General features: G+C 66.0%; 57 protein-coding genes (1 of these 57 only partly in view). 35 read left to right on the forward strand and 22 right to left on the reverse strand.

The window, feature by feature from the left end:
- Positions 1-182: 182 nt before the first annotated feature.
- Positions 183-1,355, reverse strand: coding sequence for an acyl-CoA dehydrogenase family protein (locus A5750_RS01890; protein WP_066957306.1), 1,173 nt, complete (start codon positions 1,353-1,355; stop codon positions 183-185).
- Between the two features lie 120 nt (positions 1,356-1,475).
- On the opposite strand from A5750_RS01890, the gene fabG reads away from it, so the two are divergent.
- The 6 genes from fabG (at position 1,476) to A5750_RS01920 (ending at position 6,978) form a co-directional block, all read left to right on the forward strand.
- On the forward strand, positions 1,476-2,216 hold the full coding sequence (fabG, locus tag A5750_RS01895; RefSeq protein WP_067260907.1) for a 3-oxoacyl-ACP reductase FabG: 741 nt from the start codon (positions 1,476-1,478) through the stop codon (positions 2,214-2,216).
- Entirely contained in the window at positions 2,213-3,439 is a 1,227-nt protein-coding gene (locus A5750_RS01900; RefSeq protein WP_067260909.1) for an acetyl-CoA C-acetyltransferase, read from the forward strand. The genes fabG and A5750_RS01900 overlap by 4 nt, the downstream gene beginning before the upstream one ends.
- Positions 3,436-4,629 (forward strand): CoA transferase, encoded by a 1,194-nt coding sequence (locus A5750_RS01905; RefSeq protein WP_067260910.1) that lies wholly within the window; start codon positions 3,436-3,438, stop codon positions 4,627-4,629. Before A5750_RS01900 ends, A5750_RS01905 begins: the two co-directional genes overlap by 4 nt.
- 25 nt (positions 4,630-4,654) lie before the next feature.
- Positions 4,655-5,854 carry an acyl-CoA dehydrogenase family protein gene (locus A5750_RS01910; RefSeq protein WP_067260912.1) on the forward strand — a complete coding sequence of 400 codons (1,200 nt, stop codon included), beginning with the start codon at positions 4,655-4,657 and terminating at the stop codon, positions 5,852-5,854.
- Positions 5,855-5,856: 2 nt separating this feature from the next.
- A complete protein-coding gene (locus A5750_RS01915) occupies positions 5,857-6,549 on the forward strand; it encodes a GntR family transcriptional regulator (protein WP_066957272.1) in 693 nt (230 codons plus the stop codon).
- A gap of 66 nt (positions 6,550-6,615) precedes the next feature.
- Positions 6,616-6,978: a hypothetical protein gene (locus A5750_RS01920; protein ID WP_067260914.1), complete on the forward strand. Its 363-nt coding sequence runs from the start codon at positions 6,616-6,618 to the stop codon at positions 6,976-6,978.
- On the opposite strand, the gene A5750_RS01925 is transcribed toward A5750_RS01920, so the two are convergent.
- Positions 6,975-7,949 carry a GlxA family transcriptional regulator gene (locus A5750_RS01925; protein ID WP_067260917.1) on the reverse strand — a complete coding sequence of 325 codons (975 nt, stop codon included), beginning with the start codon at positions 7,947-7,949 and terminating at the stop codon, positions 6,975-6,977. The genes A5750_RS01920 and A5750_RS01925 overlap by 4 nt on opposite strands.
- Before the next feature lie 75 nt (positions 7,950-8,024).
- Here A5750_RS01925 and A5750_RS01930 point away from each other — a divergent pair, with 75 nt between their 5' ends.
- Together A5750_RS01930 and A5750_RS01935 are read left to right on the forward strand one after the other, a co-directional pair.
- A complete protein-coding gene (locus A5750_RS01930) occupies positions 8,025-8,681 on the forward strand; it encodes a DJ-1/PfpI family protein (RefSeq protein ID WP_066957304.1) in 657 nt (218 codons plus the stop codon).
- A complete protein-coding gene (locus tag A5750_RS01935) occupies positions 8,682-8,990 on the forward strand; it encodes a hypothetical protein (RefSeq protein ID WP_067260922.1) in 309 nt (102 codons plus the stop codon).
- 18 nt (positions 8,991-9,008) lie between these two features.
- Here the strand turns inward: A5750_RS01935 and A5750_RS01940 are convergent, their stop codons facing one another.
- From A5750_RS01940 to A5750_RS01965, 6 genes are read right to left on the reverse strand one after another with little or no spacing between them, the layout of a single operon-like run.
- Entirely contained in the window at positions 9,009-10,535 is a 1,527-nt protein-coding gene (locus A5750_RS01940) for a class I adenylate-forming enzyme family protein (protein ID WP_067260924.1), read from the reverse strand.
- Positions 10,528-12,132: a class I adenylate-forming enzyme family protein gene (locus A5750_RS01945; RefSeq protein WP_067261135.1), complete on the reverse strand. Its 1,605-nt coding sequence runs from the start codon at positions 12,130-12,132 to the stop codon at positions 10,528-10,530. The genes A5750_RS01940 and A5750_RS01945 overlap by 8 nt, the downstream gene beginning before the upstream one ends.
- Complete coding sequence (locus A5750_RS01950) at positions 12,122-13,594, reverse strand: class I adenylate-forming enzyme family protein (RefSeq protein ID WP_067260925.1); 1,473 nt, start codon at positions 13,592-13,594, stop codon at positions 12,122-12,124. Before A5750_RS01950 ends, A5750_RS01945 begins: the two co-directional genes overlap by 11 nt.
- Positions 13,594-14,391 (reverse strand): enoyl-CoA hydratase/isomerase family protein, encoded by a 798-nt coding sequence (locus A5750_RS01955; RefSeq protein ID WP_067260927.1) that lies wholly within the window; start codon positions 14,389-14,391, stop codon positions 13,594-13,596. The genes A5750_RS01950 and A5750_RS01955 overlap by 1 nt, the downstream gene beginning before the upstream one ends.
- On the reverse strand, positions 14,382-15,194 hold the full coding sequence (locus A5750_RS01960) for an enoyl-CoA hydratase/isomerase family protein (RefSeq protein ID WP_066957259.1): 813 nt from the start codon (positions 15,192-15,194) through the stop codon (positions 14,382-14,384). The genes A5750_RS01955 and A5750_RS01960 overlap by 10 nt, the downstream gene beginning before the upstream one ends.
- 9 nt (positions 15,195-15,203) lie before the next feature.
- Positions 15,204-16,016 (reverse strand): enoyl-CoA hydratase/isomerase family protein, encoded by an 813-nt coding sequence (locus A5750_RS01965; RefSeq protein ID WP_067260929.1) that lies wholly within the window; start codon positions 16,014-16,016, stop codon positions 15,204-15,206.
- Between the two features lie 131 nt (positions 16,017-16,147).
- Here A5750_RS01965 and A5750_RS01970 point away from each other — a divergent pair, with 131 nt between their 5' ends.
- Both A5750_RS01970 and A5750_RS01975 read left to right on the forward strand, forming a co-directional pair.
- Positions 16,148-16,855, forward strand: coding sequence for a hypothetical protein (locus A5750_RS01970; RefSeq protein WP_066957255.1), 708 nt, complete (start codon positions 16,148-16,150; stop codon positions 16,853-16,855).
- Complete coding sequence (locus tag A5750_RS01975) at positions 16,852-17,748, forward strand: enoyl-CoA hydratase/isomerase family protein (RefSeq protein WP_067260932.1); 897 nt, start codon at positions 16,852-16,854, stop codon at positions 17,746-17,748. Before A5750_RS01970 ends, A5750_RS01975 begins: the two co-directional genes overlap by 4 nt.
- A gap of 19 nt (positions 17,749-17,767) precedes the next feature.
- On the opposite strand, the gene A5750_RS01980 is transcribed toward A5750_RS01975, so the two are convergent.
- The gene (locus tag A5750_RS01980; protein WP_067261138.1) at positions 17,768-18,580 is read right to left on the reverse strand and encodes a TetR/AcrR family transcriptional regulator; all 813 of its coding nucleotides are present in this window, start codon (positions 18,578-18,580) and stop codon (positions 17,768-17,770) included.
- Positions 18,581-18,802: 222 nt separating this feature from the next.
- Between A5750_RS01980 and A5750_RS01985 the strand changes: the two genes are divergently transcribed.
- Both A5750_RS01985 and A5750_RS01990 read left to right on the forward strand, forming a co-directional pair.
- On the forward strand, positions 18,803-19,600 hold the full coding sequence (locus A5750_RS01985; protein WP_067260935.1) for an SDR family NAD(P)-dependent oxidoreductase: 798 nt from the start codon (positions 18,803-18,805) through the stop codon (positions 19,598-19,600).
- Between the two features lie 44 nt (positions 19,601-19,644).
- Positions 19,645-20,652, forward strand: coding sequence for a dihydrodipicolinate synthase family protein (locus A5750_RS01990; RefSeq protein WP_067261139.1), 1,008 nt, complete (start codon positions 19,645-19,647; stop codon positions 20,650-20,652).
- 85 nt (positions 20,653-20,737) lie between these two features.
- On the opposite strand, the gene A5750_RS01995 is transcribed toward A5750_RS01990, so the two are convergent.
- Positions 20,738-20,974 carry a general stress protein CsbD gene (locus A5750_RS01995; RefSeq protein WP_067260937.1) on the reverse strand — a complete coding sequence of 79 codons (237 nt, stop codon included), beginning with the start codon at positions 20,972-20,974 and terminating at the stop codon, positions 20,738-20,740.
- A 295-nt stretch (positions 20,975-21,269) separates the two neighbouring features.
- Here A5750_RS01995 and A5750_RS02000 point away from each other — a divergent pair, with 295 nt between their 5' ends.
- The 6 genes from A5750_RS02000 to A5750_RS02025 are packed head-to-tail and all read left to right on the forward strand — an operon-like array spanning position 21,270 to position 28,111.
- Complete coding sequence (locus tag A5750_RS02000) at positions 21,270-22,112, forward strand: enoyl-CoA hydratase (protein ID WP_067260939.1); 843 nt, start codon at positions 21,270-21,272, stop codon at positions 22,110-22,112.
- 31 nt (positions 22,113-22,143) lie between these two features.
- A complete protein-coding gene (locus A5750_RS02005; RefSeq protein WP_067260941.1) occupies positions 22,144-23,346 on the forward strand; it encodes an amidohydrolase family protein in 1,203 nt (400 codons plus the stop codon).
- An 11-nt stretch (positions 23,347-23,357) separates the two neighbouring features.
- Positions 23,358-25,025 carry an acyl-CoA synthetase gene (locus tag A5750_RS02010; protein WP_067260943.1) on the forward strand — a complete coding sequence of 556 codons (1,668 nt, stop codon included), beginning with the start codon at positions 23,358-23,360 and terminating at the stop codon, positions 25,023-25,025.
- Positions 25,006-25,836: an amidohydrolase family protein gene (locus tag A5750_RS02015; RefSeq protein WP_067260945.1), complete on the forward strand. Its 831-nt coding sequence runs from the start codon at positions 25,006-25,008 to the stop codon at positions 25,834-25,836. The genes A5750_RS02010 and A5750_RS02015 overlap by 20 nt, the downstream gene beginning before the upstream one ends.
- Before the next feature lie 2 nt (positions 25,837-25,838).
- Complete coding sequence (locus A5750_RS02020) at positions 25,839-26,897, forward strand: acyl-CoA dehydrogenase family protein (RefSeq protein ID WP_066957238.1); 1,059 nt, start codon at positions 25,839-25,841, stop codon at positions 26,895-26,897.
- A gap of 14 nt (positions 26,898-26,911) precedes the next feature.
- A complete protein-coding gene (locus A5750_RS02025) occupies positions 26,912-28,111 on the forward strand; it encodes an acyl-CoA dehydrogenase family protein (RefSeq protein ID WP_066957236.1) in 1,200 nt (399 codons plus the stop codon).
- 41 nt (positions 28,112-28,152) lie between these two features.
- Here the strand turns inward: A5750_RS02025 and A5750_RS25690 are convergent, their stop codons facing one another.
- Positions 28,153-28,326: a hypothetical protein gene (locus tag A5750_RS25690; protein ID WP_156659752.1), complete on the reverse strand. Its 174-nt coding sequence runs from the start codon at positions 28,324-28,326 to the stop codon at positions 28,153-28,155.
- Positions 28,327-28,337: 11 nt separating this feature from the next.
- On the reverse strand, positions 28,338-29,795 hold the full coding sequence (locus A5750_RS02030) for an NAD(P)/FAD-dependent oxidoreductase (protein ID WP_066957232.1): 1,458 nt from the start codon (positions 29,793-29,795) through the stop codon (positions 28,338-28,340).
- A gap of 206 nt (positions 29,796-30,001) precedes the next feature.
- On the opposite strand from A5750_RS02030, the gene A5750_RS02035 reads away from it, so the two are divergent.
- Positions 30,002-30,379, forward strand: coding sequence for a carboxymuconolactone decarboxylase family protein (locus A5750_RS02035; protein ID WP_066957230.1), 378 nt, complete (start codon positions 30,002-30,004; stop codon positions 30,377-30,379).
- 97 nt (positions 30,380-30,476) lie between these two features.
- On the forward strand, positions 30,477-30,851 hold the full coding sequence (trxA, locus tag A5750_RS02040) for a thioredoxin (RefSeq protein ID WP_066957228.1): 375 nt from the start codon (positions 30,477-30,479) through the stop codon (positions 30,849-30,851).
- Positions 30,852-31,057: 206 nt separating this feature from the next.
- Here the strand turns inward: trxA and A5750_RS02045 are convergent, their stop codons facing one another.
- The 7 genes from A5750_RS02045 to A5750_RS02075 all read right to left on the reverse strand — a co-directional run bounded on the left by A5750_RS02045 (position 31,058) and on the right by A5750_RS02075 (position 38,643).
- A complete protein-coding gene (locus A5750_RS02045) occupies positions 31,058-32,203 on the reverse strand; it encodes a thiolase family protein (protein WP_066957226.1) in 1,146 nt (381 codons plus the stop codon).
- On the reverse strand, positions 32,200-33,417 hold the full coding sequence (locus A5750_RS02050; protein WP_066957296.1) for a CaiB/BaiF CoA-transferase family protein: 1,218 nt from the start codon (positions 33,415-33,417) through the stop codon (positions 32,200-32,202). Before A5750_RS02050 ends, A5750_RS02045 begins: the two co-directional genes overlap by 4 nt.
- Positions 33,418-33,438: 21 nt before the next feature.
- On the reverse strand, positions 33,439-34,644 hold the full coding sequence (locus A5750_RS02055) for a cytochrome P450 (protein WP_067260947.1): 1,206 nt from the start codon (positions 34,642-34,644) through the stop codon (positions 33,439-33,441).
- Between the two features lie 93 nt (positions 34,645-34,737).
- On the reverse strand, positions 34,738-36,390 hold the full coding sequence (locus A5750_RS02060) for an acyl-CoA synthetase (protein WP_066957222.1): 1,653 nt from the start codon (positions 36,388-36,390) through the stop codon (positions 34,738-34,740).
- 8 nt (positions 36,391-36,398) lie between these two features.
- Positions 36,399-37,019, reverse strand: a complete 621-nt coding sequence (locus A5750_RS02065; protein ID WP_066957220.1) for a PaaI family thioesterase — start codon at positions 37,017-37,019, stop codon at positions 36,399-36,401.
- The gene (locus A5750_RS02070) at positions 37,016-37,636 is read right to left on the reverse strand and encodes a cysteine hydrolase (RefSeq protein WP_066957218.1); all 621 of its coding nucleotides are present in this window, start codon (positions 37,634-37,636) and stop codon (positions 37,016-37,018) included. The genes A5750_RS02065 and A5750_RS02070 overlap by 4 nt, the downstream gene beginning before the upstream one ends.
- Positions 37,633-38,643 (reverse strand): Rieske 2Fe-2S domain-containing protein, encoded by a 1,011-nt coding sequence (locus tag A5750_RS02075; protein WP_066957216.1) that lies wholly within the window; start codon positions 38,641-38,643, stop codon positions 37,633-37,635. The genes A5750_RS02070 and A5750_RS02075 overlap by 4 nt, the downstream gene beginning before the upstream one ends.
- A 248-nt stretch (positions 38,644-38,891) precedes the next feature.
- Between A5750_RS02075 and A5750_RS02080 the strand changes: the two genes are divergently transcribed.
- Genes A5750_RS02080 through A5750_RS02090 form a run of 3 tightly spaced genes read left to right on the forward strand, consistent with a single transcriptional unit; the run spans position 38,892 to position 41,430 of the window.
- The gene (locus A5750_RS02080; RefSeq protein ID WP_066957214.1) at positions 38,892-40,010 is read left to right on the forward strand and encodes a PHB depolymerase family esterase; all 1,119 of its coding nucleotides are present in this window, start codon (positions 38,892-38,894) and stop codon (positions 40,008-40,010) included.
- The gene (locus tag A5750_RS02085; protein ID WP_066957212.1) at positions 40,010-40,390 is read left to right on the forward strand and encodes a nuclear transport factor 2 family protein; all 381 of its coding nucleotides are present in this window, start codon (positions 40,010-40,012) and stop codon (positions 40,388-40,390) included. Before A5750_RS02080 ends, A5750_RS02085 begins: the two co-directional genes overlap by 1 nt.
- Positions 40,387-41,430 carry a TIGR03857 family LLM class F420-dependent oxidoreductase gene (locus A5750_RS02090; protein WP_066957294.1) on the forward strand — a complete coding sequence of 348 codons (1,044 nt, stop codon included), beginning with the start codon at positions 40,387-40,389 and terminating at the stop codon, positions 41,428-41,430. Before A5750_RS02085 ends, A5750_RS02090 begins: the two co-directional genes overlap by 4 nt.
- 4 nt (positions 41,431-41,434) lie before the next feature.
- Here the strand turns inward: A5750_RS02090 and A5750_RS02095 are convergent, their stop codons facing one another.
- Positions 41,435-42,931 carry an acyl-CoA carboxylase subunit beta gene (locus A5750_RS02095; RefSeq protein WP_066957210.1) on the reverse strand — a complete coding sequence of 499 codons (1,497 nt, stop codon included), beginning with the start codon at positions 42,929-42,931 and terminating at the stop codon, positions 41,435-41,437.
- A gap of 138 nt (positions 42,932-43,069) precedes the next feature.
- On the opposite strand from A5750_RS02095, the gene A5750_RS02100 reads away from it, so the two are divergent.
- The 8 genes from A5750_RS02100 to A5750_RS02135 all read left to right on the forward strand — a co-directional run bounded on the left by A5750_RS02100 (position 43,070) and on the right by A5750_RS02135 (position 50,774).
- Positions 43,070-44,089, forward strand: coding sequence for an LLM class F420-dependent oxidoreductase (locus A5750_RS02100; protein WP_066957208.1), 1,020 nt, complete (start codon positions 43,070-43,072; stop codon positions 44,087-44,089).
- Positions 44,086-45,321 (forward strand): cytochrome P450, encoded by a 1,236-nt coding sequence (locus A5750_RS02105; protein WP_066957206.1) that lies wholly within the window; start codon positions 44,086-44,088, stop codon positions 45,319-45,321. Before A5750_RS02100 ends, A5750_RS02105 begins: the two co-directional genes overlap by 4 nt.
- Before the next feature lie 49 nt (positions 45,322-45,370).
- Positions 45,371-46,192 carry an SDR family NAD(P)-dependent oxidoreductase gene (locus A5750_RS02110; RefSeq protein WP_066957204.1) on the forward strand — a complete coding sequence of 274 codons (822 nt, stop codon included), beginning with the start codon at positions 45,371-45,373 and terminating at the stop codon, positions 46,190-46,192.
- 111 nt (positions 46,193-46,303) lie between these two features.
- Positions 46,304-46,960, forward strand: coding sequence for a TetR/AcrR family transcriptional regulator (locus A5750_RS02115; protein WP_066957202.1), 657 nt, complete (start codon positions 46,304-46,306; stop codon positions 46,958-46,960).
- A complete protein-coding gene (locus A5750_RS02120; protein WP_067260949.1) occupies positions 46,947-47,624 on the forward strand; it encodes a hypothetical protein in 678 nt (225 codons plus the stop codon). The genes A5750_RS02115 and A5750_RS02120 overlap by 14 nt, the downstream gene beginning before the upstream one ends.
- A 2-nt stretch (positions 47,625-47,626) precedes the next feature.
- Positions 47,627-49,531 carry a YhgE/Pip domain-containing protein gene (locus A5750_RS02125; RefSeq protein ID WP_067260952.1) on the forward strand — a complete coding sequence of 635 codons (1,905 nt, stop codon included), beginning with the start codon at positions 47,627-47,629 and terminating at the stop codon, positions 49,529-49,531.
- A gap of 68 nt (positions 49,532-49,599) precedes the next feature.
- A complete protein-coding gene (locus A5750_RS02130; RefSeq protein WP_066957196.1) occupies positions 49,600-50,040 on the forward strand; it encodes a VOC family protein in 441 nt (146 codons plus the stop codon).
- Positions 50,037-50,774, forward strand: coding sequence for an SDR family NAD(P)-dependent oxidoreductase (locus tag A5750_RS02135; RefSeq protein ID WP_066957195.1), 738 nt, complete (start codon positions 50,037-50,039; stop codon positions 50,772-50,774). The genes A5750_RS02130 and A5750_RS02135 overlap by 4 nt, the downstream gene beginning before the upstream one ends.
- Here A5750_RS02135 and A5750_RS02140 read toward each other — a convergent pair.
- Entirely contained in the window at positions 50,767-51,924 is a 1,158-nt protein-coding gene (locus A5750_RS02140) for a Zn-dependent alcohol dehydrogenase (RefSeq protein ID WP_067260954.1), read from the reverse strand. The two genes, A5750_RS02135 and A5750_RS02140, sit on opposite strands and share 8 nt — an antisense overlap.
- Complete coding sequence (locus A5750_RS02145) at positions 51,921-53,147, reverse strand: cytochrome P450 (protein ID WP_067260956.1); 1,227 nt, start codon at positions 53,145-53,147, stop codon at positions 51,921-51,923. The genes A5750_RS02140 and A5750_RS02145 overlap by 4 nt, the downstream gene beginning before the upstream one ends.
- A gap of 143 nt (positions 53,148-53,290) precedes the next feature.
- Between A5750_RS02145 and A5750_RS02150 the strand changes: the two genes are divergently transcribed.
- The 4 genes from A5750_RS02150 to A5750_RS02165 all read left to right on the forward strand — a co-directional run.
- A complete protein-coding gene (locus tag A5750_RS02150; RefSeq protein WP_067260958.1) occupies positions 53,291-53,656 on the forward strand; it encodes a Rieske (2Fe-2S) protein in 366 nt (121 codons plus the stop codon).
- Positions 53,653-54,699, forward strand: coding sequence for an amidohydrolase family protein (locus A5750_RS02155; RefSeq protein WP_067260960.1), 1,047 nt, complete (start codon positions 53,653-53,655; stop codon positions 54,697-54,699). Before A5750_RS02150 ends, A5750_RS02155 begins: the two co-directional genes overlap by 4 nt.
- Entirely contained in the window at positions 54,696-55,844 is a 1,149-nt protein-coding gene (locus A5750_RS02160) for an amidohydrolase family protein (RefSeq protein WP_067260962.1), read from the forward strand. The genes A5750_RS02155 and A5750_RS02160 overlap by 4 nt, the downstream gene beginning before the upstream one ends.
- Before the next feature lie 137 nt (positions 55,845-55,981).
- Positions 55,982-55,986, forward strand: the 5' portion of a protein-coding gene (locus A5750_RS02165; RefSeq protein WP_067260964.1) for an alpha/beta hydrolase. It continues 964 nt past the right edge of the window; only the first 5 of its 969 coding nucleotides appear in the window; it begins with the start codon at positions 55,982-55,984; its stop codon lies off the right edge, out of view.

Genomic DNA, 55,986 nt, shown 5'->3' on the forward strand with positions numbered 1-55,986 from the left:
GGGGCGTGGGCGGGCCCGCCGCCCGCCGCGGGCCGGGGGGGGCCCCGGGCGTGGCGGGCGCCCCCGCGCCCCCCCCCCCCGGGGGGGGCGCGGGCCCCGCCCCGCCCGCGGCTCCGGTGATGAATGCCACTCTGCCTGCAAGCTTTCCGCTCATAGTTTGCTCCCCTGTTGGTCCGGCCGCTCTATCGCTGAGCCGCCTTGACGAGGTTCGATCCGATGATCAAACGCTGAATCTCGCTGGTGCCCTCGTACAGCCGCAGCAGGCGTACATCGCGGTAGATGCGTTCGACGGCAACGCCACGCATATAACCGCTGCCACCGTGGATTTGAACCGCGAGATCCGCGACGTTGCCGGCCATTTCGGTGCAGAAGAGTTTGGCCGCCGACGGGGCGATTCTGCGATCCTCGCCCGCGACCCACTGCCGAGCGGCATCGCGCACCAGCGCCCGGCCGGCCATCACCGCGGTTTGCTGATCGGCGAGCATCGCCTGCACCAACTGGAAGTTCCCGATCGGCGTTCCGCCCTGGGTTGCGGTGGCGGCGTAGGAGACCGATTCGTCGAGCGCGCGTTGCGCGGCGCCCACCGCGAGGGCGGCGATGTGCACCCGTCCCCGGGCCAGCGAGGTCATCGCCGCTCGATATCCGATGTCTTCGCTGCCGCCGATCAGCGCGTCGGATCCGACGCGGACGTCGTCGAAGCTGACGTCGGCCGTCCAAGCACCCTCCTGCCCCATCTTGGCGTCCTTGGCTCCCACCTCGACACCCGCGGCGTCCGCGGGCACCAGGAAGACGGCGATTCCCGGGCCCTGGTCGTCGGCCGGCCGGGTGCGTGCGAAGACGACGAACAGATTGGCGACGGGCGCGTTCGTGATGAAACGCTTCTGCCCGGAGATCACCCAATCGCCTTCGTCGCGAACGGCTTTGGTGCGCAGACCGGCCGGGTTGGATCCGGCGCCCGGTTCGGTCAGCGCGAAGGAGGCGACGACGTCGCCGGCCGCAATCGATTCCAGCCAGCGGGATTTCTGCTCATCGGTGCCGAAGCCCACCAGAACTTGTCCGGCGATGCCGTTGTTGGTGCCGAACATCGAACGCAGTGCCAGGGACGTGTAGCCCAACTCCATCGCAAGCTCGACGTCTTGCACGAGGTTGAGGCCCAGGCCGCCCCACTCCTGCGGAATCGCGTAGCCGAACAGGCCCATCTTCTTGGCTTCGTCGCGGAGGTCGTCCGGAACGCGGTCCTGTTCGAGGATCTCCTGCTCGCGGGGCACGACGGCGCTGCGGACGAATTGCCTTGTCTGAGCGAGGATCTCTCGGAAATCGTCGTCCGAGACTTCGGCGACTTCGGCGGTGGCCATCGACTCCACGCTCCTCTCCTGGCCCGGGGCACCCCGGCTCAGAGCAGGATCCTATATCAAATATGATATTTGCCTTGAGGGGCGTCCGGTGGTGGAGACAACAGTGAAGGATGTGACCAGGTGTCGTTGTTGGCAGGTCAGACCGCGGTAATCACGGGCGGAGCGCAAGGGTTGGGGCTTGCCATCGCCGAGCGTTTTGTCGCCGAGGGCGCCCGGGTTGTGCTCGGCGACATCAATCTCGAGGAAACCCAGGTCGTGGCCAAGCAATTGGGCGGTGATGACGTAGCGGTCGCGGTCCGCTGCGATGTCACTCAGGCGTCCGATGTCGAAACGCTGATCCAAACCGCGGTTGAGCGCTTCGGCACCCTGGACATCATGGTCAACAACGCCGGCATCACCCGTGATGCGACCATGCGCAAGATGACCGAGGAGCAGTTCGATCAGGTCATCGCCGTGCATTTGAAGGGGACCTGGAACGGCACTCGGCTCGCGGCGGCGGTCATGCGCGAAAACAAGCGTGGCGCGATCATCAACATGTCCTCGGTGTCGGGCAAGGTCGGCATGGTCGGGCAGACCAACTACTCGGCGGCCAAGGCGGGCATCGTCGGCATGACCAAAGCCGCGGCCAAAGAGTTGGCTTACCTGGGCGTCCGGGTGAACGCGATCGCCCCCGGTTTGATCCGCTCCGCGATGACAGAGGCTATGCCGCAGCGCATTTGGGATTCAAAGGTTGCCGAGGTGCCGATGGGCCGGGCCGGTGAGCCCAGCGAAGTCGCCAGCGTGGCGCTGTTTTTGGCGTCCGACCTGTCGTCGTACATGACCGGCACCGTCATGGAAATCACCGGCGGCCGACACCTATGAGTGCCGTCCGCGAAGCCGTTGTCTGTGAACCCGTCAGGACGCCGATCGGGCGCTACGGCGGAATGTTCAAGGCGCTGACCGCCGTCGACCTCGGCGTCGCCGCGCTGAAGGGGTTATTGGAGCGGACCGGGCTGGCGCCCGAGGCCGTGCAAGACGTGGTCCTGGGCCATTGTTATCCCAGTAGCGAGGCGCCGGCGATCGGGCGCGTCGTGGCGCTGGACTCGGGCCTGCCGGTGACGGTTCCCGGCATGCAGGTCGACCGGCGTTGCGGCTCGGGCCTGCAAGCGGTCATCCAGGCGTGCCTGCAAGTGGCTAGCGGCAATAACGATCTCGTCATCGCCGGCGGCTGCGAAAGCATGAGCAACGTCGCCTTCTACTCCACCGACATGCGCTGGGGCGGCGCCCGCGGTGGCGTCCGGGTGCATGACGGGCTGGCCCGTGGGCGCACCACCGCCGGTGGCCGGCACTACCCGGTGCCGGGAGGCATGCTGGAAACTGCCGAGAATCTGCGCCGCCAGTACGACATTTCCCGCCAGGAGCAGGACGAGCTGGCGGTGCGGTCGCACCAGCGCGCGGTGGCCGCGCAGAAGGACGGCATCCTCTCCGAGGAGATCATTCCCGTGGCGGTGCCCGGCCGCCACGGCGAGGAACTGATCGACACCGACGAACATCCGCGCGCCGACACATCGGTCGAGTCGTTGAGCAAACTGAAACCCGTTCTGCTGGACGAGGATTCGGAGGCGACGGTCACCGCCGGAAACGCCAGCGGGCAGAACGACGCGGCGTCGATGTGCGTGGTGACCACACCCGAGAAGGCCGCCGAGTACGGTCTGAAGCCCCTGGTGCGTCTGGTGTCGTGGGCGGTGGCGGGGGTCGCGCCCAACCTCATGGGGATCGGGCCGGTGCCGGCGACCGAGGCGGCGCTGGAAAAGGCCGGTCTGCGGCTGTCCGACATCGACCTCATCGAACTCAACGAAGCCTTTGCCGCGCAAGCGCTCGCTGTCATGCGGGAATGGAATTTCGGTGCCGCCGACCACGAGCGCACCAACGTGCACGGCTCCGGGATCTCCCTGGGCCACCCGGTCGGTGCGACGGGTGGGCGGATGCTGGCCAGCCTGGCGCGCGAGCTCAACCGCCGCGAGGCGGGCTACGGGCTGGAGACCATGTGCATCGGCGGCGGGCAGGGACTGGCCGCGGTGTTCGAGCGGGTCGCCCCGACGTGACCGGGCCCCTGAACGGCCTCACTGTCGTGGAGGTTTCCAGCTTCGTCGCCGCCCCGCTGTGTGGCATGACGCTCAATCAGCTTGGCGCGGAGGTGATCCGCATCGACCCGATCGGTGGCGCGTCCGACGTGCACCGGTGGCCGCTGGCGGCAGACGGCACATCGATCTACTGGACCGGGCTGAACAAGGGAAAGCGCTCGGCCACCATCGATTTGCGGTCCCCCGACGGGCAGGAGCTGGTCCAGCGGCTCATCGTCGAGGGGGACGGCGTGGTGGTGACCAACGCCGCCGGCCTGTCCTGGCTCAGTCACGACGTGTTGACATCCAAGCGGCCCGACGTCATTCACGTGCAGCTGCTCGGGCGCGGCGACGGTTCCACTGGCGTGGATTACACCGTCAACGCCGGCATCGGATTCCCGCTCGTCACCGGCCTCGCGGATCACGCCGGCCCGATCAACCACGTGCTGCCGGCGTGGGACGTCTCCTGCGGCCTGTACGCAGCGCTGGCCGTCGTCACCGCCCTCCGCCGCCGCGACGAAAGCGGTGCGGGTGCGCGGATCAGCGTGGCGCTCGAGGACGTCGCACTGGCCACCGCCGGAAACCTGGGACTGCTGACCGAGCCCCAAGTCACCGGCACGCAACGGCAGCGCCTGGGCAACGCCATCTACGGGCAGTACGGACAGGACTTCGCCAGCCGCGACGGCGCCCGGTTCATGGTTGTCACCCTGACCCGCCGGCACTTTCGCGATCTTGTCGACGTGACGGGCACCGGCACCGCGGTAACCGCGCTCGCTGAGGCGCTGGGCGTCGACTTCGGCTCCGAGGGTGACCGCTACCGATACCGCGACGTGCTGTCCGGCCTCTTCGGCACCTGGTTCGCCGACCACACCGCCGAGGAGATCACCGGCGCGCTGTCGGGCACGACGGTGCTCTACGAGCGGTACCGCACCTTCGCGGAGGTCGCCGCCGGCCCGAAGGTGACTGCCAACCCGCTGTTTTCCCTCCTGCACCAGGAGGGCCTGGGTGACTACTTCGCCCCCGGCCTGCCGGTAACGCTCGACGGCACCCACCCCGCCGGCACGGCCGCCCCGGCCTTGGGGCAAGACACCGTCGAGGTCCTCGAGCGGCGTTTGGGGTTGACGAGGGCCGACATCGAACGCCTGACGGACGCCAAGACAATCGCTTGCTGAGCAAGCCAATACGGAAAGACAGCGCATGACCAAACTCGCCCAGACCCTGGGGTTGACGGAATTCCAGACCGAAATCATCGCCACCGTAAGGCAATTCGTCGACAAGGAAGTCATCCCCAACGCCGCGGAACTCGACCGCGGGGACACCTACCCTCAGGACATCGTCGACCGGATGCGCGACATGGGCCTGTTCGGACTGATGATTCCGGAGGAGTACGGGGGTTTGGGGGAGTCGCTGCTGACGTACGCGCTGTGCGTCGAAGAGCTGGCGCGCGGTTGGATGAGCGTTTCCGGGGTGCTCAACACGCACTTCATCGTGGCCTACATGCTGCGTCAGCACGGCACTGATGCGCAGAAGCAACGGTTCCTGCCGCGGATGGCCACCGGCGAGACGCGGGGGTCCTTCTCTATGTCGGAGCCGGAGCTGGGCTCCGATGTCGCCGCCATCCGGACTCGGGCGGTGCGCGATCGGGACGGCGACGGCGACTACGCCATCAACGGCCAAAAGATGTGGCTGACCAACGGCGGGAGCTCGACGCTGATCGCGGTGCTTGTTCGCACCGACGAAGGGGCCGACAAGCCGCACCGGAACCTGACCACCTTCTTGGTCGAGAAGCCAACGGGTTTCGGTGAAGTCGTGCCCGGCCTGGTCATACCGGGCAAGATCGACAAGCTGGGGTACAAGGGGATCGACACCACCGAACTCATCTTCGACGGCTACCAGGCAAGCGCCGACGACGTTCTGGGCGGTAGCCCCGGACAGGGCTTCTTCCAGATGATGGACGGCATCGAGGTCGGCAGGGTCAATGTGTCTGCCCGAGCCTGCGGCGTGGGCATCCGCGCCTTCGAGCTCGCGGTCCGTTACGCCCAGCAGCGCCACACCTTCGGCAAGCCCATCGCCGAGCACCAGGCCATCGCATTCCAGCTGGCCGAGATGGCCACCAAGATCGAAGCGGCGCACCTGATGATGGTCAATGCGGCCCGACTGAAAGACTCGGGGGAGCGCAACGACGTCGCCGCCGGGATGGCCAAATACCTGTGCAGCGAATATTGCACCGAGGTGACCCAGCAGAGTTTCCGGATCCACGGCGGCTACGGCTATTCCAAGGAATACGAGATCGAGCGGCTGATGCGTGACGCTCCGTTCCTTCTGATCGGCGAGGGAACCAGCGAAATCCAGAAGAACATCATCAGCAAGCGACTGCTCGCCGAATACCAGGTCTAGCGATGACGATCCCGGATTTCGCCGCGCGACCGCAACTTTCGGACGATGTCGCACGCTTCATCCGCCGGCGGATCTTCGATGGTACCTACGCCGCGGGGTCCTACGTCCGCCTGGATCAACTGGCCGCCGAGTTGGGAATCAGCGTCACACCGGTGCGGGAGGCACTCTTCGCCCTGCGCGCGGAAGGCCTGATCGACCAACAGCCCCGCCGCGGTTTCATGGTGCTGCCGGTGACGGGTCGCGACGTCACCGACGTCGCGAACCTTCAGGCTCACGTCGGTGGTGAACTCGCGGCGCGGGCCGCGATCAACATCACCGACGACCAACTGCGCGAACTCAAACAGATCCAGGCGGAACTCGAAGACGCCTACGCCGGCGATGACGACGAGCGGACGGTGCGCCTCAACCACCAATTCCACCGCGCCATCAACGTTGCCGCGGACTCGCCGAAGCTCGCCCAGTTGATGTCGCAGATCACCCGCTACGCACCGGAATCGGTGTTTCCGGCCATCGAAGGTTGGCCCGAACAGTCGATGAGGGATCATCGCCGGATCCTGTCCGCGCTGAAAAAGCGTGACGACCAGCTGGCCCGCGCGGCGATGTCACAACACCTCGCCGCCGGCGCGGTTCCGCTGATCGATCACCTCACCGCCCGCGGGGTGGTCATGGACGCGAGCCGTCCGGCCTCGGGCTAACTGTTGTTCCCGCGCGCGCCTCGGCATATTCTGCCTGGGAGGGGGCAATGACATAAGCGAGGAAAAGTGCCCCGAACGATCCGCGCGTCGGCCATCTTCGGTGTAGCTGTGATCGCGACAGCTCTCGCACCCCCGGCCGTCGCCGACCCACTGGACCCGATCCCCGGCAATGGCGTCTTTGTCGTGGGCCCCGACATCGCACCGGGCCTTTACCACACGGGCGGCTCGGGTTCGGCCTTCGGCGTCTGGATCAACAACGTGCCAACCCAGGACTCGATGTGCTCGTGGTTCACCTACAGCACGCCCGATGCGAACAAGGAGCACGTGCTTCAGACGAACACCTCGATCGGTCCGATGTACGCGAACATCAACACGGCGGTCAAAGCCTTCGAGTCGCAGAACTGTCAACCCTGGACCCGAGTTTCCTAGCGCGCCTCGCCGGCCCAGGCCCGGGAGTCGTGATTCTTGTCGCGAAAGGCATTGCGATAACTTTGCGGCGCCACTCCCACCAGGCGGCGGAACTGTTCGCGGAAATTCGTCACTGATGCGAAACCGACTCGGCGCGAGATGGATTCGACGCTGTCGGAGCTGCACTCGAGCAGCTCCTCGGCGTGCTTGATCCGGACGCTGTTCACCCACTGCATCGGCGTCTGGCCCGTTTCCGTCTTGAACCGCCGGTTGAGGGTTCGCTCGCTGGTGGCGGCCTGCCTCGCGATGTCGCGGAGCGTCAGCGGCAGGTGGGCGTTGCCCTCCAGCCAGACCAGCAGACCGTCGAGTTCGGTGTCGGACCTTCCGCGGCGGCGAATGACGAACTGAGCCTGGTCGCCGGTGCGGTGAAGGGGCGTGACCGCTAACCGGGCGGCGTCGGCGGCCGCCGCCGAGCCGTAGTCACGCGCAACCATGTACAGGCACAAGTCGAGCCCCGCGGACGCCCCGGCGGAGGTGAGAACCTGGCCTTCGTCGACGTAGAGCGCGGCGGCATCGAGTCGGACGTCTGGATGCACGGCGGAAAACAGGTCGGCGGCCGACCAATGCGTGGTGGCGCGTTTGCCGGCCAGTATCCCGGCGGCGGCGACGGTGAAGGTGCCGCTGCAGATGGAGGCGATGCGAATCCCCTTGCCGTACGCGGACTTCAGCGCCGCGATGACGTCCTCCCGGACCGGCACCGTGACGTCGTTGCGCCCGGGCACCACGATGGTATCGGCGTTCGCGAGTTCCGCCAGGCCGCAATCGGTGGCGATCCGCACCGGTCCGGCCGGAACGACGGGGTCCGCGCCGCAAACCCGAACGCGGTACCCCGGAGCGCCGGTCGGGAGGTAGGCACGACCGAATACCTCGATCGCGATCGCCAGATCGAACGCGATGACGTCCGGCTCGGCCAGGATCGCCACGGAGTGCATGGGTTGGCAATATACCGGTCCATAGTGTCAATCCAGCCACTGGTTTTGTCGGACGCGGCCGATGACGATGACGTGGTGCACGCACAGATCGTCTTGTACGACGGGTTCGACCCGCTTGACGTCGTCGGGCCCTTCGAAGTCTTGTCGGCTGGCAGCGACCGTGTGGGAGGTGACCTGACGGTGACGCTGGTGTCGGCGGAGGGGCCGCGCAGCGTCATCGGCGGCACTCGCGGTTTGGCGCTGACGGCCGCCGCCGCACTCGATCCATCGGAAAGCGGCTGCGTGATCGTGCCCGGCGCCAGCGGCCCCATCACCGGTGATCCGGACGACGGCGTCGAGACCATCCCGGTGCTGCTGGCCCGAGCCGCGCAGACCGAGCTGACACCGTTGTTGCGGAAGGCGTTTGACAACCCGGAGGTGACGGTGGGCGGTGTCTGTGGCGGATCCGTGGTGATGGCGATGTCCGGCCTGATCGAGGGGCGCCATGCGGTGACTCATCACCTGGGCCTGGAGCTGCTCGAAGCCGCGGGTGTGCATGCGGTGGCGGCGCGCGTGGTCGACGACGGCGACCTGATCACCGCGGGCGGTGTCACGTCGGGGCTGGATCTGGCCCTGTACCTGCTGGACCGGTGGTACGGACCGCGAGTCGCGCACGCCGTCGAGGAGCTTTTCGAGTACGAGCGTCGGGGCACCGTGTGGCGTCCGACGGGACGAGATCCGGTGGAGGCATAGATGGGCATCGGCGGTGACTGGGACGTAACGATCAAGACCCCGATCGGGACTCTGGCCGTGCGGTATGCGTTCGCCGAGTTGCCGGGCGGACTGACCGGCACGGCGACGTACAAGGGCGAAACAGTTCCCTTGCAGGACTTGATAAGTGGCGCGGCCACCGAGGGCACGCGGCTGACCTGGCGGCAATCGGTGACCAAACCGATGCGGCTCAACCTGGACTTCGACGTCGTGGTCGACGGGGATCGGATGGCCGGGCATTCCCGCGCGGGCCGGTTACCGCGGTCGGCGGTCTCCGGCATCCGCCGCTGACCGCCAGTACGACGCCGGTCAGCCCGCGAGGGCCTCGATCAGCATCTCCCGCAGCCGACCGGTGTCGACCTTGCCGGTGCCCCCGCGCGGCACGCCGTCATCGGATTCCAACAACAGCCACACGGTCGGAACCTTGAACGCGCTCAGCAGCTTTCGCGCATAACGACTCAGATGATCGGCGGACACGGCCCCGTCGCACACCACAACCGCGCCCACCCGTTGGCCCGTGGTTCCCGGCACGCTGGTGACAAAGGCGCTGCGGACACCGTCGATGGTGCGCAGCGCTCGTTCGACCTCGCTGGGATAGACGGTGGCGCCGCTGACCTTGAACATGTCGTCGGAGCGCCCGTGGTAGAACAGGAACCCCTCGTCGTCGAGGCGGCCCAGGTCGCCGGTGGGGTAGAAGCCGTCGGCGGTGAACAGCTCTTCTCGGCTGCGACCGCAGATGCCGCGCAGCGTGTGTGGCCCCCGAATCTGGATCATGCCCACGGCGCCGGCCGGCACGGGCTCGCCGCTGTCGGGATCCACGATGCGAACCTCCATGCCGCTGAACGGCTTTCCGCAGCTGCCCCACGCAGTCTCGGGCATGTCGGTGTCGGCGGGATAGCCGCAGTATGGACCGAATGCCTCGGTCATGCCGAACAACGTGGCCCGAGCGCCCGGCTGGGCCCGCTGTTCGGGCGGGAGCAGTGCCTGCAGGCTCCCCGGCCGCAGGGCCGACAGATCGGCGCCGACAGTGGCGGCGTGCCTGGCCAACGTCTCCGCTTGGTCCGGCCAGCCGCGAAACAGCGTCACCCGCTCGGCTTCCAGCAGGCGCAGCGTGGTCTCCGGCCGCGGAATCTCCTCCGTCACCAGGGTGGCACCGGCCAGCAGCGTGGACAGGATTCCGCTGCCGAAGCCGCCCACCCAGAAGAACGGCATGGGTAGGTACAGCCGGGTGTCGGCGGTGATGCAGCGCGCGGCCAGGCCCGACCGCACGGCCTCCAGTGCACTGCCGTGAGAGTGCAGGACCCCCTTGGGGGCCCCACTGCTGCCGGAGGTGAACATGATGACCAACGGGTCGGCGGCCGTGACCGTCTCCGTCATGGCATCGACGATTCGGCGCACCGGCTCGCCGGCGGTGGCGTGGGTGAGCCGGTCGGTCGTCCAGACCTGACGCAGGGCAGGAAGTTCGGGCCGCAGCTCCTGAAGCTCATCGAGATAGCGATGACCGCGAAATTCGTCGACACTGACCAGGAACTGGACCGCCGCGACACGCAGCTGCGCGGCGAGCTCACCGGCCTGCAGCAGCGTGCTCAGCGGTACCAGCACGGCACCGATGCGGGTCAGCGCGACAGCGACCTGTACCCAGCGAGCGCTATTGGGCATGATCAATCCCACCCGGGTGCCCTTGCCCACACCGGCTTCAATGAATACCGCGGCCAATTCTCTTGTGGTGAGGTCGAGTTCGCGATAACTGATCCGCGACGCAGGGTCGATGACCATCGGTATGTCGCCGTCGCGATCGGAGCGGAACCGCACCAGTCCGTCGATGGTGTCAGGCATCGAAGAGCTCTCTCAGTCCCCGTGTGTCGACTTTGCCGCTGGAGAGCAGCGGCAGTTGGTCGCGCGACAATGTCAGGAACCGCCGGGGAATCTTGTATGCTGACAATTCCGCCTTCAGCCCGTCGCGCAGCGCCGCCTCGTCGAAGGCGGCGCCCTCGGGCACGACCACGACCGCCGCGACCAGTTGTCCGCGCTGCGCATCCGGGACACCGACGACATGGGCCGTCAGCCCGCCGGTGACCTTGGCGATTGCCCGTTCCACTTCGTCGGCCGAGACATTGGCGCCGGCCGTCTTGATCATCGTGCTGAGCCGGCCGACGTAATAGAAGAACCCGTCGGCGTCGGCGCGCACCAAATCCCCGGTGTGGAACCAACCGTCGGCGTCGAAGCACTCCTCGCGACTGCGTCGGTAGTAGCGCTGCATCACGAACGGTCCCCGGATACGCAGTTCCCCGACCCTGCCGACGCCGACCGCTAGTCCGGTTTGGGTGTCGACGATCCTGGTGTCGAAGCCGGGCGCCGGTCTGCCGAACGATCCGCGCCTGCTCTCGGGTTGATCGGTCTCGTCGTCGCTGATCAGCACGACGCTGCCGGCCTCGGTCATGCCCAGCATGTTGTGCCGCAGCTCGGGATCGGCCGGTCGAACCGCAGCCGCCATGATCGGGTACAGGTTGCCGCGACGCATCGATGACAGGTCACGGCGCGCGAAGCTCGGATGGTCGGCGAGGTGCGCGATCCCTGCGCTGAAACCGTTGGTCAAGGTGGGTTTTTCGGCTTCCAGCAAATCGAGCGTCGTACCGGGATCCTCGGCGTTGGAGCACACCAGCGTCGAGCCGGCGACCAGGGTGGCGAGCAGTCCGAACGCGAAGCCGCCGATCCAGCAGAACGGCGAATTGCAGAACAGCTTGTCGTCGGCCGTCAAACCGCGAATGGCGTTGAGATTGCGCTGGTGTTCGAGCAGCGCGCCGTGTGTGTGTACGACGCCCTTGGGGGCGCTGCTGGAGCCCGACGTGTACACGATGGCCAGGGGATCGCAACCCCGGACGTCATCTTGCGTCGCCGCCAACAGCGCGGGGGTCACGGTATCGGCCAGCCGGTAGAACCGGTCGATGTCGCGGACGCGCCGCCGCGCACCGGGGCGGTAGCTGATGCCGACCTGCCGGAGTTGCGGTGCGGCCGGGGCCAAGAACCGGTAGTCGGACCCGAAATCCGAGTCCGACAGCACCTGCTCGAGGCGTTGCACGTAGTCGTGTGTGCGGAAAGATGCTGCGCTCAAGAGTATTTCGACATCGCTGTCGAGCAGTTGTTCGTGCATCTCGCGGGCGGTGACGAAGGTGGAGAAGGGAACCACCACGGCGCCGATTCGCGCCGCCGCCAGCATAGCGACGACGAATTCCGACCCGTTGGGATAGAGCAGGCCGACGTGGGTGCCCTTGCCCGCGCCGACCGCGATCAGCCCGCGGGCGAGCTCGGCCGAGCGGGCCTCGGCTTGGCCATAACTGATGCGGTCAGCGTCGCAGATGAGTAGCGGACGTTCTGCGCCCGCACGGGCCCGGCGTGTCAGGACGTCGGCGACGGTCGGGCTGTCACCGGGCATGGTCACTGTTGGCTGCGCTGAAGAAGCGCTGAACCGCGCCCAGATCGGCTTTGCCCGACGGTGTCCGCGGGATGGTGTCGACGATCGCGATCTCGGTGGGAATCTCGTAGCGCGCCAGCCGCGTTCCCAGGTATTGCACCAGCGCGTCGCAGTCGACGGACGCGGACCCGCGCAGCTCCACCAGGGCGACCGGCGTCGCCCCGAGACGCTCGTCGGGCCGGCCGACCACCGCTGCACCTGCCACCGCGGGGTGGCTCTCCAGGGCGGTGCGAACGTCGTCGGGCATCACCTTGAACCCACCACGGATGATCGCCTGGTCGGCCCGCCCGACGATCCACACGAAGCCGTCCGCGTCGATGCGCGCCATGTCCGTGGTCCGCATCCACTGGGCCGACGGCCCCAGTTGGCCCGGCTTGACCTCGAGCAGACCGACCTTGTCAGTCCCCAGTGGCGTGCCGTCGTCCGCGACCACCCGCAACTGCGCACCCGGGTTGGCGCGGCCGACGCTGCCCCGTTTGGCGGCCCAATAGCGTTGGTGATCCGGCAGGGTCCAGCCGGCGACACCGCCACCGAATTCGGTTGCCGCGTAAGACGTCAGGACGGGGATGCCGTATTTGGCGGTGAAGGCGTCGGCGTCGTCGGCCGTCAGCGGGGCCGTGCCGCAGGTGACGGCGCGGATGCTGTCCAGATCGGCCGGCGGCAGGTTTGAGTGCAACACCGTGCGCAGGGCCGCGGGTACCAGCGATACGGTCCGCGGCCGGTGCCTGCGCACCGCGTCGGCCCAGGAGTTGAGCTCGAAACGTTCGAGAAGCGCGAATGGTCGTGCGTCGGCGATGCATTGCAGCACGCGGAATACCCCGCCGATGTGCACCAGCGGGGAGTTGACGATCGCGACGCCGCTACGTAGCTCGGTGGGCGCCGGGACGCGGCGGGGTTCGGCGCCCATCACGCTGCGCGCCAACATGTCGTAGCCGAGGTCGACCCTTTTGGGCGGACCCGTCGTACCGCTGGTCAACATTCGTACCGCGACCCCGGTCCGCGGGTGGACCTCCGGACGAGTCGTCGAGGCCCCGGCCGGGGCATCGTCCAACCGACCCGAAATCGCCACCGTGGTGGCGTCGGTCGTCGGGGGCAGCAGTGTCGTCAGATCGGTGCTTTCCCCGATGATCAGGGGCAGCCGCAGTCCGGCGATGTCGGCCTTGGTGCGCTCGTCCCCGCGAGACGGGTTGATGACGACGACGGTGCCACCGCCCAGCAGCACCCCGAGAAACGCGGCCACCTGACCGGGCCGGTTGCGCAGCAGCATCCCGACTTCGTCACCAGCGGTGAGCACGGCGATGCGTTCTGCCATGGCGCGGACCCTCTCCCACGAAATCCATTGGCCGTCATACTCGATCGCGTCGGCGCCCGGCTCCAGGTTGAGGACGTCGGCGATGCGTTGACTGAGCGGGTGCGCAGGCATCAGCGGGTCTTCGGAGTACGCGCCGCACCTTCGCCGTCGGCCTTCTGGGCGGCGAGTTCGGCAGTGCCGAGCGGGTTGCCCAGGCGGGTATAGATCAGCCCCTGCTCCATGGCCGCGCGATACGGCTTGTCGAGCGACTCCCAAATCGCCTTCACCGTGCCCTGAGTCGCGATCGGTGGCTTCGCGGCGATCGTCGCGGCAATCTCGTGCGCGCGGCCCCAGAGCTGCTCGGCGGGGACCACCTCCGACACCAGTCCAATCCGGAGCGCGGTGTCGGCGCTGACCCGCTCGTCGTTACCCATCAAGGCGATGCGCAACGTCTCGCCAAGACCGATGCGCCTCATCAGGCCGATCGGCTCCAACGCGCAGACCAGGCCGGCGGATACGTGCGAGTCGAAAAAGGTGGCGTCCTGCGAACAGATGACGACGTCGGATTCGTTGATGAAGTAGAACGCGCCCGCGGTGCACACGCCCTGAACGGCGCAGACGACCGGCTTCCACATCTTCTGCCACTTGGGGCTGAGCGCCTCGCCGGGATCCTCGTGGTTCCAGATGTTTTCGGGCTGCCCGTAGGGCGTTTTGATGTCCAGCCCTGCGCTGAACGCCCGATCACCGGCGGCCCGCAGCACCACCGCGTTGACCGACTCGTCGAGCTTGACCATGCGCCAGGCGCGGGTCATCTCCTCACACATGGTGCGGTTGAACGCGTTCAGCTGCGCGGGCCGGTTCAGTGTGATGGTCGCGACCCGATCGGTCTCGTCGACCTCGAGCAGGATGGTCTCGAACGTCATCGGCATTGCCAATCGGGCTTGCGTTTCTCGACGAAGGCTTTGGGCCCTTCGGCCGCGTCCTCGGTCCGCAGCACGCGCTCGCGGAACGTTTCTGCCATGATCTCGGCTTCGTGCAGCGGCACGTTGAGACCCTTGAGGATGGCCAGGCGAGTTCCCCGAACCGCCAGCGGCGCATTGGAGTTGACGATGCCGGCGATCTCGTGCGCCCGCTCGAGAAGCCGGTCGTGCTCGACGATTTCGCTGATCAGACCGAGTTCGTAGGCGCGTTGCGCGCTCATCCGCTCGTGCTTGCCCATCAATGCCATCCGCAGGGCAATGGAGCGGGGCAGCACGCGCGACAGCCGCACCATCTCGCGTCCGGCCACTAGTCCGATGCTCACGTGCGGATCGAAGAATGTTGCCTGCTCCGAGGCGATCACGATGTCCGATGTGGTGACCCAGTCCATGCCGGCGCCGCAGCACAACCCGTTGACCGCGGCGAGCACCGGCTTGGCGGCCGTGCGAAATGGGGGAGTGCCCTCCTGCGGTGCCTCCCATTGGTCGTAGGTCGACAGATACGGGCGCTCGTAGATCACCTTGCCGTCTTCGGGAATGGCCCTGACGTCGGCGCCCGTGCAGAACGCGCGACCGGTGCCGGTCACGATGGTCAGCCAGACCTCGTCGTCGTTCTCGGCCTCGTCGTAGGCGGCCCGCAGCTCGGTGATCATGTGGGGGCTGAGGGCGTTGAGGGCGTCCGGACGGTTCAGCGTGATGGTGGCGGTATGCCCGTCGACGTCGTAGTTGATGGTGTCGAACGAGTCAGTAGGCATCCTGCTCCCTCATCGGCCCTGAAACTTCGGTGCCCGTCGCTGCCGGAAGGCTTCCAGGCCTTCCTTGAAATCTGCTGTCCGGCAGGATAGTTCGAGATTGAACAGCTCCTGGGTCATGGCTTGGCTCAGCGTGGCCTGCTGGCCGAAGCTCAGGGCCTGCTTGGTCAGCCCGATCGCCGCGGTCGGACCGCAAACCAGCCGCTCGAGCAGTTCCTCGGCGGTGCCCTCGAGTTCGGCGGGGTCTACCGCTTGGTGGATCAATCCCCAGTCGGCCGCATCGTCCGCGCTGACCTTCTCGCCGAGCAGCAGCATCCGCCTGGCCCGTGCCAGGCCGACCAGCCGGGGCAGCAGCCAAGTCGCGCCCGAGTCGGGGCTGAAGCCCCGGTCCACGAAGGGCTCCCAGAACACCGCATCGCTGGCGGCAACAGTGAAGTCGGCTGCCAGCGCGAGATTGCACCCGAACCCCGCGGCCCATCCTCGCACGCTACAGAGCACCGGCAGCTGGATGCTCGCCACCAGTTCGATCACGCGATGAGCGGCATGGGGGATGCGCCGCACGAGATCGCCGGTGCGGGGACGTTGTTGGTCGTTGGCGGCGACCCAGTCCACTCCGGCGCAGAAGTCGTCGCCGCCCCGGATGTGAACCGCGCGCAACGAATCGTCGGCGGCGGCATCGGTCAGTGTCTCAACCATGGACCCAATCATTGCCTGGCTCAACGAGTTACGCCGGGATGGACGATCCAGCGTCAGCCGCAGCACGGCGCCGTCCCGCCGCACTGTCACCGCACCATCGGCACCGGCCGCGTCGGCCTCCTGACTCACCGTCGAATCCGGCCTTTCTGCCGATACGGTTACCCATACAGTAGGCAATACGATTGATACGCTGTATAAGTTAGCAGGGTACGCTGCCGCCGGACATAGCCGGGCCGGAACCCGAGCGAAAAGAGACAAGCATGGCCTTGCAGGAGGGGCGACCCGAGGGGCGGGCCGCTTCAGAGGCGCCGGGCACCAGCGACGCCAAATTCGGCGAGCGGCCCCTGGCCCAGACCGTGGCCGCCGCCGGGGCCATGCGGCGCCTGAGTTCGCTGCTGCTGTCCCTCGAACATCCGCATCCGACGGTCGACACCATGGTGGAGAAGTTCGCGCAGTGGGAGCGCGAGCTCGCGGTCGCGGCTCCCGTGGACAACGCACCACGCATCGGCGACGTCCCCGATGACCCTCGGCGCGTCTATCTCAACCACGCGACAGACATTGGCGCCTACAACCCGTGCTTTCCGGAGTATCTGTTCGACCACCTCGATGCCGACCAGGCCACCGGGCGGGTCAACTTCCCGCTCGTCTACGAGGGCCCGCCGGGGTTGGTGCACGGCGGCTTTCTGGGCGTCTTCTTCGACTGCGTCATCCAGCACCACAATTGCGTCGCAGGCCTTTCGGGCAAGACCCGGTCGTTGGTGGTGACGTTCCGCCGTCCGACCCCCGCGTTGACCGAACTGCGGTTCGACATCGCTCGTGCGCAAAGCGAGCGCGGTGTCGCCTCGACAGCGCGGCTGCTGCTCGATGACGAAGTGCTCTGTACCGGCGAGGTGAGCACGTTGGCGTCACCACCGGAAAAGCTGGCCGGGTTTCAATTCGGCAGGCGGCGAAAGGAGTCCGACACATGACTGCCCCAAGCGCCGAGGACGATCGTGTGCTGTTCGAGGCCGACCGCGACCGCCGCATCGCGACGATCACGCTGAACAATCCCTCGCAACACAATGCCTACGACGCCGCCATGCGCGAGGCCGCCGCCCGCTGTCTGGATCGGGTGGCCGAAGACGACGACCTCACGGTGGTGCTGTTGCGCGGAGCTGGTGGCGTCTTCTCCACCGGCGCCGACATGAACAACGCGTACGGCTGGTACGGCAAGCAGGGCGACGTGGGCGAGGACGCGTCGGCCAAGCGCCGCCCCAGCCAGCGCCGGCGACTCGCCGTGGACCGCAAGTCTTTTGGCTTCTACCACAATTTCATGGGCTTTCCCAAGATCACGGTGGGTGAGATCGCCGGGTATGCGCTCGGCGGCGGGTTCGAGATGGCACTGATGACCGACATCTCCGTGATAGCGCGTGACACGAAGATCGGCATGCCGGCGACCCGCTTCCTCGGCCCGGCGCTCGGCAGCCTGCACATGTTCTTCCACCGGCTGGGGCCCGTGCTGGCCCGCCGCCTGCTGCTCACCGGCGACGTCATCGAGGCCGGCGAGCTCGAGCACCTCGGAATTTTCACCGACACATGCGATTCAGCCGCTGTCGGGGCGCGTGCGCGGTACTGGGCCGAGAAGGCGGCGAAGATGCCCGCCGACGGAGTGGTGATCGCCAAGGAAGCGTTCCGCCTCGTCGAGCAGAGCCAGGCGTACCAGGGTGAGGAAGTTGCCAGCTATCTCTTCCACGCCTTCGGCACCAACCTGCAATTCGGGCCGGACGAGTTCAACTTCGTCAAAACCCGCGCACAGCACGGCACGAAGGAAGCGTTCCGGCTCCGCGATGAATACTTCGACGTGCCGGAACCCGAAGCCTAATAGGCCGATTCGTTCTCGGCTAGCGCGCGGCCGGGGCCTTGGTACGCGCCCGTGAACCAGGCGACTTGGCCGCCTTGCGTGGCCGTGACGGCGCCTGCTTGCCGGCTCTCGATCCCTTGCCCTCCTCGATCAACCGACTGGCGTGATCGAGGATGCAACCGAGGCCGTATTCGAAATTGGTTTCGTCGGGTGCGCCGATCCGATGACCGATCCGGCTTACTTGCGCGAGGAGGGGGGTCTTCTCGGGATCGATGGCGACGGCGTCCTCGATAGCGCGTGCACCCTCGTCGGAGGATTGATTCTTTTCGTACAGCCGCTGCAGCACCACCGATCCGCGGACGTGCACCGAAACGGCCGAGTACGTGTCGAAGGCATCCTCCGGCGACAGCCCGGCCTCAACCAGATTGGCGATCGCCTTCTCCATTTCCTCGGCGCCCAACCGCGCCGCCTTCGGGCTCAGTGCGGCACGAATCAAAATCAGGTCGCACAGAATTGGGTTGCCCATGAAAGTCTTACGCATCAGGCGCGCATGGTTGCGCAGCGTCTCGCGCCAGTCGCTGGCCTCGACGTAGGGGGTGGCGAACACATACTTGCTCAACGCGCGATCGGTCATCGCGTTGAGCAGGTCGTCCTTCTTGCGGAAGTACCAGTAGATGCTGGTCACTCCGACGCCGAGATGTTTGCCGAGCAGCGGCATGCTCAAGTTGTCGATCGATACTTGCTCCGCGAGTTCGAATGCGCCACTGATAATGTCATCGGGATTGATGGATCCGCGTTCGCGTCGTTGACGCTTATCGGCGGTAGCCTGCTTTGCCACTACGGGCACCTCCATCACGATGTATCCTTTGTATACGGTCGGAGAGCTGTGCGAGCTCACCTGCGCATACGCTGGCGTTTCTGCCGCTCGACGATTACCGTCAGCCCGGCCTTTCTGCGCTTTTCCATCTGCTACTGTAATACCTATCGTAGGCTTTTTGGTAACGAAGGCTGGACGGGCGAAGATGACCGGGCACAGGCCATTGATCGAGTCCCCCGATGAGCCACGGGAATTGCCATGGATTTAGGTCTGGCGCATGCGGCAACGGTGGTGGTCGGCGGTAGCCGCGGGATGGGGCTGGCGGCGGCTCGATGCCTCGCCGACGAGGGCGCCCGGGTGGCAGTGGTCGGCCGCAGCCGTGACGCACTCGACTCCGCGGTCGCGGATCTGACCGCACGTGGAAGCGCGGATGCCGTTGGTCTCGTCGCGGACATCGGTGACGCGGGGCAGGTCGACGAAGCATTCGCCGACCTCGCACAGCGGTGGGGCGACGAACTCAATGTGCTTGTCAACACGGTCGGGCCGGGCGCGGCGGGCAGTTTCGACGATTTGACCGACGAGCAGTGGCGCCAAGCCGTCGAAGACGGCGTGATGGGCATGGTGCGCTGCGTCCGTGCGGCACTTCCGCTGCTGCGCAAGGCGCAATGGGCGCGGATAGTCAACTTCTCGGCGCACTCGACCCAGCGGCAGAGCGTCATGCTGCCCGCCTACACGGCGGCCAAGGCGATGCTGACAAGCGTCTCCAAGAATCTGTCGTTGCTGTTGGCCAAGGACGAGATCTTGGTCAACGTGGTGTCGCCAGGCACCATCGCATCCGAGTCGCTGGTCGGCTGGGCGCAGTCGGTGGGCGTCGACGGCGACGACCCCTACGCGCTAATGGACGCCATTGCCAAGCACTTTGGCCATCCCGCGCACATGCCCCGGGCGGGACTGCCGGAGGAGATCGGGCCGGTGGTCGCCTTCCTTGCGTCGCGGCGCAACTCGTACATGACCGGGGCAAACATCAACGTCGACGGTGGTTCGGACTTCACCTAACCGCCCGGATGGAAGAAAGTTCGGCTGACGAGAAGGAGTCGACGGTGGCGACGGCAAGTGAGGCGCGCGCCTGGGCGCGCGGGGCGCTGCGGGGAATCGGCGACTCTCTGTATACCCCGTTCTGCGGCCCGGATGGTGACGACATCGACTGGGAGGCATACCGGACGCTGGTGCGGTATTGCGTCGGCGACCTCGGACACCCGATGTTGTGGTGCACCAGCGGCCTCGCCGAATTCTGGTCGCTGACTCTCGACGAGCGAAAACGCTTGCTGGAGGTGGCGATCGAGGAAGCCCGCGTCGTCAACCCCGGTGTCGTAGTGCAAGCCTGTACGGCGGCCATGGCGGCGAAGGACTGTCTCGAGTTGACGCTGCACGCCCAAGAGGCCGGCGCCGACATTGCCTACATCCAGACGCCGATGATGGAGGCGCACGGCGGCGAGGGCGTGCTGCGATTCTTCAAGTACATCGCTGCCCGCACCGACATCGCCCTGGGCATGTTCAACTCACCGTCGTCCGGTTACGTGCTGACCGCAACCGAGAGCGCACGGATCTACGACGAGGTGCCCGCGGTGTGTGCCACGAAGGAGGGCGCCTTCCGGCCGGCGAGCAGCCGGATGCTGCACCAGTTGGCGCCCGGCCTGGTGCTCTGGGAATGCGACAAAACGGTCTATCGCGCGGGATGGCTGCGCGACGGGATCGTCTGTCCGGCACAGCTGGGCACCGCGGGCTACCTGTTCGAGACCCCACAGCGGCGATTGTTCTCCCATTATTGGGATTTGGTGCAAAGCGACAAGTTGATCGAGGCGATGGATTTCGGTCGTGAGTCGGGACTGGACCAGTTCGACCTGGACGTCGGATCCTGGTGGACCTGTTACCCGGGGCGGCCGGATTACTTCACTCATTGGGCTGGCGCGTTCAAGTACGCCGCCTCGCTGCTCGGATTGCCGATAGGCGAGTATCCGCATTCGCGCCCACCGCAAGCGGAGTTGCCGCCGGAGGCCAAGTCGCAGATCGAAGAGGCCTACCGCCGGCTCGGGCTGATCGGAACGTAGCGTCCACAAAAAGCCGGCACCGCAAGATAACTCACAAGCGACGGCCCGGCCACCGCCACGGTGACCGGGCCGTTCACCAAACGGACTACTGTTCGGCCTTCTGGCGCGCCTCCGCCGTCTTGGCCTTGGCCCGGGCCTTCTCGGCCGCGGCTTCCTTCTTCGCCGCGCTGCGCTGAGCGTCGGCCTTGTCCTGCTGGGCTTGGCCCTCGTTGACCAGATCGTTGCGGCCGATGATCGTGCCGATGATCTCCTTGGCTTTGCCGAAGACCGCTTCGACGATGCCCTGGACCGCCTCGATCGGGCCGCTCTTGATGTCAGCCATTGCGTTTCCCCTCCCTGGTAATGGGTGTTTGAGTTTGCTTTCCCTGTTCGGCGGTCGGGGAAAACGTGATCCGGACGTGGCGCTCGCCACAGCGCGGACGAGGCTCGTCCGCCTGGCGATCCGCGGTGCGGGCGATCGCGGCGGACAGTCCGGTCAACTGGGCGGAAATCCGCTGTTCGGCCGGGGTGCGCGGGGGCGTGGCGACGGTTGTGGAAAACGGTACCGATAGGTATACAGTATGCGTACAAAACATCGCGAAATCCGGTAGGCGAACGACGAGGAGGTACCGGGGGAGATGTCCGGCAGCGACGGCGCTTCCGAGGACGCAGTGCTCTACGAGGCCACCGGCAGCGGCGTCGCGATTCTGACCTTCAACCGTCCGGACCGTCTCAACGCCTGGGGCCCTGACATCGCCGACGGCTTTTACTCCGCGATCGACCGCGCCGAACAGGACCCGGCCATCCGGGTGATCGTGTTGACCGGGCGGGGCAAGGGCTTTTGCGCGGGCGCGTATCTCGGCACGCCGAGTTCCGCGCCGAGCTACGGCGACACGATGAAGAAGGCGGGCCAGACCAAACTCGCCGACTTGGTGGGCGAGCGGCCACCGCATTTCGTGACCACACTGCGCAAGCCCGTGATCGCGGCCATCAATGGCGCCTGTGTTGGCATCGGCCTGACCCAGGCGCTCATGTGCGACGTCCGGTTCGCTTCCGCCGGTGCCAAGTTCGCCGCGGTCTTCGCCCGCCGCGGACTGATCGCCGAGTTCGGCATCTCGTGGATACTCCCGCGCCTCACCACGTGGGGCGTCGCCCTGGATCTGTTGCTGAGTGGACGCACCTTCCTCGCCGAGGAGGCCGCCGAGCTCGGCCTGGTCAAGGAAGTGGTCGCGCCCGAAGATCTGATGAAGCGCGCGTTGGACTACGCCGAGGACATCGCCCGCAATTGTTCGCCGGCGTCCATGGAAGTGATCAAGAGGCAGGTCTACGGTGACGCCACTCGCGATGTCGTGGACGCCACCTCGCGCGCCGAAACCCTGCTGCACGAAGCGATGCCGCGGCCGGACGTCATCGAAGGCATCACCAGCTTCCTCGAGAAGCGGCCCCCGCAGTTCCCCTCGCTCAACTCGACCGACGCTTAGCGCTCGCCGGTACCGCCCGGAAAGGAAGATCATGGCCAACTTGGGTTACAAGGCGATTGACGTCGACAACCACTACTACGAGCCCCTGGACGCCTTCACCCGCCACCTCGACAGGGCTTTCAAGAGCCGCGGCGTCCAGATGGTCAGTCAGGGCAAGCGCACCCTTGCCGTGATCGGGGGCCGGGTCAACCATTTCGTTCCCAACCCCACCTTCGACCCGATCATCGTGCCGGGTTGTCTGGATCTGTTGTTCCGTGGGGAGATCCCCGAAGGCGTCGATCCGGCGTCGCTGATGAAGGTCGAGCGGCTCGCCGACCACCCCGAGTACCAGAACCGCGATGCCCGTGTCGCGGTGATGGACACCCAAGAAATCGAAACGGCGTTCATGCTGCCGACTTTCGCATGCGGGGTCGAGGAGGCACTCAAGCACGACATCGAAGCGACCATGGCGTCGCTGCACGCATTCAACCTGTGGCTCGACGAGGATTGGGGCTTCGACCGGCCCGATCGCCGGATCATTGCCGCGCCGATCATCTCGCTGGCCGATCCGGCCGTGGCGCTCGACGAGGTGGAGTTCGTGTTGGGACGCGGCGCCAAGCTGGTGCTGGTGCGCCCGGCGCCGGTGCCCGGCTTGGTCAAGCCGCGCTCGTTGGGTGATCCCAGCCATGACCCGGTGTGGGCCCGGCTGGCCGAAGCGGGAGTTCCGGTCGGATTCCACCTCAGCGACAGCGGTTATCTGCACATCGCGGCGGCGTGGGGTGGCAAGGCGACATTCGAGGGGTTCGGCGCGAAGGATCCGCTGGACAACGTGCTCCTCGACGACCGTGCCATTCACGACACGATGGCCTCGATGATCGTGCACGGCGTGTTCACCCGTCATCCGAAGCTCAAGGCGGTCAGCATCGAGAACGGCTCGTACTTCGTCCGTCGGCTGATCAAGCGGTTGAAGAAGGCGGCCAATACCCAGCCCCGTGACTTCCCCGAGGATCCGGTGGAGCAATTGCGCAACAATGTTTGGATCGCTCCGTACTACGAGGACGACCTGGTGGAGCTTGCCAATGTCATCGGCATCGACAAGATCTTGTTCGGTTCCGACTGGCCGCACGGCGAGGGCCTCGAGACGCCGGTGGCGTTCGCCGGAGAGCTCAACGGCTTCAGCGAAGAAGATATCCGTAAAGTGATGCGCCACAACGCCCTCGACTTGCTCGGCGTTCCCGCCGTGTCGGCCGTCTAGTCGCTCGCGCTATGAGCGAATGGACCGTGGGCGCCGTTCTCGACGCCATTGCGGACGTGGTGCCCGACCGCCTGATGACGGTGTGTGGAGACCGTAAAAGTACGTTCGCCGAATCGGCACGTCGCACCAACCGGTTGGCGAACTACCTCGAGGGCAGGGGTTTTGGCGTCTATGCCGCGCGCGATGAGTTGCAACCTTGGGAGTGCGGCCAGGATCGGATCGCGCTCATCATGTACAACGACCTCTACCCCGACATGGTGATCGGATGCCTCAAGGCGCGCACCGTCCCGGTCAACGTCAATCACCACTACTCGCCGCGGGAAATCCGCGACCTGCTCGACTATGTGCGCCCCCGAGGCATCATCTACCACCGCTCGCTCGGCGCCCGGTTCGCCGACGTGTTGCCCCCGACCGGCACGGAGTTGCTGATATCAATCGATGACGGCAGTACCGTTCCCCAACTGCCGAAGTCGATCTCGTTCGACGATGTGCTGGCGGCCGCCGGCCCCGACCGCGAGGACGCTGGCTCCCCGGATGACCTCATCATGATGTGTACCGGCGGGACGACGGGACGCCCGAAGGCTGTGCTGTGGCGACAGAGCGACATGTATGTGTCGTCGATGGTGGGCGCCGACCATGCCAGCGTCACCGAGATCCATGACAAGGTCGCCGGGGGCGGACAGCCGTGGTTCGCCGTCTCTCCGCTCATGCACGCCGCCGGCATGTGGACTGCCTTCGCCGCGCTCTGCGCCGGCCTGCCGGTGGTGCTCTACGACGACCGCAACAAGCTGGACGTACGGTCGGTGTGGGAAACCGCCGAGCGCGAGAAGGTGGGCATGATGACGATGGTGGGCGACGCCTACGCCGGGCCGCTGATCGGCGAGCTGCGCGCGCGCTACTACGACCTGTCCTCGCTGAACGCGATCGGCACCGGGGGGGCCGCGACCAACGCGAAACACAAACGCGCACTGATGGAATGCCTGCCGCACATCACCATCATCGAGGGCTACGGATCCTCCGAGAGCGGCAACATGGCGTTCGGGCACAGCCGCGAAGGGAACGCCAGCGAAACCTTCCAGCCCAGGGACGGCGCGACCGTCGTGTCGGCCGATCGCAGCCGGTTCCTGCGGCCAGGCGAGCAGGAGGTCGGCTGGGCCGCCCGGACGGGACGGATTCCGCTCGGGTATTTCGGCGACGCCGAGGCCACACAGCGAACCTTTCCGAAGATCGAGGGACAGCGGGTGGTGATCCCCGGCGACCGGGCATCCCTCGAACCCGACGGCACCATCCGCCTGCTGGGCCGCGATTCGCTGGTCGTGAACACCGGTGGCGAAAAGGTATTCGTCGAGGAAGTCGAGGAGGTGCTGCGAGCACAGCCGGGCGTCGTCGACGCCCTCGTCGTAGGGCGCCCGAGCGAGCGATGGGGACAAGAGGTCGTCGCGCTCGTCGCGACGCACGCCGACGCCCACCTCACCCAGGACGCGCTCTACGGCGCGTGCACCGCGCAGCTGGCGCATTTCAAGGCGCCCAAGGCCTTCATCTTCGTCGAGCAGATCGAACGGCTCGGGAACGGCAAGCCCAATTACCGCTGGGCCAGAGAGCAAGCCACTCAACACGTTCCGGTGATCGCGCTGGTCCCGTCCGACCCGGAAGGAAGTCATGAACACCAAAGCGATTGACTGCCTGGTGAATGTCCACTTCGGGGAAGCCGAATCTCAGCCGACGTGGATGCTCAAGGTCAGGGACGATTACTTCAAGGGCCCCAAGTCGATGTTCGCCCCGGTCGACCTCTCCGAATTGCTCGCCGAGATGGACGAGCAGGGTGTGCAGAAGGCGATCCTGATGGACTCGCTTGCCAACCCGTCCACGACCGCGCGCAAATTCGTCGAAGCCAGGCCGGACCGGTTCGCGCTGGCCATGGGCGGGGTCAACTTGCTGCGGCCGGTGCGGTCGCTGCGCGAACTGAGCGCCATCTCGGCCGAGCTGCCCGTCGCGTACGCCGTAGTCGGACCGAGCTTTTGGGGCGACGGCCAGTACCCGCCCAGCGACGCCGTGTACTACCCGCTCTATGCCAAGTGCGCGGAACTGGACCTTCCGCTCTGCATCAACACCGGTATCCCGGGACCACCGATACCCGGGGAGGTTCAGCACCCGATGCACCTGGACCGCGTGTGCGTGCGATTCCCCGAACTGCGGCTGTGCATGATTCACGGCGCCGACCCGTGGTGGGACGTCGCGATCCGGTTGCTGTTGAAGTACGCCAACCTGCGCCTCATGACGTCGGCGTGGTCGCCCAAGCGGCTGCCCGAGAGTCTGCTGCACTACATGCGCACGCGTGGGCCCAACAAGGTGATCTACGCGTCGGACTGGCCGGTATTGCCCATGCGTCGCGTCATACCCGAGGCCCGTGCCCTTGACCTGCCCGCCGAGGTGCTGGACAACTACCTTTACCACAACGCGCGAGACTTCTTCTTCGGGAAGGACGAATAACGATGGACCGCTTCGAACTCCGCCGGCTGGACTACAGCCTGTCCGACGACCATGTGGCGCTGCAGGAAGCCTACAAACAGTTCTTCAAGACCCACTGCTCGATCGAAACCGTCCGGGCCGCAGAGCCATCCGGCTTCGACAAGAACCTCTGGGAGCGGTTGTGCGGGATGGGAGCGACCACGATGGCACTTCCGGAGTCATGCGGCGGCGACGGCGCCACCTTGGTCGATCTCACCTTGGTGGCCGAAGAGCTCGGCCGGTCGCTGGCACCCGTTCCGTGGATCGACCATGTGTGCACGGCTCGCCTGCTGGGCCGTCTCGGCGCGCTAGGGGCGCACGCCGCCGGCGTGGCGGATGGCGAACAGCTGGCCGCGCTGGACCCGCGCCTCGACGCCGGACGCGGTCCGCGGTTGATTCCCTCTGGCTCGATCGCCGACCACGTCATCGTCCGCGACGGAGACGAGGTCGTGCGGCTCACCTTCGCCACCCGCCCCGCGAAGGTCGACAACATCGGCCGGCTGCCGATGGCATGGGTTGACCCGGCTGCGGCCGACACCCGTACGGTCGTCGCCGAAGGACCCGATGCCCTGGCGACGTACCGACTGGCGCTCGACGAGTGGCGGCTGCTCACCGCGGCGGCGCTCGTCGGGCTGGTGGAGGAGACCATGACGATCGCGGCCGAGTTCGCCAGGACCCGCTACACGCTGGGCGTGCCCATCTCCACGCTGCAAGCGATCTCGCACCCCCTCGCTAACATGGCCATCACCGTCCAGGGTGGACGGAACCTGGCGCGACGCGCCGCCTGGTTCTTGGACAACGAACCCGACGAGCGGCCCGAATTGGCGCCCTCCGCTTTCGTTTTCATGGCCGAGGAGGCCGCCAAGGCGGCGACCATGGCGGTTCACATCCAGGGCGGACTCGGGGTTTCGTCCGAAGCCGCCGCGACGGCGTATCTGGTGCGCGCCCGGGGATGGCCACTGGCCGGTGGTGATCCGGGCGCCACGGCGCAACGGGTCGCCGAGATCGTGACCGCCCGCGAGGGCGCCGCGCAGCCGGCCTAGGAAGGGACGACATCATGGATTTCTCTCGCGTCGAATTGTCGAACGAGGACAAGGCATTCCGCGACGAAGCGCGCAGTTTCCTGGATACCCATATGACCGAGGAGATCAGGCGTCGGGACCGCGAAACGGGCGACAATTTCGACGAAGGTCTGCACCTGAAGTTCGGCGCGGCAGGCTATCTGGAAGCCGAGTGGAAACCGGAATCCGAAGGAGGGTTCACCCGGGTGCGGCGGCGCATCTGGGAGCTGGAGAAGCGGCGTGCACACGTGCCCTGGGTGACCTGGGGGACGACCGCGATGGTGGCCCGATCGGTGAACAAGTTCGGGTCGCCGCAACTGCGCGACGAGGTACTACCGAAAGTTTTCAGCGGCGAAGTCCGGTTGTGCCTCGGCTACACCGAGCCCGAAGGCGGCTCCGATATCGCCACCTGTAAGACCCGTGCCGTGCGGGAGGCGGATGGATCGAGCTGGGTCATCAACGGCTCCAAGATGTTCACGACCGGTGCCCATAACTGTCAGTACGTCTTCCTGATCACCAACACCGCCCCGGACGCGTCAAAGCACAAGAGCCTGACCATGTTCCTGGTGCCACTGGATTCGCCGGGGATCGAAATCCAGGGAATTCGCACGGTGGATGGCGATCGGACCAACATCGTCTACTACAGCGACGTGCGGGTGGACGACAAGTATCGGCTGGGCGAGGTGAACGGTGGCTGGACCGTGCTGCGCGAGCCGCTCAACGTCGAACACGGCGCTGTCGCCGCCGCCCCCGACGGGCTGCAAGACACCTCAATCATGATGCACCAGGCCGGTTTTCTATCGCAGGCGGTGGATAAGGCCGCGGCGAGCGTGACGCGGCCCGACGGCGACGGGCGCCGGCTCATCGACGACAAATCGGTGGCATACCGGCTGGGCCGCTGCATCGCCCGACTGGAGACGGCGCTGGCCACCCCGAGCATCTTCGGCCGGGTCGCGATCGCGCAAACAATGCGTGACATCGCTCCGGAACTGATGGACATCCTCGGGACCGCCTCAACGCTGCCGTACGGAACCGAAGCGGCAGCCGACGACGGCAGCGCCGAATACGCCTACCGATTCGCCCCGCTGGTGGGGATATATGGCGGCACGCTGGAGGTGTTCCGCAACATGATCGCGCAGTACATGCTCGGTCTCGGCAAGCCGGCTTACGCGTCGCCGGTCAAGAAAGTCTCCTGACCAGCGCGGCCGGGTTGATGTCTCTCGGACCCGGGCGCCCCTCAGCCGTGCCCGTAAATGATCCGCAGCATCTTGAGATTGATACGGATGAAACGTCCGAATTGCACAAAGAGGTTCTGACGCGTCCGCAGGGTTGCCGGGGTGGGCAGCGGTGCATCGGCGATGCGCTCGGCCGTCAGCGCGTTCACGTCCGAGTAGGAGGTTTCGTCGTCCATCGAAGTGCCTTTCATTCGGGGATCAGCCACCAGAATGGGCGGGCTTTAGCCTTGTAGATGAAGAGATAGTGCAGCAGCAGCTTGATCCAGTGGCCGGCCAATCCGAGCTCACCGGAGGTGCCGGCGATGTCGCGACCCGTTTGCGGGTACTTCACCGGATCGGGGACGACCGGGAACATCGTCATGGCGGCGGCCGAACCCTCGCGCAAACCGGTGCCTGCCGAGGCGACGCATGCGGCACCCATGCTCGACATCGAGGCGCGGTGCGCAACTACGGTCGTTCCCTTGGTGATTCGATCGCGGATGGTCTCGGCAACCGTCTTGGCCATGATGCCCGACGGCATGCCGGTGCGCGGTGGACTGGGCGTGATGACGGTCCCGTTGGGACTCGTGCGCGGCCGGGAGATGGGATGCGGGGGCGCGAACGCGATGCCCGGGGCGAAGATGTTGGGATAGGCCGGCGACTCGTAGGTGTACGGCCAATCCTCGGCGGACCATTCGTCATACGGTTTGCCCGAGTAGTCTGCGTCGACCTTCATGAAGCCCGACGGCGCGAACAGAACGGAGTTGATGTCGTTGCCGTCCTTGTCGTATGCCATCAGTGCGGCTCCCCTGAACGGAGGCAGGAGCATGGCGAAGTCGAAATCCAACTCGTGCTCTCTGCCGTCGAGTTGCTCGTAGCGCAGCTTGCCGTCCATCACCTCGTGCACGGCAGCTTGCGTGATCGCTTTGACGCCGCGCTCGCGGAACAGCGATTCCGTCCACAGCCGGCTGGACTGCACGAAGCCCTTCTCGACGAAGCTCATGCCGCCGACGCCGAAGTCGCCCAGTTCGTACTCGTTGGTGAGGTAGACGACGTCCGCCAGGTCTCGCACGCCCTTGGCCCGCAACGTGTGCTCGACGTTGAAGGCGTACTCGAACGCCGCGCCCTCGCAGGTGCAGGTGCCGTGTCCGACGCCGATGACCAGCCGCTGTTTCTCGCCGGCCTTCAACCTGGCGATGACCCGGTCGAGCGCCTCGGCCGCCTCGACGGCGTGGGCCGCGGTGCACACCGAGTAAGAGTGGCCTGCGGGGCCGAGCCCGGGGGTAGCCGCGAAATTCAGGCGCGGTCCGGTCGCGTTGATGAGGTAGTCATACGTAATGGTGCCGCTCTGACCGTCGCGCTCCTCGTCGGTGTAGGTGAAGTCCACCGATGGCGCCGGCTGATCTTTGGTGCCCTCCGGATGGATCGCGGTGGCAAGCGCTTGGTGAAACACGATGCCCTTGCGGCGGTAGATGGGTTCGAGCGGAATGAGCACCTTGGCGGGATCCATGCGGCCCACTCCGACCCAGATGTTGGACGGGATCCAGTTCCAGTCGGCGTTGGGTGAAATCACGACGACTTCGTGACTGCGGCCCAGCCATCGGCGAAGGTGTAGCGCGGCGGTATGCCCGGCGATACCAGCGCCGAGGATGACGACTCGTGCCATTGATGCTCCTCTATGTCGTGCGCCGGCATCGCCGCACGACATGGTTGCCGCCGTGCGGGAACGCCAGGCGCTCCGAGGCCAGATTGCGCTCCGCGATGACGCGTTTCTAGGGCCGATGGACTCTATTGGGGGGAGGAATATGTGCGCCGAAGGAAAAATCAGTCGCATCGAGTAATACCCCTACCCGTATAGGTATTATAGCTCTTATGACCGAACACAACCACTACCAACAGGTGCTGGACGACCTCAACCCTCAGCACCGCGCCCTGCGCAAGATGATCCCCGACGTGTACCGGGGTTTCGCCGAGATGAGCAGCGGCGCACTGACCTCAGGAGCCTTGGACAAGAAGTTCAAGGAGCTGATCGCGATGGCGATCGGGGTCGTCGCCGGATGCGATGGCTGCATCGCCTCCCACGCTCAGGGGGCGGCCCGTGCCGGAGCATCCAAGGAAGAGGCCGCCGAGGCGATCGGCGTCAGCATTCTCATGCACGGTGGTCCGGCGACGATCTACGGTGCGCGCGCGTACAGCGCATTTTGCGAATTCGCTGACGGGACCGCGGGCACCGCTGAACCGACGCAATAAACGGGCACTATCGCGTTCGGTCCGTAATCAGCCCAGCTTGCTGGACCCGCTCAGGTCTGGATCCGATCCTCACCTGAAACTCTCGAAAGGAGCAATTATGATCGTCAAGTCACTGACCGCCGCCGACTTCGAGTCGACGGTACTCGCAAGTCCGATTGTGCTCGTTGACTTTTGGGCCCCATGGTGTGGGCCATGCCGGGCTTTCGCGCCCGTCTTCGAACGGTCCGCGCAGACCCACCCGGATATCGTGTACGCCAAGGTGGACACCGACGCCGAGCGCGAACTAGCCGCGACGGTAGGCATCCGCTCAGTGCCGACGATCATGGCGTTCCGCGATGGAATCCTCGTTTACAGTCAGCCGGGAGCGATGTCACCAGCCGTGCTGGACGATTTGATCGATCAGGTCAAGCGTCTTGACATGGCGCAGGTCCGTGCCAAGATCGCACAGCGAAAAGCTGCGGTGAAGGCGTAATGGCGCAATCGGTTCGCCCTCAACGGTAGGGAAGCAACCATGTGTTACCCCGTGAGCTGCGGGCGCTGCGGCAAGATCACCTGGGCGGGATGTGGGGCGCACGCCGAGAGCGTGATGAAACGGGTGCCCGCCGATCAGCGATGTGCCTGCCGCCAGAGCGTCGCCAGATAGTGCCCGGGCCCCGTCCCGAGGTCGGCAAACTGCGCTCAGAGAGTCAGGATCGTTGCCGCGGCGGTGCCCGGTGCGCCGTATAGCTGAGCGAAGCCCACGCGCGGCTCACCCGTTACCTGGCGATCGCCGGCCTGGCCGCGAAGTTGTCGCACCAGTTCGTGGATCTGCCGCAGACCCGAAGCCCCGATCGGCTCGCCGTTCGCAATGAGCCCGCCGTCGGTGTTGACCGGCATCGATCCGCTGATTTCGGTTGCGCCGTCGGCCAATAGCTTTTCCTGCTCGCCGTCGGCGCAGAACCCGCATTCGGCCATGTGAATGATCTCCGCGCCGGCGTCGGTGTCCTGCAGTTGGATGACGTCGACGTCCTGCGGTGCCACGCCCGCTTTCTCGAACGCGGCGCGCGACGCGTACACAGTCGGGGAGACGTCCTCGTCGACCGGAGCGAAGGTGGTGTTGACCTCGTAGGCGCCATATCGACGGGTGCGCACCTCGACCGCCCGCAGGAAAATCGGCGTCGCGGTATAGCGGTGCGCGATGTCCGCGCGGCACATCACCACGGCCGCGGCCCCCTCGTCGGGTGCACAGAACATGTACTGCGTGAGTGGGTAGTTCAGCATCGCGGAGTTGAGGATGTCGTCTTCGGCGATAGGCTTGCGGCGAAACGCATTGGGGTTCAACGCCCCATTGCGAAAGTTCTTCGCGGCCACCTTCGCCAGTGTCTGCTGCGAGATGCCGTGATCGTGCAAATAGCGGTTGGCCTTCATGCCGAAGAACTTTGTCGTCAGGTACTGGCCGTTCTCGGCGTACCACCGAGGCATCCCCACCAGGGCGGGGTCCTCGGTGAAGGCACCGCGCGGGTGCTTGTCCAGACCGATGGCGATCCCGATGTCGTAGTCGCCCAGCCGGATGCCGTCGGCGCACGCCTTGGCGGCGCTGGCGGCGGTCGCGCACGCGTTGAACACGTTGGTGAACGGGATGCCCGATAGTCCGACCATGGCGACGATCGCGTCGGGATTGGCCACGGTCCAGCTGCCCCCCGTGGCGGCTTGGATGTCCTTCCACTCGATGCCCGCGTCGGCGACCGCGAGATGGATGGCGCCAGCGGCCATCTCCATCGCGGACTTGCCCTCGAAGCGGCCGAACGGGTGCAGGCCGACACCGATGACCGCGACGTCATTCACGCAATGGCTCCCGAGTCCTTCAGTTCCTCGATGCGGTCCCAATCCATGCCCAGTTCCATCAGCACGATCTCGGTGTGCTCGGAGGCCTGGGGCGCCCGCGTGGTGACCAGCGGCTCGTGGTTGAACTGCACGGGGCCGCGCACGACGCGGAAAGGCTTTCCGCCGCTGGCGAGTTCGACCTCGCTGACCATGTCGTTGGCAAGGGCCTGCTCGTCGTCCACCAGGTCGAGCAGGCTCTGGAACGGCGCCCACTGACCCTTCATCGTTTTCAGGTGCTGCCGCCAGTACTCGAAGGGCTTGCCGGCGAAGGCCTTTGCGATCAGTTCGGCGGCCGCGTTGGCATTCTGGATCAGCGGGAGCACGTCGGAGAAGCGGGGATCGTCGGCCGCCTCGGGGATGCCGAGATGCTCGAACGTGTCGCGGATCAAGCCGGTCGGGCTGATGATGCACAGGTTGATGGTGCCGCCATCGGAGGTCTCATAGTTGCCCATGAAGGGGTTCACCGACATCGCGGTGGCGGAGCCCGGCATGGGAGTGCGCATCACCTGCCCGGTCTCCATGCCCTGCGTCACGCTCGCCCCCGCCGCCCACCAGGCCGTGCTCAGCAACGACACGTCGAGCTCGAGGGCTTCTCCGGTGCGCTCGCGATGCAGCAGCGCCGCCGAGATGCCGCCGGCGATGAACATGCCGCCGATGGAGTCGCCGAACGCGGGAATGCCTTGCCCCAGTGCGCCGCCCAGCTCCTCGGGCGTCAGCGCGTACCCGATGCCGCTGCGCGTCCAGAACGCCGTCCCGTCATAGCCACCGACGTCGCGCTCGGCGCCCTTGTCGCCGTACGCCGAACCGCGCGCATAGACGATGTTCGGGTTCACCGCGCGAATGTGCTCCACGTCGAAGTTGTGCTTCTGCCGCTGCGCGGGCATGTAGTTGGTGAGGAACACATCGGCGGTCCTGGCCAGTTCGTAGATCACTTCCTGACCGCCCGGCGTGGACACGTCGATCCCCACGCTGCGCTTGCCCCGGTTGGGATGCTCCATCAGCGGGTGCCGCTCCGGATCGAGTTGAATGCCACCCATGTTGATGAAGCCGCGCTGGGTGTCACCTCGCAGCGGGTGCTCGACCTTGATGACGTCCGCGCCCCAGTCGGCCAGGATGGCGCCGGCCGCCGGGACGAAGGTGAATTGCGCAAGTTCCAGGACCCGGAAGCCCGACATCACTTTGACCATTTTCGGACCCTACTTTGCCTTGAACGTCACGGGAAGCGCCGTCGGCGAACGGAAGGGCTGGCCGTGGATGTGTGGGTCGTCGTCCGTGAGCAGCCTGACGTCGGTCATCCGGTCCAGCAGGCATTCGACCGCGACGCGGGTCTCCAGCCGCGCCAGGTGCAGCCCCAGGCACGTGTGCTCACCGGCGGCGAAGGAGATGTGCGGTTGGTGCTTGCGGAAGATGTCGAACTCTTCCGAACGATCCCAGCGCCGTTCGTCGCGGTTCGCCGACCCTATGCACACGCCCACCACCGCGCGTGCCGGAATCTCGACTCCTTCGAGTTGGGTGTCCTCGGTGGTGAATCGCTGCACGGTGGTGAGCGGCGTCTCGAAGCGCAGCCCTTCCTCGATCGCCTGGGGCAGGAGTTCGCGATCGGCCTGCACCGCGTCGAACTGGTCCGGGTGGGTGAGCAGCAGGTACAGCAGGTTGCCCGACGACCGGTACGTGGTTTCCAAGCCGGCCGGCAGCAGCAGCCGCAGGAAGGAGTAAATGGCTTCGTCGCTTAGCTTTTCGCCGTCGATCTCGGCGGTGACCAGATCGCCGATGATGTCCTCGGTGGGCTGGGATTTGCGCTGTTCGATCTGCTCGACGAAGTAGTCCTTGAGCGCCGCCGACGCCTCGAACGCGCTCTCGTAGTCGACGTGGTAGCTGATCAATTGCACGGCGCGCTTGCGGAACATCGGCAAGTCGTCGGCCGGCAACCCGAGCAGTTGGGCGATGACGCGGGTGGGGAATTCGAAGGTGAAGTTGCGGACTAGGTCTGCTGCACCGCGGGCGATGAATTCGTCGATCAGCGCGTTGCAGATCGGCCGCACGATGGTGTTCTCCCAGCGGGCCAGCGCCTTGGACTTGAACGCCGCGGACACCAGGTTGCGATGGTCGCGATGCTTCTTTCCCTCCATCGCCAGGATGGTCGGCCCCATGAAGAGGCCGATCGTCTTGTCGTACGGTGCGGAGCTGAACACTCGGCCGTCCCGGAACACCGTATTCACCGCGTCGAAGGACACCGCGGAGTACTCCCGCTTGGGCATGAGCGACTCGGGCGTCTTGGAGTAGTCCATGACCGTCCCGCGGAACACCCCGGATTCGCGGCGCTTTCGCGCGAAGAACGGGTAGGGATCACGCAGGCTGACGGTCCGGCCGTCGGCACCGGCGGCGTGAACGTTGGTCGTCACCTTGGCTCTCCAGCATCTTCTGCGTGAATGGCATGCCCTTGCGTAAGATCGTACTGTAATTCTTACAGTAGACAATATGGGCGTGCCCGCCGGTCAGCCGTTTACCGCCTGCTCGCGCGCCCACCGGTAGTCGGCCTTGCCCGACGGACTGCGCTCGATTGCCGCGCGGAACACGATCGCCTTGGGAAGTTTGTAGCGGGCCAGCGATTGCCCGGCGTGGGCGACCAACTCCTCGGCGTCGGCGCGGGCACCCTCGGCCAGTGCGACGACGGCCACGACCTCCTGGCCCCACCGCTCACTGGGACGTCCGGCGACCACCACGTCGGCCACTGCGGGGTGCGACGCGATGGCGGTCTCGACCTCCTCGACGAAGATCTTTTCGCCGCCCGAGTTGATCGTCACGGAATCGCGGCCCAGCAGTTCGACAGAGCCATCGGCGCGGTGGCGGGCCCGGTCACCCGGGATCGCATACCGGACCCCGTCGATGACGGGAAATGTCTTGGCGGTCTTGGCCGCATCGCCCTTGTAGCCGAGCGGAACGTACCCGCGCTGCGCGAGCCAGCCCATTCCGTCGTGACCCGGGTCCAGGATCGAGGCCAAATCTTCGGCAGCCACGAACGTGTCCGGTCCCGCGGTGAAGGTGCCGGTCGAAACCGCTCCCGACATCGACATGTGGTGCATCTGCGCGCCGGTTTCCGAGGATCCGACACCGTCGACGACGACGGCATTAGGCAGGACTTCGATCAACCGCTGCTTGACGAACGGGGTGAGCAACGCGCCCCCGTTGGCGACCACGGCCAACGACGACACGTCCGCGATCCCTTTCTCGATGGCGGCGACCAACGGGCGGGCCATCGCATCACCGACCACCGTCACCACGGTCACCCGCTCGCGCTCGATGGTGCGGACGACCTCTTCGGCGTCCAGACGGTCAACGACCGACGGGAAGACGACGGATTGTCCGGTCGTGATCGCCGTCATCACGCTCCACTGAGCCGCGCCGTGCATCAGCGGCGGCAGGATCATCAGCTTGGTGCCGGGGCCCGCGGCGACCCCCGCCGCGATTTCGTCGACGGATCCGAACGGCTCCCCGGTCATCAGGTTGCGCCCGCCGAAGGACGTCATGAAGATGTCGTGCTGGCGCCACAGCACACCTTTCGGCATCCCCGTCGTGCCGCCCGTGTACAGGACGTACAGATCGTCGGGCGAAGGCTGTACCGGTGGTGGCTCCAGCGTGGAAGACGCGATAATGCTCTCGTAATCCACTGCGCCGTAGATCAATTCGTTGCCGGAGTCATCGGCGATCTGGATCAGGACGCGCAGCTGGGGCAGGTCCGGCAAGATCTCGGCCACCCGCGGCGCGAACGTGGCGTGGTAGATCAGCGCGGTCGCCCCGGAATCCGCCAAGAGATACTGCAGCTCGCTCTTGACGTAGCGGAAGTTGACGTTGAACGGGGCGACTCTGGCCTGAAACGCGCCCAGCAACGCCTCGACGAATTCGTTCCCGTTGTAGGCGTAGATGCCGAGCAGGTCCTGGCCGGCCTCATGGCCGGGAATCGCGGAGCGTTCGGTGTGGCACCCCAGCCCACGGGAGTGCAGGTACGCGGCGAGGCGGTGCGACCGTTCGAGCACTTCTACGTAGCTGTACCGCCGTCCGCCCTGGATCAGCAGCTCCCGATCGGGAATCGCGGCCGCGACGGCCGCCGCGACGGCGGGAACCGTGAATTGTGTTGCTGTGTCGGACATTAGGCCTCTCACGGCTGGTGGGGTAGCAGGCGAACCATCAAGCCGTTGGCTTCGCTGAGCAAGGTTCCATTGCCGGCTGTCATAGTAGCGTCAATGAAAACTTTCCTGCCGTCGATGGCGGAGATTTGTCCCTGGGCGGTCAGCGGCTCGTCGATCGGGGTGATGTTGCGGTAATCGACGTGCAGGTATGCGGTCCGGGTGGGTGGCGTGCCCGCTGTGGAGACCACCATCCCGAACAGCCAGTCGTAGAACAGCGGGATCATGCCGCCGTGCACGGCCCGGTTCCCGCCAATGTGGGCGGTGGTGAAATGGCCCGCCATAGTCACGCCATCGGGACATGACTCGGTGACCATCCAGGGCGGCATCAAGGGATGGGCCAACCCGGGCAGGCTCAGCACTCGGCCGGCTACCGACTCGGTCTCCGGAACCTGGTGGCCGTTCAGCAGCGCGCATGCGTTCTCCAGGTGCACGGTCGCGGCGGCCCAAAGCGCGGGGTCAGGCTTGGTGGACACGGTCAGGTCCTGCAGGCGGCGCAGCGCGGCGACGAAGGGCCCCAGTTCCTCGGGAGCGTCCTCGACTGGTTTGACGTCGGGGAACCCGCCGCGAACTCCGGGTGCGGTGTCGGTCATCGCTGCGTCCACACGTCGAGCAGCTCTTCGGTGGTGGTAATGGTCGCAAGCAGGGACAGGGTGTTGGCGATGATGGCCTCTCCATATTCGGTGGGTATGCCGGCGACCGCATCGCGGGGCACGATGACGCGGTAGGCGGCGTTGACGGCGTCCATGACGACATTGGGGATGGCGATGTTCAGCGACACCCCGACGACAACGATGGTGGAGACCCCCAGATTGCGCAGTATCGCGTCCAGGTCCGTGCCGCCCATCGGCCCGACGCCGTGCCAGCGGCTCAGCACCAGATCGTCGGGCTCGGGGCCCAATTCGGGGAGCAGGGCCGCACCGGGGGTGCCCAGGGTGATGTCAACCTGACCGTGCCCCATGGCGAAGATCTTGGCGTTGTGGTTGGAGCCGAGCCCATCGGGCCGCCGTTGCACCAGGCAGTGCACGACGCGTGCCCCGGCCGCCCGTGCCGCCGGCAACAGCCGCACGATATTAGGCAGGGCGACCCGCCGTGCTTCCTCGGCCAGCATCGCCAGTCCGGCGTTGGGCCCGATGACGGCGCCCTGGCATTCCTGCGTGACGATCGCGGTGTGCTCGGGCGCCGCGACTTCGGCAAGTTTCGCTGTCATGCCGATGCGGACACTTCGGCCGGGACGTCATAGAACTGCTTCGCCCACTTCCGCAGTGCCATATACCCTTTCGCGTCGACCTTGGAAAGCGCCGGATTCTCCACGTACTTTTGGTAGCGCCAGATTTGCAGATCGTCGAAGACGGTGGACAGGAATTGCTGTTCGATCACGTCGCGCAGCTTGCCCTGCGGTACATCGGATGTGTCGCCGGGGACCCGTGGCCACCAGATCGAATAGAACAGGTCCGAACACTCGTCGTCGACCGGCGTGCAGGTGAAGATCAGCCGATGGTTCTGTGCCCCCTCGAAGACGCTGATCGCTCCGCCCAGGCCAAACAGGTGACTGTGGAACCGCAGCGCGAGATCGTCGGGGTTGTCGCTGCGCGCGTCTGGCCATCCCGCGACGAACTGCCACTCGTGGTCGACGATCTTCCAGTCCAGCACCCGCGGCGTCACCGTGGCGTGGTGTACGTATTCGAAATGTGCGCTGTCGGGAGCATTCTCCGCCACGATCTGCGGATGCACCGGCTCGCGTTCGGCGCGCCGAGAGAACTCCGGGTACGCGCGGTAATACGCCGCCGGGTCGGTTTCGAATTGCGGAAATTTCCGGAAGATGTCCGGCATGTCCCACTGCGGCTCCTTGCCTTCCGGCTGGTGCCAGACGAACACGCAGTCGTACTGCTCGCGCACCGGGTACACCCGCAGCCGAAGCGCGCGGTTGGGCCGGTCGGGTTGATAGGGGATGTACCGGTTGGTGCCGTCCGGGCCCCAGCGCCAGCCATGGAAGGGGCATTCGACGCAGTCGCCGAGCACCTTTCCACCGTGGCCGATGTGGGCACCGAGGTGCTTGCAGTGCGCCTCCAGGACGTGTAATTCGCCGGACTCGTCGCGGTAGGCGACCAGATCCTCGCCGAAGTAGTGCAGCGGCCGCACCTCGCCAACCGGGAATTCGGGCGACCACCCGACCATGAACCACCCGGTGACCTTCCAGGTGAAGGGCACTTTCACGCCGAAGCCTCCGATTGCCTGATACTAAGTCCGTTACAGTATAGATTTCAGCAGTCCAGCCTGTGCACGGCAAGGAGCGAAATGACGGAGGCGGCTGACGAGCCGGAAGCTTTCCGGCCGTTCGAAGGCGCACTGCTGCCGATGCCCGGGCACCAAGGATGCCGAGTCTTGGCGCGATGTGTTCCCAGCGCCGCGACGAAATCGCGGCCGGCGGACGCGCCGGTTTCAAGCTGGCGTAGGTGACTGAAATGTCGAAGGTAACGCAAGGCCTGGGTCTCGCCAGGGACGTGACCCGCGAACTCGGCATGTTGGTGCCCCGTACGGTCGCCGGCCTGAACCAATCGACGCGCTGGGTTCCAGCGTCGCCACGCGGGCTACGCCAGTTCGGCGAGGTGATGCTGGACGAGCTTGTCCTGAGCGGGTTTTCGTTATTGGGCGGGACTCCCGCGGGCATCCGGTCGCTCCATGGCTGCACCACCGCTGCCGAAGAATTGGCCGCCCTGGGTATCGACCGTGCGCACGCCGAGCCGAGACCGTTGCGGGCGACCTCGGTGGGGCGGCGCCGCATCGGCAACCTCGCGTATGAACGGATGGCATTCGAACATGACCCGGCGTTGCCGGAATCCCTTGCGGCCGAGGGGCTGGGCGGGCCGGCGCGAGCGGTGGTGCACCTGTGCCGGCACCCCGATGGCCCGAGGCCGTGGCTGATCTGGGTGCACGGCGCCGGTCAGGGCGGCACCGAAGACCTGCTGCTGAGTCGCATCGGCCGCATACACCACCAACTCGGGTTCAACGTCGCACTGCCGGTGCAGCCCGGTCACGGCTGCCGACGCCGGGAGTGGCCCGCCTACCCGGACATGGACCCATTGGGCAACGTCGCCGGCATGATGCGTTCGGTGTCCGAGATCCGCGCGGTGGTGCGCTGGGCGCGGCCGCAGGCCAGTGCCGTTGTGGTAGCGGGGATTTCAATGGGAACCCCGGTCGCCGCGCTGGTTTCGCACCTGGAAAGGCAGGTGGAGGCGGTTGCGCTGTACACGCCGATACTGGGACTCAACGCGATGATTGCCCGGCACTTGGGGCGCTGGGGGGCCTCCCGCGACGGCTTCCGCGACCTGCTGGCGTCTCCGGAGGTAGTTAAGCTGACCTCGGTGATCGATCCGCTGCGGGTGGACCCCGCGCCCCCGCCGCATCGCCGGCTCATCGTCGGCGCGTGGCATGACCGGATGGCGATGCGCGATCCCGCGGTCGAGTTGCAGGCGCGCTGGGGCGGCCAACTGTACTGGTACGACGGCAGCCACGTCGGGCACATTTTCTCCCGGCGCGTGCAGCGGGTGACCGATCGATTCCTGCGCGAGGTCACCGGCTGATGGGAGCCGCCCGCACGGCCCGCGAAGTCGTCGAACTCTACAACCTCGTCGTCTGGAACGAGCACAACCTGGAGCTGGCCGAGGAGTTGTTCGCCGACACCGTGATCCGGCACGGGGTGGGCGAGGCGCATACGCTGACCCGCGACCAGGCCGTCAGCCGGGTCAAGGACGTCTGGGCGATGTTCGACAAGTTGAGATTCGATCTGAACGTCGTCGCCGCCGGAGACGACGGCGAGCATGTCGCGATCGTCTACGACTCGTCGATGACAACCAAGGACGGCGCCGAGAGCAACGTCGCCAGCATCGAGGTGTTCCGCGTCGTCGACGGGAAGATCGCCGAGGTCTGGAATTGCGGCTATCAGCAAGGAGTTTGGAGTTGAGCGATCGCACGCTTGATGAATTGGGTTACTACTTGCTGGCTGGTGCCGGCGGGGAAGGCCCGGCAACACTGGTCGACGAGGCCCGCCGGGGCGAGGAGCTGGGTCTCGGCACCGCGTTCATCTCCGAGCGCTGGAACGTCAAGGAGGCGTCGTCGCTGACGGGGGCAGCGTGCGCCGTGACGACCCGGATGCAGATCGCCACCGCCGCAACCAATCACAACACCCGCCATCCGCTGATCACCGGGTCGTGGGCCACTACCATGCACCGGCTCTCCCGCGGGCGCTTCACGCTGGGGATCGGCCGGGGAATCGCGGCGATCTACGGGGCGTTCGGCATACCGGCGGTCACCACCGCGCAGATGGAGGACTGGGCACAGGTCATGCGGCGCCTGTGGCGCGGCGAGCTGATCTTCAACCACGATGGGCCGATGGGCAAATACCCGATCCTGTTCCTCGACCCCGACTTCAACGAGCAAATCCGGTTGGCGCTGGTGGCTTTCGGACCGAAGACACTCGAACTCGGGGGACGCGTGTTCGACGACGTCATCCTGCACACCTATTTCACCCCCGAGACGCTGCAGCGCTGCGCGAAGACGGTGAAGGCCGCGGCCGAAAAGGCCGGCCGCGACCCGGACAGCGTGCGGGTGTGGTCGTGCTTTGCGACCGTCGGCGACCACCTTCCCGAGGAGCTGCGGCTGAAGAAGACGGTCGCGCGCCTGGCCACCTATCTGCAGGGCTACGGCGACTTGATGGTGCGGACTAACAACTGGGATCCGGCTGTGCTGCAACGCTTCCGGGACGACCCGGTGGTGACGTCGATCGCCGGCGGGATCGACCACAAGGCCACGGCCGAGCAGATCGAGCACATCGCGACGTTGATCCCCGACGAGTGGCTGGCGCCGTCGGCTACCGGGTCTGCCCGGCAATGCGCGGATCGCGTGCGCAAGGAATTCGACTACGGGGCCGACGCGGTGATCATGCACGGCGCGACACCGGACGAACTCGAGCCCGTGATCGCGGCCTATCGGGGGAGCGCTTAGCCCGTTAAGGCATGATGACGGTCCGGCTGACCGGTTCGGCGGCGGCCTGCCGGCTGGACAGTCCACGAAGCAGTGAACTGAGTAAGGCATCACGGGTTTCGCGGGGATCGATCAATTCGTCGAATCCCAGATGTTCGGCCGAGCGATAGGACGCCTGCAGCTCGGCGTCACGCAGCTTCGCGGCGATGTCCTCACCGGCATGCGTCGCCCGGCCCAGCGCGGCGGCGCTCATGGCGCCCATGGTCGCGCCCGGATAAGCGAAGGTCGCGCTCTGGTGATCGAAACCCAACAGCGACATGACCATCGAGCCGAATCCGTATGCCTTGCGCAAAGTGACGTGCAACTTGACCGTGGTCGCCGCCGTCTGCGCGGCGAACATCCGCGCACCGGCGCGCAGCACGCCGCTGCGCTCGGACCGACTACCTGGCAGCATGCCGGGGTTATCGGCGAGGAACACGATGGGCAGATGGAAAGAGTCGGCCACCATGATGAAATGTGCCGCCTTGTCCGCCGCGTCGGCGTCGATGGAGCCCGCGAGCACGTTGGGCTGGTTCGCGACAACCGCGACCGGGTGGCCACCGAGATGGGCCAACGCGCAGATGATCGCCTTGCCGTACTGCGGCTGGACTTCGAACCAGTCGGGCCGGTCGAAGACCACGTCCAGCACGGCACGCATGTCGTAGACGCGGCGGTTGTCGCGAGAGACGATGTCGAGTAGTTCGGGCGTCGCACGTGGCTCGCTGTCCCCGTCCGGCGGCAACTGCGCCGGGTACGACCACGCGCTCGGCGGGAAGTACGACAGGTAGCGCCGAATATCGTCGATCACGGCTTCGTCGTCGTCGGCGACGTTGTGGATCACGCCGCTCGGCACGGCGGTGCCGGGGCCGCCGAGGTCCTCCTTCGAGATCTCTTCTCCGGTGGACTCTTTGACGACCGGCGGTCCGGCGGTGAAGATCGCGCCCTGAGCGCTCATGATCCGGAAGTCGCAGACCGGGGCGACGAGGGCGCCGTGTCCGGCCGAGGGGCCGAGTACGGCGGCGACGGTCGGTACCCGGCCCGAGCACTGCGCCTGGGCGAGCAGGTCGGTTGGGGCGCGGCCGTAATGTCCACCGCCAGGGCGAAAGCCGGCGCCTTCGAGCAGCATCACCAGGGGAACCTTGTCGCGCAGCGCGAGTTCGGCGATGCGGTAGCGCTTGGAGTTGCCTCCGGGTCCGATGCTGCCGGCCATGGTGGTGAAGTCCTCCGAGCCCAGCATCACCGGCGAACCGTTGATCAATCCGGAGCCGACGACCAGGCCGTCGGCCGCGATGTCACCGCCGACCAGCGTGCCGATTTCGCGGAAGGTCCCCGGGTCGAGGAGGCGCTCGATGCGCGCCCGCGCATCGAGCTTGCCCTTGCCGCGGTGCTTGTCGAGCCGCTCGGGACCACCCATACCCCACGCGCGCTCGCGGCGCCGCCCGAGATCGTCGAGCGTTTCTCCCCAGTCCTGGGCTTTCGGCATGCCTCTGTCCTACCTCATGGATGGTTCGTCTGGCGAGCAGGCCCGGTGCCGGCGACCCGCCGCGCCCGGCTACGCCGCGCTTGCGGTCGCTACGTCTGCAGGGTCACATACTGGATTGCTTACTGTAAAGTTACCCGCATGCCCGACGCCGCCCGCCTCAAGGTCGACGGGGGCATCCCCAATCAACTCGCCCGGGTGACCGATGCGGCGGTCGCCCTGGAACGCGACGGGTACGACGGCGGCTGGACCGCGGAGACCAGTCACGACCCGTTCCTGCCGCTGCTGCTGGCCGCCGAGCGCACGTCGCGGCTCGAACTCGGCACCAACATCGCCGTGGCGTTCGCCCGCAACCCGATGATCGTCGCCAACATCGGTTGGGACCTGCAGGCGTACTCGAAGGGCCGGTTCATCCTCGGGCTGGGCACCCAGATTCAGCCCCACATCGAAAAACGGTTCAGCATGCCGTGGAGCCATCCCGCGCGCCGGATGCGCGAGTTCGTCGCCGCCCTGCATGCGATCTGGTCGGCTTGGAAAGACGGCGGGAAGCTGCGGTTCGAGGGCGAGTTCTACACGCACAAGATCATGACGCCGATGTTCACCCCGGAGCCGCAACCCTATTCCGCGCCGAGAGTCTTCATCGCGGCGGTGGGCGAGGCGATGACCGAGATGTGCGGCGAGGTCGCCGATGGCCACCTGGGGCACCCGATGGTTTCCAAGCGCTACCTGGACGAGGTCACGATGCCGGCGCTGCTCCGCGGCATGCAGCGAACCGGCAGGAGCCGCAGCGACTTTGAAGTGTCCAGCGAGGTGATGATCGCGACCGGCGAGAACGAGGACGAACTGACGGCCGCCACCGCCGCCGTGCGCAAGCAGATCGCCTTCTACGGGTCGACGCCCGCATACCGCAGGGTGTTGGAACTGCACGGTTGGGGAGACCTGCAGACCGAACTGCACCGCCTGTCCATCGCGGGTGAATGGGACGCCATGGGCTCGCTGATCGACGACGAGGCGCTCGCGGCCTTTGCCGTCGTCGGCCCGGTGGACACCATCGCCGCCGCCCTCAGGGATCGCTGCCACGGCGTCGACCGGGTTCTGCCCATCTTCTTCAACGCCTCCCAGTCCTGTATCACAGCCGCACTGAAGGAGTTTCGCGAGTGAGCACAACCACGGTAGACGAGTCCGCCAACCTGCTGGCGGACCCTTTGGCCTACACCGACGAGCGGCGTTTGCACGCGGCGCTGACGCATTTGCGCGCCAACGCACCGGTGTCGTGGGTCGAGGTGCCGGACTACCGGCCGTTCTGGGCGATCACCAAGCACGCCGACATTATGGACATCGAACGCGAGAACATGCTGTTCACCAACTGGCCCCGCCCCGTCCTGACGACAGCAGAGGGCGACGAGATGCAAGCGGCCGCGGGCGTGCGCACGCTGATCCACCTCGACGACCCGCAGCATCGGGTGGTGCGTGCGATCGGGTCCGACTGGTTCAGGCCAAAGGCGATGCGGGCGTTGAAGGTTCGCGTCGACGAGCTCGCAAAAATCTACGTCGACAAGATGATGGCCGCCAGCCCTGAGTGCGACTTCGTCCAGGAGGTAGCGGTCAATTACCCGCTCTACGTGATCATGTCGCTGCTGGGCCTGCCGGAGGCAGACTTCCCGAGGATGCTCAAGCTGACCCAGGAATTGTTCGGCAGTGACGATTCCGAATTCAAGCGGGGCACCACCAACGAGGATCAGCTGCCCGCCTTGTTCGACATGTTCCAGTACTTCAACGGGGTGACCGAGTCCCGCCGCGAGCACCCCACCGAGGATCTGGCGTCCGCCATCGCCAACGCCCGCGTCGACGGCGAGCCGCTATCGGACATCGACACCGTGTCGTATTACCTCATCGTCGCCACCGCGGGGCACGACACCACCAGTGCGACCATCTCCGGCGGCCTGCAGGCGCTCATCGACAATCCCGACCAGCTCGAGCGCCTGCGCGACAACCTCGATCTGATGCCACTGGCCACCGAGGAAATGATCCGCTGGGTCACCCCCGTCAAGGAATTCATGCGCACCGCCACCGAGGACACCACCGTGCGCGGAGTGCCCATCGCGGCCGGGGATTCGGTGCTGCTGTCCTACGTCTCGGCCAACCGCGACGAGGACGTCTTCGTCGACCCGTTCCGCTTCGACGTCGGGCGCGACCCCAACAAGCACCTGGCCTTCGGCTACGGGGTGCACTTCTGCATGGGCGCGGCTTTGGCTCGCATGGAGGTCAACAGCTTCTTCACCGAGCTGCTGCCCAGGCTCAAATCCATTGAACTGACTGGTGACCCGGAACTCATGGCCACCACCTTCGTCGGTGGCCTCAAACACTTGCCGGTGCGCTACGCGTTGGCGTGACCCAGGAGGCCGTCCCGCCCTGGTTAGACTCCCCGTGGAGGACTAGGCAATGACGCGTAGGACGATTGTCATCACGGGCGCCAGTGACGGAATCGGCGCCGCGGCGGCCCGCCGGCTACACCGCAGCGGCGCGAACGTCGTAGTGGTCGGACGGACCCAAAGCAAGATTGCCGTCATTGCCGCTGAGCTGAACGCCGCTTACTTTGCGGCCGACTTCGCGGACCTGTGCCAAGTGCGGGCCCTGGCGGACAAGATCCGCTCGGAATGCCCGCGCATCGACGTACTGGGCAACAACGCCGGCGGCGTGTTCAGCAAGTTGCGCAACACCGCAGACGGCCACGAGATCACTCTTCAGGTCAACTACCTGGCGCCCTTTCTGCTCACCACCATGTTGCTCGACGTGCTCGTCGCGTCGCACGCCGTCATCGTCAACACGTCGAGCTCGTCGCAGCGGCTGCTCCGCCACGTCACCCTCGACGATTTCGAAACGACCGCCCGGCGCACGCCGAGCACCGCCTACGCGCTGGCGAAACTGGCAAACATCTTGTTCACCAAAGAATTACATCGGCGCTACCACGCCGACGGGCTGTCGGCCGCCGTGGTGCACCCGGGCTTCGTCAACACCAACATCGGTCACTCGTCGGGCTCACGTTTTCTGACGACCATGCAGCGCACCCCGGTCAGCCGCCTCATCAAAACCCCGGACCGGGGTGCCGACCAGCTGGTGTGGTTGGCCTCCAGTACGCCCGGCGTCGACTGGGCATCCGGCGAGTACTACGCGAGGGGCAAAGTCGCGAGGGCCAACCGCGCGGCCGACGATCCCGTGCTCGCGCGGGAGCTGTGGGATCGCGCCTTGGCCAAGGTCACCTAGCCGCGGCACAGACCGCCGAGCGCCACGCCAGCATGGCGGCGCCGAAGCCAGCCGAAAGGCAGCCTGCCTCTGCGTTCGATACCAGGTGGTATCTAACCGATACTGAGGAGTATGCTACTGGTCATGTCGCCTGTCAAGCCGCCCCGAACCCGCCCCACTCGCGACGAGGTCCGCGACCGGATCCTGGACGCGGCGTCGAAGGTATTCGCCGCCGAAGGGTTCGCCGGTGCCACCATCGACGCGATCGGGCAGGCCGCGGGCTTCACCAAGGGCGCGGTCTATTCGAATTTTGAGTCCAAGGACGAACTGGTCCTGGCCCTCCTCGACCGCCAGTTCGAGCTTCGTGGCGAGCAGATTGCGACAGCGCTGGACAGCAGCGGCGGCGACATCGGCGCGGCCGCACGCGAATTGAGTAGATCGGTGCTTGACACGGTTCGCGACCATTCCGACTATTACGTGTTGTTCGTCGAGTATTGGCTGCGCGCCCAGCGTGACCCCCAATTGCGCGAGCGCCTCATCGAACGCCGCCGCGCCGCCGCCGCCGACCAAGCGCTGCACATCGTCAGATCGACCGCCTCCGAGGCGTCGGATCGGGAGCTGGTCGACGTCGCCCAGCTCGTCGTCACGATCAACCTCGGTATCGCGATGGAAGAGATCCTGCGCCCTGGGGCCATGAACCCCGATCTGCTCGCGCAGCTGATCACCGCAGCGCTGGAATCGGTCCTGGTTTCCGCCGAGCAGGGAGGACCTCACCATGGATACAAATGATGTGCCGGATGCTGAAGCGCCGGTGATCACCGCCCACGGTTTAGGCGTCGACGGCGAGCACGGCCCCCTCTTCTCGGATATCGATCTCGCGCTCACACCGGGTTTCCACGCGATTCAGATGCCCGGCGGACCTGGCCAGACCACGCTCCTGCTGACGCTCGCGGGACGTTTCAAGCCGACCCGCGGCACACTGACCGTCCTCGGCGAAACAACCGCGCGCGCCATCCGCCGGCACTGCTCGATCGCGGCCTTCGAAGACATTGACGACCTGGAGGAATCGGTGACCGTGGGCACCGTGCTCGCCGAGCAACGCCGGTGGTTGGCGCCGTGGTATTCATCGGTGCCGCTGCAATCGGGGCCGGCCGAGCTGACCGAGGTTTTCGGCGAAATGCCCGCACCGTCCCCCGACACCTACATCGTTGAATTGTCGGACCTGGAACTGTTCTTGCTGCGAATCACGCTGGCGTTGCTATCGCATCGTCCGATCCTGGTGGTCGGTGACCTCGAGCAGGTTCGTGACAATTCCCGGCGAGCGATCGCGGCCGACAGGCTCGGCGTGATCGCGAAGCAGCGCACCGTAGTCGTCGGGGTGACCAACCCGCTTGGCGCGGACGCACCCGACCATGAACTACACGATCACCGCATCGTGACCGGAGAGGACTGAAGATGCTGGCTGGACTCGCCTTCGGCTCGGAGATCAAACGTTTCGGCCGCAGCCGATTGACGCGCGTGGCCATCATCGTGCTGATGCTGCTACCCCTGGTGTATGGGGCGCTGTACCTGTGGGCGTTCTGGGATCCCTTCGGCCACACCAACAAAATGCCGGTGGCGCTGGTCAACTCCGACCGTGGCGCCGTCGTGTCCGGGCAGCAATTCAACGCCGGCGCGGAGATCGCCAAGAGTTTGACCGCGGACGGCGGTTTGGACTGGCACGTCGTGGACTTGGCGGAGGCGCGCAACGGAGTCGACCACGGCAAGTACTACTTCATGGTCGAGTTGCCGCCGGACTTCAGCGCGGCGATCGCATCACCGGTGACCGGTCAACCCAAGAAGGCCAACCTGATCGCCGTCTACAACGACGCCAACAACTACATCTCGACGAGCATCGGTCGCACCGCCATCGGCCAGGTACTCAACGCCGTGTCCAGCCGGATCTCGGGGCAAGCCGTCAATCAGGTGCTGTCGGTGGTGGTTTCGTCGGGTTCGGGTATCAAGCAGGCGGCCGACGGGGCCGCTCAACTCGATGACGGCGCCGGTCAGCTGGTAACCGGTCTGGACACCGCCCGATCCGGCTCGGCAACGCTCGCCGCCGGAGCCAAGCAACTCTCAGACGGAATCAACCAAGCCACCGATCCGCTGCTCGCGGTGACCAAGGCGGTGTCGCAAATCGGCGGCAGCACACAGCAACTGCAACAGGGTGCAACCGCGCTTGCGCAGGCCAACGACCAAATCGGCGCCATCGCCACGGCGCAGGATGCAGCCGCAAACTCGCTCTCATCGGTAATCGATCAGCTCTCCGCACGACAGGATCCGCTGGCAAACAACCTACGCGGCATCCAAGACCAGCTCCGGGGTCACCAGTTCACGCCCCAGATCCGCCAGCAGCTCACCGATGCGCAGAACGCGGCGATCGCCTTGACATCGGGGTTGCGTAGCCCAGGCAGTCCGCTCGGGTCGGCCCTCGACCAGGTGGGCATCAAGGGGCAGGACCTGACGAACAGGCTCACCCAGCTGCGCGACGGAGCCCAGCAGGTTGCCACCGGCAATGCCGAATTAGCCAGCGGCATAGCCAAACTCGACGACGGCGCGCGACAACTCATGACGGGGTCTGCCGAGCTGGCGACCAAACTCGCCGACGGGGCCAAGCAGGTGCCCAACTGGACAACTCAGCAAAAAGATGCGGTCGCCGACACCATCGGTGGTCCGGTAAAACTGGAGGCTTCACACGAGAACGCCGCGCCCAACTTCGGCACCGGCATGGCTCCGTTCTTCCTCACGCTCGCCTTGTTCTTCGGTGCCCTGGTGCTGTGGATGGTGCTGCGCCCCTTGCAGAGCCGTGCGATCGCCGCGGAGGTGCTCGCGATCCGCGTGGTGCTCGCCAGCTATCTACCTGCCGCCGCGATCGCGATATTCCAAGCCATCATCCTTTACTGCGTGGTCCGGTTCGCCCTCGGCGTGCACGCCGTGCACCCGGCGGCGATGCTGGCGTTCATGATGCTGATTTCCGGCGCATTCGTGGCCGCGACGCAGGCGATCAATGCGCTTGTCGGTCCCGCGGTGGGCCGGGTGCTGATCATGGCCCTGCTGATGTTGCAGCTCGTCAGCGCGGGCGGCATGTATCCAGTAGAAACCACGTCACGGCCTTTCCAGATCTTGCACCGATTCGACCCGATGACCTATGGCGTCAACGGACTCCGGCAGCTCATACTCGGCGGCATCGACGCCCGACTATGGCAGGCGATCATCGTCCTGGTTGGGATAACGGCTGTCGCACTGGCGATCTCCTGCCTGTGCGCGCGAAGAGACCGGGTCTGGAATCTCAGCAGGTTGATCCCCGCGATCAAGATGTAGGCAGGCGTTCCGCGTCAACAGTCGACGTTGCATGATGGTGGACAAGCTCTGCAATCGAGAGGAAGCCAATGTTGGGTGTTCACCATGCCGCGATCTGCACCGCCGACGTAGAGCGCTCGAAGCAGTTCTGGCGCGACGGCCTCGGACTCGCCGAACTGTTCGACCATACCTTCACCGGGAACTGGCCAGAACTTTTCGGCGCCAAGACCGACCGGTTGCAGTCGATATTCCTGGGCGATCCCCAGGCGCCCGATACCGGCATCGTCGAACTGGTCGTCTTCGAGGGCGCCGACGAGGCGGCCGTGCCTTTCCAGCGTCCGCGGCACGGCTTCTTCCTGCTCTCCCTGCAGCGTGACGTCGACGAGACGCTCGCCAGGCTCGCCGAATTGGGATTCGCCGACGGTGTTCATCGAATCACCATGCCGGCTCTGGGCGGAAAGACAGTGCCGATGGCTATCATCACCGCGCCCGATGGCGTCCTGGTCGAGCTGATCGGACCGGCGCAATGACGGCGCTGGTCACCGGCGGCGGATCCGGAATTGGGCGTGAAGTTGCCGGACGGCTCCGCGATGCGCGCCATGACGTAGTGGTGTGGGATCTGGTCGGTGGCGACATCGCCTGCGACGTCAGCGATCCCGACGCGGTGTCGGCCGCCATGGAACAAACCGTGCGCGACCACGGCGCGCCCACGCGAATCGTCGCTTGCGCCGGAGTCGGCGCGTCGGGCCTGTTGTTCGAGCAGTCACCCGCGGAATGGAACCGAGTGTTGGGGGTCAACCTCACGGGCACCTGGCTGACGATTCGCGCCGGGGCGCGGGCACTGGTCGACGCCGGGGTCGGCGGCTCGATCGTTGCGGTCTCCAGCATCAGCGGCACCGTCGCCGATCGGGACATGGGTGCCTACTGCGTGTCCAAGGCGGGAGTGGACATGTTGGTGAAGGTCGCAGCCGTGGAGTGGGGTGCTCACGGCATCCGGGTCAACGCGGTGGGGCCCGGCGTCACGCGCACGCCGATGCTGGCGAAACCCGAACAGCTGCCGGGCTGGGTGGAAGCACTGTCCGAACGGACGCCGCTGGGCGGTCTGGGGGACGCCGTCGACGTGGCCGGCGCGATCATGGGTGTCCTCGAGTTGCCCTGGGTGACGGGCCAAGTCGTCCACGCGGACGGTGGCCTTGCGCTGCACAGTCCGATCGACGCCTACGGTCAACTGCAACGGGTGATGGGCCGGAAAGGCCTCAGCTGAGCCCGAAATCGATGATGCCGCGGATGATTTTGCCGTTACGGAGGTCGTCGTAGGCATCGTTGATCTCATCGAGGCGGTAGCGGCGGGTGATCATCTCATCAAGCTGGAGCTGCCCGGTTTGATAGAGCCGTGCCAGCCGGGCGATGTCCGCCCTCGGGTTGCACGAGCCAAAGATGGTCCCCGCCAGCGTCTTGTTCATCAGGATGAAGTCCTGCAGGTCGATCTTCACCGACCGGGTGAGCTGTGATGTCATGCCGGTGAGCACACACGTCCCGCCCTTGCGGGTCAGCTGCAGCGCATCGCGGACGTCACCCGCGGTGATCAGCGAAGGGGAGACCACCACGGCGTCGGCCATGACGCCGTATGTCAAGTCCCGCACCATCTCCTGCGCTTCGGCGATCGTTTCAGCACTGTGGGTCGCGCCGAACTGCAGCGCCGATTTCTGCTTGAAGTCCACCGGGTCCACGGCGATGATCTGCGCGGCACCGCTGATCCGTGCGCCCTGGATCGCGCCCGTGCCGATTCCGCCCGCGCCGATGACGACGACCGTGTCACCGCCGCGCACACCTGCGCGATTGGCGGCCGAACCGAAGCCGGTCGGAATGGCGCACGACAACAACGCGCTTGGCGCCAACGGCAGGTGCGGCTCGATCTTCACCAGTGAATTGGTCGACACCACAGTGTGTTCGGCGAACGCCCCGACCTTGGCCAGATGGCCCAGCGGCCGGCCGTCGGCGGTGTGATGGCGAAAGGTGCCGTCGGTGGGCATACCCGGGGTGAGGGTGAAAGCGCCGACGTCACAGATATATTCCATACCCGTCGCGCACCAGCGGCATTGTCCACACACCGCGACGAACGACATCACCACGTGGTCGCCGGGGGCGAAGTCCGTTACCCCATCACCAACTTGGCGTACGACGCCGGATCCCTCATGACCTCCGATCGTCGGGAACATGGTTGGTAGGCCGAGGGATCGCATCACCTCGTTGGGTGCCGACATGTCCCCTTTGAGGATGTGGTCGTCGGAGTGACACAGGCCGGCGGCCGCCATCTCGACCAGGACCTCGCCGGCGCGGGGCGGATCGAGTTCGAATTCCTCGACGGACCAGGGTCCGCCGACGTCGTGCAGGAGCGCCGCGCGGCTTTTCATGTGGCCGGGGCGAACGTGACCGGAAGCTTGTTGGGGGAGCGGAACGTCAGCCCGACGATCTTCGATTCCTGGCCGGTTCCGTCATCGGCCACGAAGGCCAGATCTTTGACGCGGTCGAAGAGGCTGTTCAGCATGACCCGGGTCTCGAGCCGGGCCAGATGCATGCCGAGGCACATGTGGATGCCGCCGGCGAACGCGATGTGCGCTTGACGCGGCCGGCGGATGTCGAAGGTGTTGGGGTCGGTCCAGCGGGTCTCGTCGCGATTGGCCGAGCCCATGCACATGTCGATCTGCGCGTCGGACGGGATTGTCTTGCCGCCGATTTCGACCTCTTGGGTGGTGGTCCGCATGACCATGGTCAGCGGGGTTTCGAAGCGCAGGCCCTCTTCGATCGCCATCGGTATCAGCGACCGGTCCCGGTAGACGAGCTCGAGCTGCTCGGGGTGGGTCAGCAGCAGGTAGAGCAGGTTGCCCGATGACCGGTACGTGGTTTCCAACCCGGCGGGCAGCAGCAGGCGCAGGAACGCGATGATTGCCTCGTCGGTGAGCTTCTCGCCGTCGATCTCGGCGGCCACCAGGTCGCCGATGATGTCGTCGGTGTGTTTGCGCCGCCGCTGTTCGACCTGTTCGAGGAAGTAGCCGTGCAGCTCCGCGGCCGCGTTGAGCCCGGCCATGATGTCGGTCGGGATGGAGATCAGATCCAGGGACAACCGCCGGAAGAAGTCGAGGTCCTCAGGGGGCAGACCGAGCAGCGTGGAAATGATCCGGGTGGGGAATTCGAACGTCACCGCCTTGACCAGGTCCGCGTGGCCGTCGTTTTTGATTTCGTCGACCAGCTGATCGCACACCGGTCCGATGACCGACGGCTCCCAGCGTTCCAGGGCGGTGGCGCGGAAGGCCTTGGCCACCAGGTTGCGGTGATCGTGGTGCTCCTTGCCGCCCATGGCCAGAATGGTGTGGCCCATCACCAAACCGATGGTCTCGTCGTACTTGTGGGAGCTGAAGATGCGGTCGTCGCGGAACGCCTGGAACACCGGGTCGTAACCGAACAGCACCCACTCGTCGTTGGGCCGCAGCTCTTCTGGCATCTGTGAGTGGTCCGTCAGCGCGCCGTGCCAAACCGGGTCCGTGCGCCTCATGTATTCGAAGAACGGGTAGGGACTCGTTTCGCCGGTGAGGTCGAGTGTGACGGGCTGGTTGGCGGGGTCGGTGCTGAGCGTCATTCAGCGCTCCTCCTGGGCAGCCGGTAAGCGGATTGGTACGCGGGATTATCGCTATCATAGTATAGATAGCAACTAAGCCCAACGGCTTGTCGTGGTTACCGTAACGGGCACAGTATTGATGCTGCGTAGCGTCGGAGGCGGTGATGCAAGTGGCCGAGCGGCGATTCGTGTGCTCGCTGGACGATCTGCCGCCCGGCGAGATGAAGCTGGTCGACGTCGGGAAGTTCGGCGTCGGCGTGTACAACGTGCGTGGCGAGTTCTACGCGATCGTGAACTATTGCTCGCACGAAGGTGCCCCGCTGTGCCTCGGTCTGCTCGGCGGGACCAACGAGTTCGCCCCCGACGAACCCGGCGGGCTGCGTCGGGTCCGCGACGGCCAGATCGTCCGATGCCCTTGGCACAACTGGGAATTCGACATCACCACCGGTCAAAATCTCGCCGATCCGACGCGGCGTATCCGCACCTACCAGGTCGATGTCACCGACGGGGAGGTGTACCTGACCGCATGATCAGCCCGGTCATAGATGCCAATGTGCAGCCGCACTTCCGCTCCAACGCGGAGATCCGGCGCTACCTGCCCGCCGCCCACCAGCTGCGGTCGATCCCCGACGTCGAACAGCAGTGGTACTCCGCACCCGGTGGCGACTACCGGCAAGACCTCTACGGTGAGCACTACCCGGGGTCCGACCCGGAGACGGTCGGTCGCGACCTGTTCGCGCGGGGCGTCGAGTACGCCATCCTCAACCCGCTGACCCGCGGCAACATCGCTGACTACCTGCTGAACAGCAGGATCTGCGCGGCGGTCAACGACTGGCTGCTCGACCGCTGGATCGAGCCCGACAACGCCGATCGATTCCGGGGCACCATCCGCGTCAATCCGGAAGACCCCAAGGGGGCCGTCGCGGAGATCGAGCGCCTGGGCGATCACCCGAAGCTGGTCCAGGTCGGTGTCCCGATGCAGTCACGCGAGCCCTACGGCAAACCGATGTTCGAGCCGATCTGGGAGGCCGCCGCCGCCCACGGGTTGCCAGTGGCGGTACACATCAACGGCGGCAACGGTGTCGATTATCCGCCCACTTTCGCCGGGCACGCCCACACCTATCCGGGATATGCGGCGTTCATGCCGCTGAACTACTTCGTGCATCTGGCCACCCTCATCGTCGAGGGCATGTTCGGCAGGCACCCTGGCCTCAAATTCGTCTTCGCCGACGGCGGCTACGACATCCTCACCCCGTTGATCTGGCGGCTGGACACCTTCTGGGTGTCGATGCGCGACCAGACGCCGTGGGTCGACCGCTACCCCAGCGAATACCTGCCTGGCCACGTCAGGTTCTGCTCGTCGGCGTTCGACGGACCGACCGATGCCGGCGATACGCAGCGCTGGATGGAGTTCACCGGCAAGTCCGACCTGCTGATGTATGGGTCGGCGTATCCCCACTGGTCCACGACTCCGCCGCAGACCATTGCCGAGGGCCTGGATCCCGCCCAACGCGACAAGGTGCTGTGGCGAAACGCCAGCGAGCTATATGGGCTGAAGGAGCGTGTCCGATGACCACGATCGAACGGGTCGATTCGCCGACCGGTCATGACGACGAAATTGCGGTGAGCATCGTCGACACCGACGTACACCCCTTGCCCGTCTCGACCGACGTGCTCAAGTCGTACGCGCCGCCCGAATGGGTGGACAAGATATGGCCTACCGGAAACGCCGTCACCCCGGTGCCGCATTTCTACGACACACCGGATTCGTACAAGACCATGTCGCTGCGCATGGATGCCGCCCCGCCGGGTGGCGGGTTCGCGGGCAGCGACCCGGAGTTCGCCGCCAAGCAGTTGCTGCTCGACGCCGGCGTTAGCATCGCGACGCTGGAACCGATGTGTGACGCCCAGCTGCCACAGGCCGAACACGTTCTGAAGTCCGCCTACAACGACTGGCTTGCCGACGTCTGGCTCGACACGAACAACGAGCACGGCCGGTGGCGCGGATCGATCAGCGTCAGCGCGCAGACGCCCGAGCAGGCGGCGCGCGAGGTCGAACGGTGGGCGGGACACCCGTACATGGCCCAGGTGCTGATGACACCGCAGACTCGTGGGATCCCCTTTGGCAACCCACATTTCGACCCGCTCTATGAAGCCGCGGCGCGCAACGGTTTCCCGGTCGCCACACACCTGATGGGGCAGACACCGTTCGAGCTGATCCCGCTTTATCCCGTCGGCAACCCCGCGCATTGGCACGACTTCTTTGCGTCCTGGCCATTGCTATATGTCTCGCACTTGATGAGCCTGGTCTTCGACGGCGCTTTCGACCGCCACCCTGACCTGCGGGTGGTGTTCGTCGAAGGGGGCTTCACGTGGGCGATGCCGGTGATGTCGCGGATGGACCGCATCTGGGAAGCCCGCCGCGGCGACCTGCCCCACGTGCGGCGCCGCCCGTCGGAGTATGTGCGCGAACATGTTCGGTTCACCACCCAGCCGCTGGAAGATGCCGATACCGTGCAGTTCCGCGAGTACCTCGAGATGATGGACCTGGGCGACAACCTGATGTTCTCGACGGACTACCCGCACTGGAGCTACGACTCGCCGACCTATGCGATCAACCGATTCCCGGCCGACCAGCGCGAGCGGATCATGCGCGGCAACGCGACCGCTCTCTACGGGCTACCGGCGACGGTCAAGGCGCTTCCCGGGGAACGGTGAATCCCGCCCGAGCTGAAGCGATACGCACCTCGTCTTTCACCACACGGAATCGCAGGTCTACCTTGAAGAAGGTTTCCGGCACGGCCCCGCGCCGGGACCGGACGAGCCCGCATGCCGAGCCCGGAAGACGAGAAGGTATGAC

It is taken from the genome of Mycobacterium sp. 852002-51613_SCH5001154, assembly GCF_001667425.1.
GTDB lineage: Bacteria > Actinomycetota > Actinomycetes > Mycobacteriales > Mycobacteriaceae > Mycobacterium.

What these genes read in the sequence shown, in the direction of transcription:
- A5750_RS01890 (WP_066957306.1), bottom strand. Translation starts at nt 1,355, where the DNA reads ATGGCCACCGCCGAAGTCGCCGAAGTCTCGGACGACGATTTCCGAGAG.
- A5750_RS01900 (WP_067260909.1), top strand. Translation starts at nt 2,213, where the DNA reads ATGAGTGCCGTCCGCGAAGCCGTTGTCTGTGAACCCGTCAGGACGCCG.
- A5750_RS01910 (WP_067260912.1), top strand. Translation starts at nt 4,655, where the DNA reads ATGACCAAACTCGCCCAGACCCTGGGGTTGACGGAATTCCAGACCGAA.
- A5750_RS01915 (WP_066957272.1), top strand. Translation starts at nt 5,857, where the DNA reads ATGACGATCCCGGATTTCGCCGCGCGACCGCAACTTTCGGACGATGTC.
- A5750_RS01925 (WP_067260917.1), bottom strand. Translation starts at nt 7,949, where the DNA reads ATGCACTCCGTGGCGATCCTGGCCGAGCCGGACGTCATCGCGTTCGAT.
- A5750_RS01935 (WP_067260922.1), top strand. Translation starts at nt 8,682, where the DNA reads ATGGGCATCGGCGGTGACTGGGACGTAACGATCAAGACCCCGATCGGG.
- A5750_RS01940 (WP_067260924.1), bottom strand. Translation starts at nt 10,535, where the DNA reads ATGCCTGACACCATCGACGGACTGGTGCGGTTCCGCTCCGATCGCGAC.
- A5750_RS01945 (WP_067261135.1), bottom strand. Translation starts at nt 12,132, where the DNA reads ATGCCCGGTGACAGCCCGACCGTCGCCGACGTCCTGACACGCCGGGCC.
- A5750_RS01950 (WP_067260925.1), bottom strand. Translation starts at nt 13,594, where the DNA reads ATGCCTGCGCACCCGCTCAGTCAACGCATCGCCGACGTCCTCAACCTG.
- A5750_RS01955 (WP_067260927.1), bottom strand. Translation starts at nt 14,391, where the DNA reads ATGCCGATGACGTTCGAGACCATCCTGCTCGAGGTCGACGAGACCGAT.
- A5750_RS01960 (WP_066957259.1), bottom strand. Translation starts at nt 15,194, where the DNA reads ATGCCTACTGACTCGTTCGACACCATCAACTACGACGTCGACGGGCAT.
- A5750_RS01970 (WP_066957255.1), top strand. Translation starts at nt 16,148, where the DNA reads ATGGCCTTGCAGGAGGGGCGACCCGAGGGGCGGGCCGCTTCAGAGGCG.
- A5750_RS01975 (WP_067260932.1), top strand. Translation starts at nt 16,852, where the DNA reads ATGACTGCCCCAAGCGCCGAGGACGATCGTGTGCTGTTCGAGGCCGAC.
- A5750_RS01980 (WP_067261138.1), bottom strand. Translation starts at nt 18,580, where the DNA reads ATGGAGGTGCCCGTAGTGGCAAAGCAGGCTACCGCCGATAAGCGTCAA.
- A5750_RS01985 (WP_067260935.1), top strand. Translation starts at nt 18,803, where the DNA reads ATGGATTTAGGTCTGGCGCATGCGGCAACGGTGGTGGTCGGCGGTAGC.
- A5750_RS01995 (WP_067260937.1), bottom strand. Translation starts at nt 20,974, where the DNA reads ATGGCTGACATCAAGAGCGGCCCGATCGAGGCGGTCCAGGGCATCGTC.
- A5750_RS02000 (WP_067260939.1), top strand. Translation starts at nt 21,270, where the DNA reads ATGTCCGGCAGCGACGGCGCTTCCGAGGACGCAGTGCTCTACGAGGCC.
- A5750_RS02005 (WP_067260941.1), top strand. Translation starts at nt 22,144, where the DNA reads ATGGCCAACTTGGGTTACAAGGCGATTGACGTCGACAACCACTACTAC.
- A5750_RS02010 (WP_067260943.1), top strand. Translation starts at nt 23,358, where the DNA reads ATGAGCGAATGGACCGTGGGCGCCGTTCTCGACGCCATTGCGGACGTG.
- A5750_RS02015 (WP_067260945.1), top strand. Translation starts at nt 25,006, where the DNA reads ATGAACACCAAAGCGATTGACTGCCTGGTGAATGTCCACTTCGGGGAA.
- A5750_RS02020 (WP_066957238.1), top strand. Translation starts at nt 25,839, where the DNA reads ATGGACCGCTTCGAACTCCGCCGGCTGGACTACAGCCTGTCCGACGAC.
- A5750_RS02025 (WP_066957236.1), top strand. Translation starts at nt 26,912, where the DNA reads ATGGATTTCTCTCGCGTCGAATTGTCGAACGAGGACAAGGCATTCCGC.
- A5750_RS25690 (WP_156659752.1), bottom strand. Translation starts at nt 28,326, where the DNA reads ATGGACGACGAAACCTCCTACTCGGACGTGAACGCGCTGACGGCCGAG.
- A5750_RS02030 (WP_066957232.1), bottom strand. Translation starts at nt 29,795, where the DNA reads ATGGCACGAGTCGTCATCCTCGGCGCTGGTATCGCCGGGCATACCGCC.
- A5750_RS02035 (WP_066957230.1), top strand. Translation starts at nt 30,002, where the DNA reads ATGACCGAACACAACCACTACCAACAGGTGCTGGACGACCTCAACCCT.
- trxA (WP_066957228.1), top strand. Translation starts at nt 30,477, where the DNA reads ATGATCGTCAAGTCACTGACCGCCGCCGACTTCGAGTCGACGGTACTC.
- A5750_RS02050 (WP_066957296.1), bottom strand. Translation starts at nt 33,417, where the DNA reads ATGTCGGGCTTCCGGGTCCTGGAACTTGCGCAATTCACCTTCGTCCCG.
- A5750_RS02060 (WP_066957222.1), bottom strand. Translation starts at nt 36,390, where the DNA reads ATGTCCGACACAGCAACACAATTCACGGTTCCCGCCGTCGCGGCGGCC.
- A5750_RS02065 (WP_066957220.1), bottom strand. Translation starts at nt 37,019, where the DNA reads ATGACCGACACCGCACCCGGAGTTCGCGGCGGGTTCCCCGACGTCAAA.
- A5750_RS02070 (WP_066957218.1), bottom strand. Translation starts at nt 37,636, where the DNA reads ATGACAGCGAAACTTGCCGAAGTCGCGGCGCCCGAGCACACCGCGATC.
- A5750_RS02080 (WP_066957214.1), top strand. Translation starts at nt 38,892, where the DNA reads ATGTCGAAGGTAACGCAAGGCCTGGGTCTCGCCAGGGACGTGACCCGC.
- A5750_RS02085 (WP_066957212.1), top strand. Translation starts at nt 40,010, where the DNA reads ATGGGAGCCGCCCGCACGGCCCGCGAAGTCGTCGAACTCTACAACCTC.
- A5750_RS02095 (WP_066957210.1), bottom strand. Translation starts at nt 42,931, where the DNA reads ATGCCGAAAGCCCAGGACTGGGGAGAAACGCTCGACGATCTCGGGCGG.
- A5750_RS02100 (WP_066957208.1), top strand. Translation starts at nt 43,070, where the DNA reads ATGCCCGACGCCGCCCGCCTCAAGGTCGACGGGGGCATCCCCAATCAA.
- A5750_RS02110 (WP_066957204.1), top strand. Translation starts at nt 45,371, where the DNA reads ATGACGCGTAGGACGATTGTCATCACGGGCGCCAGTGACGGAATCGGC.
- A5750_RS02115 (WP_066957202.1), top strand. Translation starts at nt 46,304, where the DNA reads ATGCTACTGGTCATGTCGCCTGTCAAGCCGCCCCGAACCCGCCCCACT.
- A5750_RS02120 (WP_067260949.1), top strand. Translation starts at nt 46,947, where the DNA reads ATGGATACAAATGATGTGCCGGATGCTGAAGCGCCGGTGATCACCGCC.
- A5750_RS02125 (WP_067260952.1), top strand. Translation starts at nt 47,627, where the DNA reads ATGCTGGCTGGACTCGCCTTCGGCTCGGAGATCAAACGTTTCGGCCGC.
- A5750_RS02130 (WP_066957196.1), top strand. Translation starts at nt 49,600, where the DNA reads ATGTTGGGTGTTCACCATGCCGCGATCTGCACCGCCGACGTAGAGCGC.
- A5750_RS02135 (WP_066957195.1), top strand. Translation starts at nt 50,037, where the DNA reads ATGACGGCGCTGGTCACCGGCGGCGGATCCGGAATTGGGCGTGAAGTT.
- A5750_RS02140 (WP_067260954.1), bottom strand. Translation starts at nt 51,924, where the DNA reads ATGAAAAGCCGCGCGGCGCTCCTGCACGACGTCGGCGGACCCTGGTCC.
- A5750_RS02145 (WP_067260956.1), bottom strand. Translation starts at nt 53,147, where the DNA reads ATGACGCTCAGCACCGACCCCGCCAACCAGCCCGTCACACTCGACCTC.
- A5750_RS02150 (WP_067260958.1), top strand. Translation starts at nt 53,291, where the DNA reads ATGCAAGTGGCCGAGCGGCGATTCGTGTGCTCGCTGGACGATCTGCCG.
- A5750_RS02155 (WP_067260960.1), top strand. Translation starts at nt 53,653, where the DNA reads ATGATCAGCCCGGTCATAGATGCCAATGTGCAGCCGCACTTCCGCTCC.
- A5750_RS02160 (WP_067260962.1), top strand. Translation starts at nt 54,696, where the DNA reads ATGACCACGATCGAACGGGTCGATTCGCCGACCGGTCATGACGACGAA.